The organism is Lentibacillus songyuanensis (genome assembly GCF_039548255.1).
In the GTDB taxonomy this organism is placed as follows: Bacteria; Bacillota; Bacilli; order Bacillales; family Amphibacillaceae; genus Lentibacillus_C; species Lentibacillus_C songyuanensis.
On sequence record NZ_JBCLVH010000016.1, the window covers coordinates 59503 to 103350 of the forward strand.

39 protein-coding genes (1 of these 39 only partly in view) are annotated in these 43848 nt (G+C 40.6%); 14 read left to right on the forward strand and 25 right to left on the reverse strand.

The annotated features are described in order from the left end of the window. From narI to WMZ97_RS15110, 3 genes are all read left to right on the forward strand, one after another. Window positions 1-565 carry the 3' portion of a respiratory nitrate reductase subunit gamma gene (narI, locus tag WMZ97_RS15100; protein ID WP_343272921.1) on the forward strand. The gene continues 137 nt to the left of window position 1, outside the view, so only the last 565 of its 702 coding nucleotides appear in the window; its start codon lies off the left edge, out of view; the stop codon is at window positions 563-565. A gap of 355 nt (window positions 566-920) precedes the next feature. Then, window positions 921-1097, forward strand: a complete 177-nt coding sequence (locus tag WMZ97_RS15105; protein WP_343272922.1) for a hypothetical protein — start codon at window positions 921-923, stop codon at window positions 1095-1097. Window positions 1098-1250: 153 nt separating this feature from the next. Next, a complete protein-coding gene (locus WMZ97_RS15110) occupies window positions 1251-2783 on the forward strand; it encodes an FAD-dependent oxidoreductase (protein ID WP_343272923.1) in 1533 nt (510 codons plus the stop codon). Between the two features lie 608 nt (window positions 2784-3391). Here the strand turns inward: WMZ97_RS15110 and WMZ97_RS15115 are convergent. Continuing rightward, a complete protein-coding gene (locus WMZ97_RS15115; protein ID WP_343272924.1) occupies window positions 3392-4369 on the reverse strand; it encodes a zinc-binding dehydrogenase in 978 nt (325 codons plus the stop codon). Window positions 4370-4621: 252 nt separating this feature from the next. Beyond that, complete coding sequence (locus tag WMZ97_RS15120; RefSeq protein ID WP_343272925.1) at window positions 4622-5896, reverse strand: MFS transporter; 1275 nt, start codon at window positions 5894-5896, stop codon at window positions 4622-4624. A gap of 408 nt (window positions 5897-6304) precedes the next feature. Between WMZ97_RS15120 and WMZ97_RS15125 the strand changes: the two genes are divergently transcribed. Both WMZ97_RS15125 and WMZ97_RS15130 read left to right on the forward strand, forming a co-directional pair. Beyond that, window positions 6305-6721, forward strand: coding sequence for a hypothetical protein (locus WMZ97_RS15125; protein ID WP_343272926.1), 417 nt, complete (start codon window positions 6305-6307; stop codon window positions 6719-6721). A 38-nt stretch (window positions 6722-6759) separates the two neighbouring features. After that, window positions 6760-7977 (forward strand): MFS transporter, encoded by a 1218-nt coding sequence (locus WMZ97_RS15130; protein ID WP_343272927.1) that lies wholly within the window; start codon window positions 6760-6762, stop codon window positions 7975-7977. Between the two features lie 122 nt (window positions 7978-8099). Here the strand turns inward: WMZ97_RS15130 and WMZ97_RS15135 are convergent, their stop codons facing one another. The 10 genes from WMZ97_RS15135 to WMZ97_RS15180 form a co-directional block, all read right to left on the reverse strand. Next, complete coding sequence (locus WMZ97_RS15135; protein WP_343272928.1) at window positions 8100-8657, reverse strand: cysteine hydrolase family protein; 558 nt, start codon at window positions 8655-8657, stop codon at window positions 8100-8102. A 360-nt stretch (window positions 8658-9017) separates the two neighbouring features. Further along, window positions 9018-10742, reverse strand: a complete 1725-nt coding sequence (gene acsA, locus WMZ97_RS15140) for an acetate--CoA ligase (RefSeq protein WP_343272929.1) — start codon at window positions 10740-10742, stop codon at window positions 9018-9020. Between the two features lie 191 nt (window positions 10743-10933). Continuing rightward, window positions 10934-12469 carry a solute symporter family protein gene (locus WMZ97_RS15145; RefSeq protein ID WP_343272930.1) on the reverse strand — a complete coding sequence of 512 codons (1536 nt, stop codon included), beginning with the start codon at window positions 12467-12469 and terminating at the stop codon, window positions 10934-10936. Continuing rightward, window positions 12466-12813 carry a DUF485 domain-containing protein gene (locus WMZ97_RS15150; RefSeq protein ID WP_343272931.1) on the reverse strand — a complete coding sequence of 116 codons (348 nt, stop codon included), beginning with the start codon at window positions 12811-12813 and terminating at the stop codon, window positions 12466-12468. Before WMZ97_RS15150 ends, WMZ97_RS15145 begins: the two co-directional genes overlap by 4 nt. A 216-nt stretch (window positions 12814-13029) precedes the next feature. Beyond that, window positions 13030-13785, reverse strand: coding sequence for a LytR/AlgR family response regulator transcription factor (locus tag WMZ97_RS15155; protein WP_343272957.1), 756 nt, complete (start codon window positions 13783-13785; stop codon window positions 13030-13032). Between the two features lie 2 nt (window positions 13786-13787). Beyond that, window positions 13788-15545, reverse strand: a complete 1758-nt coding sequence (locus tag WMZ97_RS15160; RefSeq protein ID WP_343272932.1) for a LytS/YhcK type 5TM receptor domain-containing protein — start codon at window positions 15543-15545, stop codon at window positions 13788-13790. After that, window positions 15517-17085 (reverse strand): solute symporter family protein, encoded by a 1569-nt coding sequence (locus WMZ97_RS15165; RefSeq protein WP_343272933.1) that lies wholly within the window; start codon window positions 17083-17085, stop codon window positions 15517-15519. Before WMZ97_RS15165 ends, WMZ97_RS15160 begins: the two co-directional genes overlap by 29 nt. Further along, entirely contained in the window at window positions 17082-17357 is a 276-nt protein-coding gene (locus tag WMZ97_RS15170; protein WP_343272934.1) for a DUF485 domain-containing protein, read from the reverse strand. Before WMZ97_RS15170 ends, WMZ97_RS15165 begins: the two co-directional genes overlap by 4 nt. A gap of 204 nt (window positions 17358-17561) precedes the next feature. Further along, window positions 17562-18425, reverse strand: a complete 864-nt coding sequence (locus tag WMZ97_RS15175; protein ID WP_343272935.1) for a hypothetical protein — start codon at window positions 18423-18425, stop codon at window positions 17562-17564. Next, window positions 18409-19344 (reverse strand): WD40/YVTN/BNR-like repeat-containing protein, encoded by a 936-nt coding sequence (locus tag WMZ97_RS15180; protein ID WP_343272936.1) that lies wholly within the window; start codon window positions 19342-19344, stop codon window positions 18409-18411. Before WMZ97_RS15180 ends, WMZ97_RS15175 begins: the two co-directional genes overlap by 17 nt. Window positions 19345-19501: 157 nt before the next feature. On the opposite strand from WMZ97_RS15180, the gene WMZ97_RS15185 reads away from it, so the two are divergent. Then, the gene (locus tag WMZ97_RS15185) at window positions 19502-20092 is read left to right on the forward strand and encodes a Uma2 family endonuclease (protein ID WP_343272937.1); all 591 of its coding nucleotides are present in this window, start codon (window positions 19502-19504) and stop codon (window positions 20090-20092) included. Between the two features lie 86 nt (window positions 20093-20178). Here WMZ97_RS15185 and WMZ97_RS15190 read toward each other — a convergent pair whose 3' ends face one another. The 4 genes from WMZ97_RS15190 to WMZ97_RS15205 form a co-directional block, all read right to left on the reverse strand. Further along, complete coding sequence (locus WMZ97_RS15190; protein ID WP_343272938.1) at window positions 20179-20724, reverse strand: MOSC domain-containing protein; 546 nt, start codon at window positions 20722-20724, stop codon at window positions 20179-20181. Window positions 20725-21012: 288 nt separating this feature from the next. Continuing rightward, the gene (locus WMZ97_RS15195) at window positions 21013-21852 is read right to left on the reverse strand and encodes a deoxyribonuclease IV (RefSeq protein ID WP_343272939.1); all 840 of its coding nucleotides are present in this window, start codon (window positions 21850-21852) and stop codon (window positions 21013-21015) included. A 29-nt stretch (window positions 21853-21881) separates the two neighbouring features. Next, a complete protein-coding gene (gene mutM / locus WMZ97_RS15200; RefSeq protein WP_343272940.1) occupies window positions 21882-22691 on the reverse strand; it encodes a DNA-formamidopyrimidine glycosylase in 810 nt (269 codons plus the stop codon). 137 nt (window positions 22692-22828) lie between these two features. Then, on the reverse strand, window positions 22829-23515 hold the full coding sequence (locus tag WMZ97_RS15205) for a peptidylprolyl isomerase (protein ID WP_343272958.1): 687 nt from the start codon (window positions 23513-23515) through the stop codon (window positions 22829-22831). 152 nt (window positions 23516-23667) lie between these two features. On the opposite strand from WMZ97_RS15205, the gene WMZ97_RS15210 reads away from it, so the two are divergent. The 3 genes from WMZ97_RS15210 (at window position 23668) to WMZ97_RS15220 (ending at window position 28111) form a co-directional block, all read left to right on the forward strand. Next, complete coding sequence (locus WMZ97_RS15210; protein WP_343272941.1) at window positions 23668-24126, forward strand: YndM family protein; 459 nt, start codon at window positions 23668-23670, stop codon at window positions 24124-24126. 275 nt (window positions 24127-24401) lie between these two features. After that, window positions 24402-26456, forward strand: a complete 2055-nt coding sequence (locus WMZ97_RS15215) for a catalase (protein ID WP_343272942.1) — start codon at window positions 24402-24404, stop codon at window positions 26454-26456. 263 nt (window positions 26457-26719) lie between these two features. Then, window positions 26720-28111, forward strand: a complete 1392-nt coding sequence (locus WMZ97_RS15220) for an amidase (RefSeq protein ID WP_343272943.1) — start codon at window positions 26720-26722, stop codon at window positions 28109-28111. Between the two features lie 337 nt (window positions 28112-28448). On the opposite strand, the gene WMZ97_RS15225 is transcribed toward WMZ97_RS15220, so the two are convergent. Genes WMZ97_RS15225 through WMZ97_RS15235 form a run of 3 tightly spaced genes read right to left on the reverse strand, consistent with a single transcriptional unit; the run spans window position 28449 to window position 30976 of the window. After that, complete coding sequence (locus WMZ97_RS15225) at window positions 28449-29195, reverse strand: ATP-binding cassette domain-containing protein (RefSeq protein ID WP_405027697.1); 747 nt, start codon at window positions 29193-29195, stop codon at window positions 28449-28451. A gap of 32 nt (window positions 29196-29227) precedes the next feature. Further along, the gene (gene ssuC, locus WMZ97_RS15230; RefSeq protein WP_343272945.1) at window positions 29228-29992 is read right to left on the reverse strand and encodes an aliphatic sulfonate ABC transporter permease SsuC; all 765 of its coding nucleotides are present in this window, start codon (window positions 29990-29992) and stop codon (window positions 29228-29230) included. A gap of 18 nt (window positions 29993-30010) precedes the next feature. Next, window positions 30011-30976, reverse strand: a complete 966-nt coding sequence (locus tag WMZ97_RS15235; protein ID WP_343272946.1) for a sulfonate ABC transporter substrate-binding protein — start codon at window positions 30974-30976, stop codon at window positions 30011-30013. A gap of 294 nt (window positions 30977-31270) precedes the next feature. Here WMZ97_RS15235 and WMZ97_RS15240 point away from each other — a divergent pair, with 294 nt between their 5' ends. Further along, complete coding sequence (locus WMZ97_RS15240; RefSeq protein WP_343272947.1) at window positions 31271-31771, forward strand: DUF3231 family protein; 501 nt, start codon at window positions 31271-31273, stop codon at window positions 31769-31771. A gap of 63 nt (window positions 31772-31834) precedes the next feature. Beyond that, window positions 31835-33052 carry an MFS transporter gene (locus WMZ97_RS15245; protein WP_343272959.1) on the forward strand — a complete coding sequence of 406 codons (1218 nt, stop codon included), beginning with the start codon at window positions 31835-31837 and terminating at the stop codon, window positions 33050-33052. A gap of 2 nt (window positions 33053-33054) precedes the next feature. On the opposite strand, the gene WMZ97_RS15250 is transcribed toward WMZ97_RS15245, so the two are convergent. Next, complete coding sequence (locus WMZ97_RS15250) at window positions 33055-33666, reverse strand: YitT family protein (protein ID WP_343272948.1); 612 nt, start codon at window positions 33664-33666, stop codon at window positions 33055-33057. A gap of 513 nt (window positions 33667-34179) precedes the next feature. Here WMZ97_RS15250 and WMZ97_RS15255 point away from each other — a divergent pair. After that, the gene (locus WMZ97_RS15255) at window positions 34180-34929 is read left to right on the forward strand and encodes a hypothetical protein (protein WP_343272949.1); all 750 of its coding nucleotides are present in this window, start codon (window positions 34180-34182) and stop codon (window positions 34927-34929) included. Window positions 34930-34947: 18 nt separating this feature from the next. On the opposite strand, the gene WMZ97_RS15260 is transcribed toward WMZ97_RS15255, so the two are convergent. Next, on the reverse strand, window positions 34948-36087 hold the full coding sequence (locus tag WMZ97_RS15260) for an MFS transporter (protein WP_343272950.1): 1140 nt from the start codon (window positions 36085-36087) through the stop codon (window positions 34948-34950). A gap of 162 nt (window positions 36088-36249) precedes the next feature. On the opposite strand from WMZ97_RS15260, the gene WMZ97_RS15265 reads away from it, so the two are divergent. Then, window positions 36250-36402 carry a hypothetical protein gene (locus WMZ97_RS15265; RefSeq protein ID WP_343272951.1) on the forward strand — a complete coding sequence of 51 codons (153 nt, stop codon included), beginning with the start codon at window positions 36250-36252 and terminating at the stop codon, window positions 36400-36402. Window positions 36403-36467: 65 nt separating this feature from the next. Here WMZ97_RS15265 and WMZ97_RS15270 read toward each other — a convergent pair whose 3' ends face one another. Then, entirely contained in the window at window positions 36468-37805 is a 1338-nt protein-coding gene (locus WMZ97_RS15270; RefSeq protein WP_343272952.1) for a D-serine ammonia-lyase, read from the reverse strand. Between the two features lie 205 nt (window positions 37806-38010). Between WMZ97_RS15270 and WMZ97_RS15275 the strand changes: the two genes are divergently transcribed. Next, window positions 38011-38178, forward strand: coding sequence for a hypothetical protein (locus tag WMZ97_RS15275; RefSeq protein WP_343272953.1), 168 nt, complete (start codon window positions 38011-38013; stop codon window positions 38176-38178). Window positions 38179-38317: 139 nt separating this feature from the next. Here the strand turns inward: WMZ97_RS15275 and WMZ97_RS15280 are convergent, their stop codons facing one another. The 3 genes from WMZ97_RS15280 to WMZ97_RS15290 all read right to left on the reverse strand — a co-directional run bounded on the left by WMZ97_RS15280 (window position 38318) and on the right by WMZ97_RS15290 (window position 43583). Beyond that, on the reverse strand, window positions 38318-38950 hold the full coding sequence (locus tag WMZ97_RS15280) for a DUF421 domain-containing protein (protein ID WP_343272954.1): 633 nt from the start codon (window positions 38948-38950) through the stop codon (window positions 38318-38320). Between the two features lie 107 nt (window positions 38951-39057). Further along, complete coding sequence (locus WMZ97_RS15285; RefSeq protein ID WP_343272955.1) at window positions 39058-39927, reverse strand: 5'-3' exonuclease; 870 nt, start codon at window positions 39925-39927, stop codon at window positions 39058-39060. Window positions 39928-39959: 32 nt separating this feature from the next. Next, a complete protein-coding gene (locus WMZ97_RS15290; RefSeq protein WP_343272956.1) occupies window positions 39960-43583 on the reverse strand; it encodes a dynamin family protein in 3624 nt (1207 codons plus the stop codon). Between the last annotated feature and the right edge of the window lie 265 nt (window positions 43584-43848).

Sequence of the window (43848 nt, forward strand, 5' to 3'; positions counted from 1 at the left end):
AAAGTGGGGATCTCCGCTTTTTCACTACGGTATTCTCTTTGCGTTTATCGGTCATATAATGGGGATTGTTGTCCCACTTAGATTTTATAATTGGATTGGTGTCTCCAGTCATTTATACCACATGGGTGCTGTTTATGGTGGTTCGATTGCAGGGATTATGGTCGTCATCGGGCTGATAATTTTACTTATTAGAAAGATCGTTATCGATCCTGTTCGAATGCACGCGACATTTGCTGATTTCTATTCTGTTATTGCTTTAACCATCATTTCAGGTATAGGAGTATACATGACGCTGTTCATGAATATAACACCAGAAGAATTTGATTACCGGTCAGCAATTGGGCCATGGTTCCGTAGTTTATTTACCCTAAACCCTAACTACCAACTTATGACTGGCATCCCAGTTTTATTTAAAGTTCACACCTTGTTGGCTTTTGGGCTTTTCGGTTCAATACCATTTACAAGATTAATTCATTTTTACAGCTTACCGATTAAATATGCGAACCGTGCACCACAGCAATACCGGTCTCGTGCTCGCTACCGGAATAGCCGTACAATTGATTAATTAAAAAAAGAACCAGATATCCGAGGTCACTGAAAAAGTTCCGAGAAGAAATGATTCCCTAATTTTTTATGGGAATCATTTCTTTTTTTAGTTACTTAGAAGGATTACTAGCTGTTGGGACTGGATCATTTCTCGTTGCGATAATTAATCTTAGAGTGAAAAGAGGACCTATAAGTCTCGCATCACAAGGATTAATGGCTTTGTTTTTGCTTCTTCTCAGTCAAACTGTTTCTTTATGGCAAAGCCTTATCGCTGGTTTATTATTAGGAGTGTTCATGATGATATCAAACATCTCTGCCGTGTCCGCTTGTCCGCTATACAACATTTTGCAAAAAAGGATAAAATAGGAAGGGTTATGAGCTTACAAACGATGGCATCGATTGGATTGACACCTATTTCTTATGGTCTGACATCTCTTGCTCTTTCCGTTGGAGTAAGTATCGACTGGATTATGCTAACGGGAGCAATTTTCCTTATATTATGTACAGCTAGTCTTTATTGGAAACTGCCTGCGATCCGCTCAATAGATTAGTCTTTCAGGAAAGAAGTTATCCACCTATCTTTTATGGTTTGCTGCATTTTACTGTTATAAATTTAACATCCTCGGATATTTTGAGGGGAAAAGTGAAAAATAAACAGCAACAATTACTTTTAAGGCAATAACAGTATAAGGAGCGAAAATTAAATGTCCAGTAATCGTGAAATACCACAGTTTCCGGAAGCCTATTGGGTGGACTCGGTCGCGTTTCCTGAATTTCCGGAATTAGACCAATCCATTCAAGCAGATATTGGAATTGTTGGGGGAGGGATCGTTGGAATTACCGCGGCCTATTTATTATCGCAGCAAAAGATGAATGTTGTCTTGCTTGATGCCAACAGGCTGGCAAACGGAACCACCGGTCATACAACAGCAAAGATTACAGCACAGCATGGGTTAATCTATGATGAACTCATTCAGCATTTTGGGATTGATAAAACCAAATTGTATTACCAGGCGGCAATGGAAGCCAAACAATTGATAGAAGATCTAATAAAGGAACATGACATCTCCTGCGAATATCAAGAAGAGGATGCCTATTTGTTTACAAACGCTTCATCTTATGTTGAAAAACTGGAAACGGAAAAAAAGGCTTATGATCAACTAGGAATTCCTGGCGAACTGACGGACCATATGCCATTGAATTTGCCAATCAAATCAGTATTGGTCATGAAGGATCAGGCTCAATTCCATCCATTGAAATATTTAAAGGCACTCGTGGAGGAAGCCGTTAATAATGGCGTCCGCATTTTTGAACAAACAACTGCAACTGATGTGGAATATACGAAACATCCAGCAATTGTAACGCGTAACGGTCATCGGGTAAAATGTCGTTATGTTATCGAGGCGTCTCACTACCCATTTTATGATGGACAAGGGTTATATCCTGCAAGGATGTATCCGGAACGTGCCTATGCAATAGCAATGAAAACAACAAAGGAATTTCCAGGGGGCATGTATATCAACGCTGAAACCCCAACACGGTCGATACGAACTACCACCATTAACGGAGAAGAAATGTGGTTGATCGTAGGTGAAAAACACAAAACTGGTCAGGGAAAGTCAACCAGCAAACATTATGAGGCCTTACAGGATTTTGCTGAAACAAATTTTGGTATTTCCGAATACCTTTATCGCTGGTCCACACAGGATCTGACTACTTTGGATAAAGTCCCATACATCGGAAAAGTTACCGAGAACCAGCAAAATGTGTTTGTTGCAACCGGATTTCGGAAATGGGGGATGACCGGTGGAACAATCGCCGCAAAAGTAATCAGTGATCTTATCAGCAAGGAGGAAAGTCCTTACGAAGAACTGTTTTCGCCATCACGATTCCAAGCTGATCCAGCCGTTAAAGAATTTGCAAAAGCAAACGCCGACGTTGCCAAACATTTAATAAAAGGGAAACTCGAATATACAAATGACAATATAAAAGATCTAGAACCTGATCAGGCTACGACCACACGCATTCATGGTAAACGGACTGGCGTATATAAAGATGCTGATAACCGTTTATATGCGGTTGACACAACGTGCACACATTTAGGCTGCGAAGTAAATTGGAATGCTGGAGATCGAACTTGGGATTGTCCTTGTCATGGATCCAGGTATTCGTTTACTGGTGAGGTAATCGAGGGACCGGCCAAAGAACCTTTAAATAAAATTGAATTAGACGCATAAAAGCAGCTGCCACACGGTTGCTTTTTTTCGTTTAAATATGCAATGGGCAAAAAATAGAAATAAAAAATGAAGGTATGTTATGTTTAAACAAGTAACTTAGCTAAATTTTTTATTCGTCTCACTATCATAAGTATACTTTGGAATTGAGACAAAAGCTCATTTTCAATTTTAAGTTCCTATAATAAGTATTATGTAAACTAGAAAAATTAAACGGAACAATTCTTAATCACCCATCTTCTGTACATAGACAAGAAACTCTAAGATGATCACCGAGGATCCTTTCTATTTGTATCAAAAATGTGGAAATGACCATTAATCTTCTTTTTGTAAAAATACGCAGCTCCATGTGAGAGCACAACTCCAATGTCTCCATCTTCGTCCCACAGCGTTCCTTCTATCGAAGTGCTTTCAGAAGTCTGCTTTATATGTTCAGAACTGTTGTTTGTATCATTTTGATCATCTGTCTCTTAACAAGCAGAAAGAAAAAGAATAATACTAAATAAGATTTTATGGTTGGAGCCCAACTTAATCTTACCATGAGCACATTATTTCAGACCTTTTTTTCATAATACCGGACGAAAATCTGAAATAATGTGCTTTAACCAGAATTATTCCACTGAAATGTTGAGAACAGCACGAAAGCGAGTCGATGCTGCCATCATTTTGTCGTATGCTTCTTCAGCACGTTCTAGAGGAAAAGTTTCAATCATTGGTCGTACATCAGTGAGAACACTAAAGTTAACAGCTTCTTGAATGTCTTTTGCTTTTGCTTTTCCAGTAAACGAACCTCTAACCGTATTTGGTCCTTTTAAAAAATCCATTGCCGACAATTCTAATGGCTCATCAGAACTAGCTACTATAATTAATTCACTGTCTGAACCAAGTCCATTGACCATAGAAGAAATAGCTTTGGCGTTTGGCGCAGTAGCAAGAATTACTTTGGCCCCGCCTAAAGCTTGTAAGAATTTTGCCGGATCGTCCTTTTCTGAATCAATATAGTGATGTGCTCCAAGTTTACGTACCAGTTCTTCTTTGGCACGACCGCGCGAAATGGCAACAGTACGAAATCCCGCTTTCTTTGCGTACTGGATAGCTAGGTGCCCAAGTCCGCCAATACCTTGGACGGCTACAAGATCACCGGCTCGTGCTCTGCTGTTTTTTAATGCACTAAACGTTGTTTCACCAGCACACATAAGTGGTGCTGCTTCTAATGCAGATAATTCATTTGGAACGCTGGACAAACTATCCTCATGAGCCACCATGTATTCAGCGTAACCGCCGTCCATCGTCAAACCTGTTACATGGTTGTTCCCTCCATTATATCCTGTACCGACACGTTCACCAATTTTCCATTTCCATTTCGTCAAACTAGTTCCAAGTTCCTCAACTATACCGATTACTTCATGACCAGGAATACGGGGATACTCCGGTGCACCCCCTGTAATGGTCGTCGAGTCTCCGTGACATACCCCGCATGCTTCTACACGAAGCAGTACTTGTCCTTCTCCGGGCTGAGGGACAGGAACCTCTACTAGCTTCATCTTTTTTCCTTTAGATGGAATTTGTATCGCTTTCATCCTTTTCATTTCAAATACCTCCTAGAAATTTTTTCGATTTCTGCTGGCACTTAGAGGGTTATTTTTATTATAAAAATAACCCTCTTTGTATAAAACCGGAATTATATATGTAATTATGGTAAGCTAATGTTTTTAACTATAGAGCTTCTTTCCCCATTAGTAAATACCTTCTGTCATACAGCAAACTCAGCGTGGCAGAATTAAAAACTATAATTTCCTATAAAGTGAAGCTTCATTTAAGAGTGGGATAAAAAGAATTAGTTATCCTTTTGCTTGCATCTCCTTATGCTTCATCGGAAGGGTTGGCATAGACAATTTTGAAGGCAATTGAAAGGAAACAAGACCCGCAACGATTAGCAAAATAGTAGTTGCACCGAATGCAACAACATGAGTTCCGAACGCCTCATAACCCCAGCCGCCCAAAAAGCTGCCAACAGCACCTCCGATTTGATGACCGAAGTATGCCCATCCGTACAGGATTCCGACCAGTTGCACGCCATACAAATCACCAAGGATCGCGGAAGCCGTTGCAGTTGAACCTGCCCATACCAGCCCTCCAATGATCGCCACGATATAAAGTTGCCATGGTGTGACGGCAAAAACCAATCCAAGAAAACCGAACCCACGTACTACATAGATTATGCCCAAGATTATTTTTCGCGGGTAGCGGTCCGCAATCGTCCCCAACGCCAGCGTACTGAAAATCGCCGTAAAGCCGATCAGCCCGACTCCAAATGAAGCAGCTGCAGGTGAAAAATGATGATCTGTCAACATTGGGACGGCATGTGAGCCAAGAAGGTTCATGCTGAATCCGCAGGCAAACAGTCCGACTACAATCTGCCAGTAGGGTTTCGTTTTCAGAGCGTCTGTCCAAGCGATTTTTGGTTGCATCTGGGATTCTTTTTTCAATTGATTAGTGGCCTGGTTATGCTCTCCTGAATCTGTCTCTACTGGTGCTTCACGCATGACAAATACTGCAGACGGAATGACGAGAATGAGAAAAAGAATGCCAAAAAACAACAGGGTATATTGCCAGCCAATAGAATGAATGAGAGCTGTTTCAAGCGGCGTGACAACCGCGATTCCTGCCATTGCTCCAGTTGTCATATAGAAAAGCGCTTGCCCTCTTTTACGGATAAACCATTTACTGATGATCGGCGTCATAACTACAGGGCTCATGAAGGACAGTCCCAGCGACAGTAAAATACCGAATGAAAATAAAAATGATATTGTATTGCTAGAAGCTACGGTCCATAAAACAGCAATACATGTAAGAACCAAACCGACTAACAGAATAGTTCGTGTGGTGAAACGTTTTAACAACCATCCCGCGATTGGCATCCCTGCCCCGTAAACAAGCATCCCAAGGGCCACAATCATTGAGAATTCCGTACGGGTCATCGATAGATCTGAAAGAATAGGTTTTTCAAAAGGACCGATTCCCAGTCGTAATCCGTTGGTAAGCAAGGTGATGATTGCTGCTATTACGACCAAATACCAACCAAAATAAACTTTTTCCCGGTGCCTCAATTTCATATCTCCTTTCCATATCTTACACAAGTTTCGGAGCTACCTCTATATCCCTGAAAAATTTTAATCTGTATCGTTTTTGCCAAATATCTGCTGTGTTTAACAGGCTGGCCGATTACCAGCCAAAAATTGTTTTTATACATAAAGTGAAACTTCATTCAGTGGGGGTTTCCCTTTCTCCCCCACTTATCTTTTCTAGTTCCACTTCAAAATCTTGAAGTGAGGTCTTACTGCCCGTTAAGGCGGGATAAAAATAGCCTCTCTAGGTAACTACTAACTATTCACATCTGGTTCTATAGATTTCCTAGAGAAGGCGATTAAAAAAGAAGAGAGGAAAGAACAACTCTCTCCTCTTTTTATACTACGCATTAGTGGGAAGGGAAGGGAACTCAAGTTGCATGCGAAAAAGAAATAATGAAGTTTAAAACGCAGAATCCGTACCATTCCTTTGTAGAACAAGTTATCAAGGATACTGATAAATCCGGTTACAATATTGAAAACGTGTTATTGTCCGGATATGCCTACATGCAATTATTTGGCAGGCCCCTGCAACGAAAACGGAGCTATCTTTTTGTTGAATGCAAAACAAGTTCGTGTGTTTTTTATTTGGATGAAATTAAACGATTGACGTCCGCGGAAATTCACAAGATCGATGTGAATACGACGAAAAACACCTTTATGAAAGCTACAAACAATGCGGACGTGATTATAACAAGAATGGATCTGGTAGAGACGGTGAAGAAGTTTGCTGACCCGAATCAAAAAAAGATTGTATCTGTTGGATCCGCGAACGATGTATCATTGTTACTTAACATATTGAGGCCGGAATAACATTTTGTCTGGACAGCACAGAGAATGGAGGTAAATACATGAAAGTGAACAGATGGACTGCATTAACCTTGATTGGCATTTCCGTATTTTTTTCTCTAAGCCTTTGGTTTAGTACGTCCGTTATAGAAGCCGAGCTTAAAACGAGGTGGCATTTAACTTCATTAATGGAATCCTGGTTGTCCATTGCAATTCCTATAGGTTTTGTTATTGGTGCCTTTGTGAGTTCTTTTTTCGGATTAGCCGATCGTTATAACACTAGAAAGTTTTTTGCAATGTCGGCATTTACCGGGGCTTTGTTAAATGGGATGCTAATTTTTATTGATCAGGGAGTTTTAGGTATTTTATTCCGTATATTCATCGGAATAACCTTGGCTGGTGTATATCCTCCAGCCGTAAAACTAATTTCTCAGTGGTTCCCAAAACGGCGTGGTGTTGCTACAGGTATACTTATTGCTGCACTCTCCCTTGGTTCCTCCCTTCCACATTTTATTTCATTATTTATATCCTTTCTTGATGAGCGCCTTGTTCTCCTGCTATGTTCATTACTTGCCATCATAGCTGCCATTTTAATGAATTATGCTTTAAGTGATGCTCCTGGAAGTGCAAACAATAAATCATTTTCTTTGGGAATGGTGAAAAAAATCTTACATAATAAACCAGTCATGCTAGCCAACTATGGTTATTTTGGTCATATGTGGGAACTGTATGGTATGTGGACCTGGTTACCAGCATTTTTGATTTCAAGTTTTTCAAGTTATTCTCCGTCGTTTGATCCGTGGGTAAGCGCACTAGTTACTTTTGGTTCTATTGGTGTTGCTGGTGGGGTTGGATGTGTTATAGGAGGTTTGATTTCAGATAAGATTGGACGTTCTAATTTAACGATTATTGCTATGACGGTGAGTGGATTATGTGCAATCAGTATTGGATTTGCATTTGGGCATTATCCTTGGTTAACGATTTTTCTTGCTCTAGTATGGGGCATGTTTGTAGTTGCTGACTCAGCCCAGTTTTCAGCAGCTGTATCTGAGTTTTCCGAAGTGGAGTACGCTGGAACCGCTTTGACTTTTCAAATGTGTATTGGATATTTAATAACAATTGGATCAATAAACCTTATTCCATTAGTTAGAGATTTTATTGGTTGGGAGTGGGTTTTCACATTACTTAGTGTTGGGCCCATAATAGGAATTATAACGATGTCTAAGTTTAAGGGCTATGAAAAAGGCAAATTACATATGTCAAATACACTTTCCGGTTAAATGAATTTACACACTAACTTTCTGGATTTGGCCATTTTACTTAATTGCTTCATTGGATAATAGATTCAATAGTTCTCAAAACGTTAAGGTGCTATTCTATTGAAGAATAGCACCTTATTGAGTTACCTGTATGAATCATGCGTTGGTTGAAACACATCTTCCTCTGAATTCCTGACAATTGAAAAGTGATCCACATTATAATGACCATGAAGTGTAGTATTATGATGTTTGATAATTTGTTCTTTACATAAAACATCATTACCCAATGTCGAATGCCCATCTCCAACTAATGTTACATCAAAACCGCTAATAGTTGCTGTTCTAACCGCACTATCTATACAATGTTGGGTTTCACAACCCATAATCACGATATGTTCCATGTGCTGTGATTTTAAGTATTCTAGAAGACCTGTACCGTAAAAAGCATTCGTTGCAGATTTATCGAAAATCTTTACTTCAGAAGTTACGTTGATTTCGTTATGAATTTGAAATCCATGACTTTTTCCCTCAGCAACATCCAAATCCCTTACAAACACAACTGGAACACTTTCTGCTCTTGCTTTGTCTATTACTTTATTAATATTCCTAATAAGTTGCTCCTTATGGAAAACCGGGCCTGTTTCTTGATTGCCATCCACTAATTCTTGTTGTGCGTCAATAATTAACAATGTTTGATTCAAATTATTTTCCCCTTTCAAATATGGGAAACGCTATTAAGTTGATTGATTAGTTAGACGTTATCCCCTTATCATTTTTTACATGCATATTTCGTTTGTTTTTATTTGTCATACTGATTAACTCCTGATCCTACATTCTCTATAAAGTGAAACTACAATCAGCGGGAGTTTTCGACGGCAGGCTTCGCCATGGACGTGGCGTTCCTAGCCTGCCTTTCCTCCCCCACTGATTGTAGTTGAACAGAGTAGGTATTTCAATTTTAACACAATTAGCTTATGAGCTCGCTTTTAAAGTGAAAAAATGGTAATTAAAATAAACTTTTAAAATGGTCGAATGTATTTCTTCATTTTCCTGCCCATAAACTATTTCTCCATCGTTGATAAGTCCCCTGTTGGCAGGTTAAGATCCCATGCCTTCAGTACCCGGCGCATGATTTTACCGCTTCTGGTTTTTGGTAAAAAGTCTCGAATCTCCAATTCTCTTGGAGCAACATGAGCCGCGAGCTCTTTTTTGATAAACTGTCTTAGTTCATTTTCTAAATCGTTACTTGCTTTATAACCATCGCGTAACGATACAAAAGCTTTAATAATTTCACCGCGCACTTCATCTGGTTTACCAATGACTGCTGCTTCAGCAACAGCGGGATGTTCAACAAGTTTGCTTTCGATTTCAAATGGTCCTACCCGCTCACCAGAGGTCATAATCACATCGTCATCACGTCCTTGGAACCAGAAATACCCATCTTCATCCATGGAGGCGAGATCTCCAGAAAAATACCAGCCAGGTACATCAAAATAACTGTTGAATTTCTCTTCATTTCGCCAAACTGCTCGCATCATCGACGGCCAGCCGGATCTGATGCTTAATCGTCCCATTTGCCCTGGTGGAAGTTCGTTGCCTTCCCCGTCCATGATGGCTGCTTTTATGCCTGGAAAAGGTTTGCCCATCGAACCTGGTTTTACCTCCATACAACGATAATTTGAAATAAGCGCACCGCCAGTTTCCGTCATCCACCAATGATCATGAATATCCAATCCATAGACTTTTCTGCCCCAATGGATAACCTCCGCGTTTAATGGTTCACCAACAGACAAAATATGTCTCAACGTGCTCAAATCATGTCTTTTAATTTCCTCATCCCCAGCTGCCATCAGTTTACGGAATGCTGTTGGTGCACTGTGCCAGACGGTCACACCATACTTTTCAATCGTATGATACCAATCGCTTGGTGTAAAACGGCCACCGCGAATCACATTAGAGGCTCCCATCAACCACGGTCCGAATATGCCATAAGATGTCCCTGTCACCCATCCGGGATCCGCCGTACACCAAAAAACATCATCTTCTTTTAAATCCAAAATCCATTTCGAAGTTTGATAATGTTGAATCATGGCGTTATGAACATGATAAACACCTTTTGGCTTGCCTGTTGAACCAGATGTGTAATGAAGGATCATGCCATCTTCTCGATCCAACCATTCCAAATCCAGGTGCTTATTTGCTTTATTCATTTCCGCTTCATAGCGATAAAATTTCGTGTTACCAATATTCTCTGGTGTTTCGCCTTCTCCTACTAAAATAATGTGTTGCAAATGTTGCAATTCGGTATATGGAACCCTCGGAAGCAGCGCAGGTGTCGTTACAAGTGCACACGCTTGACTGTTATCCAACCTATCCCGCACTGCTTGTTCCATAAATGCTTCAAACAATGGCCCTGCAATCGCACCGATTTTTAGTATTCCCATCAAACTAATATATGTTTCTGGCGCCCGGGGTAAAAATAGGAAGACACGATCCCCCTTGGCAATCCCGATTTTTTTCAAGACATTTCCAAACTGGTTAGAAGCCCATTTCATATCCTGAAATGTATATTTTTCATCCCGATTTCCATCACTGTAATACAAAGCCACTTTATTTTTACGCCAGGAATCCGCATGCCGGTCAATGGCCTCATGTGCCATATTTACTTTATTTGATTGATACCAGGAGAATTCCTTTTCCACATCCTCCCAAGAAAAACTTGCGTACACCTCTTCATAGTTTTTCAAATTAGGCTCACTTTTTAGCTCTGAAGCCAGATTGTTCATCCATCTCTTCCCCTTTCTCTTAGGATCTCTGAACACCCAGGTTACCGGTTAAAAGCATACTTTCCAATTTGTAAGCTACTCTTTCTTATGTCTACGATACGCAATTACAAAAAATACATAGTAAAGCTACACGATGGCCCTGTAAATTAGAAAAATCATTACAGGGTCGAAACAATTCATCTTTTGAAGAATCAAGCCTGTTCCCGATAACCAGTATTAGCTTTAACTTTTACTTCTGCGTAACGGACAGGGTTAGATTCCTTGGATAACAACGTGCCAACATACCCACCCAAAAAGCCTAATGGTACAGATACCAAGGCCGGATTATCCAGTGGGAATATTGGATTTCCGACAAACAATGCCGCTCCTTCGACTGGAGAAAACACACTTGGACTCATCGAAACGAGTACTAAAGCAGAAATTAAGCCAGATAAAATGGCTGTCACTGCCCCTGTTGTGTTAAAGCGCTTCCAATAGACTGTATACAGGATCACTGGCAGATTCGCACTAGCTGCCATGCAAAATGCCAATGAAACAAGGAAAGCGACATTCAGATATTGTGTAAATAAAGCTAGAATGATTGATAAAATCGACACACCCAATGCTGCATAACGGGCCGCAAGCATTTGCTGTTTTTCCGTTGCTTTCCCTTTTTTGAAAATTTCTCCATACAAATCATGGGCAAACGCAGAAGCTCCAGAAAGAACCAAACCAGCTACAACTGCAAGGATCGTCGCGAATGCTACTGCTGAGATAAAGGCGAACAAAAACTCACCACCAATGGCTTTTGCTAATAACGGCGCAGCCATATTTCCTCCAGCATTAGCAGCAATAATTTTCGAATCGCCGACAAACGCTGCTGCTCCAAAGCCGAGGAACAATGTTAGTATATAGAAGATGCCGATAATCCATGTCGCTGATACAACAGAACTTCTAGCTGACTTGGCATCTTTTACGGTAAAAAAGCGCATCAAGATATGTGGCAAGCCCGCCGTACCAAGCACTAATGCAAGCATCAAGGAAATCGTACTAAGTGGCTGTGTGTATTTTAAACCAGGTTCTAAATAAGCAGCCCCGTGAGCCGTTGCTGTTTTAACTTCGGAAAACATCGTCCCAATGTTGAAGTTGTATTCCCATAAGACAAGGAAAGAAATAACAATCATACCCGCCATCAGAAGAACCGCTTTGGTAATTTGCACCCAACTTGTAGCAATCATGCCACCGAATAGCACATAGATCGTCATCATGACACCTACAATTAAAACAGCAATCCAATAATCAATACCAAATAAAAGCTGAATCAAAGCACCTGCTCCGACAAGCTGAGCAATCATGTAAAAAATCGAAATTGTAATGGTACTCATTGCGGCTGCTCCACGCACTTTCTTCGCATCAAAACGGGAATTGATCATATCGGCCAACGTATACTTGCCTAAATTGCGTAAAGGTTCAGCCACCAAGAACATAACGACCAGGTATGCAATTAAGAATCCAATACTATAAAAGAATCCATCAAAACCATTTAATGCAATAGCTCCGGCAATACCAAGAAAGGATGCAGCTGACAAATAGTCGCCAGAAATCGCAATACCGTTTTGCCAACCTTTCAATCCACCGCCAGCCGTATAAAAGTCACCTGTAGTTTTGGTATGCTTGGCAGCAAAAAAAGTAATGACCAGTGTCAATAATACAATTAGTAAAAACAGAATGATAACCGTTGCACTCATCGCCCATTTCCCCCTTGTTCCAATTGATTCTCAATAATTTCATCCGCTTGTTTATCCAATTCACCAGCTTTTTTTACATAAACAATACATAGGATGAATGTCATGGCAAATTGGGCGAACGCAAAGAGCCACACCCACGAAATATCACCGATTGCCGGCTTATTAAGAAATGTTGTGTAAGAAGTACAAATCGGTAATAAAAAATAAAATACCAAAAAGAAAATGGTGTAAGGCAAAATAAATTTTTTTCGTTTTGCCATGTAGCCCTGGAACTCCTCACTCTGTTCTACCTTCACATAATCCGGCTTTTTAGAAAAATCCTGTTTCAACTGCTCACCATTCAAGTTTCCCAACCCCCTTATTAAATTAAATGGATATACATTTCCTCTCCTTTGAAAGCGCTTACTGATAGTATAATTGTTTTAACCTACCTGTGGACTATTTCCGCCTCAATCGTCGAAAGTTGTGATTGAACGGTACTTATTTAGGGATGAATGGTCGCATGTTTGATCATCAGGTATATCCCTTTGAATACCGACAACATCTTTTAATTTAAAAACTTACCCATCCGTCTCCAGCAGTTGGAATAGTTCCTTTCGAGCAGACCTGCTGACGGGAATTTGCGTTTGTGCTTTATCTGACAGAGTGATATTGCTCGTTCCGTTAAACCATGGGGTGATTGCTTGGATATAATTGATGTTGACTAAGTAACTGCGATGTGTGCGAAAAAAAGGGAACCCCTGCAATTTCTTTTCCAGCTCTTGAAGGGACATCTTACTAATAATAACTCTATTGTTTGTATGAATTTCTAATGCACGTTGGCTGGGGGCGGCATAATAGATGAAATCTGGTTCCAGTACCACGGTCTTTTCGCCATCATCAACAAGCAATTTAGTTGTTCTGGATGTTGTTACAGGACTGACTTTAGGCACTTCTTGCATCATACGTTGTGAAAGCTTTTGACGAAGACGATTTAATGCTTTGTCAAAACGGGCTTCATCAAATGGCTTTAATAAATAGTCAACTGCTTCTATTTCAAATGCTTGCAATGCATATTCGTCATACGCTGTGGTCAGGACAAATAATGGAGCATCGTGCTTAGATTTCCCGATAATTCTTTTAGCTGCTTCCATCCCGGAAAAATGCGGCATATGCACATCAAGAAAAATTACATCTGGTACGTATTTTTCATAAAGTGCCATTAACTGCTGACCGTTTTCTGCACACGGACATAGTACGACATCTGACTGTTTTTCCAATAAATATAGTAGTTCTTCCTGGGCCATTGGTTCATCCTCTGCTATCAGTACATGCATTTTCAAGAAATTTCCTCCTTTGCAACCTGATTCATTGGGATCATAAATACCACTTCACTACCCTTCTCCGGTAGATTTCGTACGGACAATTGTGCATCCTCACCTAATAAACGGATCAAACGCTGATTGACATTATAGAGGCCTGTTCCGTGATTAGCATTCTGCGTTAGTGGCTTTTTTGTGACTTTCTGTAAAATTTCTTTCTTAAAACCACAGCCATTATCCCTTACACTAATTTGTATCTGCCTATCCTTCGCTATAATGCTGACATCGATCCTTGCCCGATGGACCATATTACTTAGCCCATGTTGAATACAATTCTCCACGAGAGGTTGGATCGTTGCAGGGGGAATTGGTACATCAAGCAAATCGGGTTCATGTGTAAAACTCACTTGCAAACGATTCATGAACCTGGCTTGGATGATCGCTAAATATGCTTTGACATGTTCACATTCCTTTTCCAGCGTAACAAGCGGTGTGGCGACCAATTTCAAATTAAAGCGCATGAATTGTGCTAGTTGTACCGTAATATGACGAGCATGCTCAGGCTCTTTGCGAAAAGATGCGGCGATTAAATGCAACGTATTAAAAAGAAAATGCGGATTGATTTGAGCCTGCAGGTTTCTTAATTCCGCATCCTTCATATGTTCCTTTAATTGATCTGCCGCGAGCATTTTCAATTGATTGCAAAGATATTCACCAAGTCCCGCCGCGAGCATTCGCTCTACTGGACGGATATGCTGAGCTTTGCGAAAGTAGAAGTAAATCAGCTGTGTCACTTCATTCGCATTTATAATTGGAATAATGATTGCCGATTCCAACTGGCATTTGGGATGATGGCATGGAATTTGTCTGTGTGACTCAGCAATTTTCATTTGTTTTTGCAAAATGGCTTGTCTTGCTAATTCACCAGTGATCAAATCCCCGTGATGATGGTGATCGTGTCCGATGCCAACATGGGCTAGTACTTGTCGTTGATCCGTAATGGCTACTGCGGCAATATCCAGACGGTCATATAGAAGCTTTGCCAAGCCTTCAGCCATCTGAGTTGTATCCTCCTTTTTAATAAATGGAAGGGCTTCTTCTGCAATGGAAAAAGCCTGTTTAGTCGCTTTAGCTGCTTCATTCTCCTGTTCACGCAGCACAACGGCAATCATCGCTGTGAATATCGCAATGGCAACACTATTGGACAGTACCAACGGAAGACCGACCATGTCTACAATACCAACAATTTCTTCGGATTGTGTATGAAGAATTAACAGCATTTGCATCTGTAATACTGGTGGGAAAACACCGATAAATAATGCTTTCCATGGTGATATAACCCGCTCATCGGAAAAAAAGCGTGCTGTCCATCCTGCCAGCAAACCTGTTAACGGATTAACAATGCCATTAGACAAGCCCCCGATTCCGCCTAATAACATGAGATGACCTCCGGCAATCAACCCTGCGCCAAAACCAACAACAGGACCGCCGAGTAAACCGGCAATTACCACAGCAACAAGACTCGAACTAACGATTAGTTGATCACCCGATACGTGAAAGACAAAATCATGGATCACGGTTGTGCCATCAAGCACAAAACCGGTAATTGTACTGGCAATACCAAAAGCTCCGAACACACTTGCGTGAACGATAGCCATTTTCCAGCTGAACTCTCGATACAATAATGTCTTAAAACCAGGTGTTCGAGTCATGACAAATGCAATGACCAACAGCAAGCCAAGGCGTTCAAATAAAATGATGGTCATTTCTTTCATCAATCATCTCTCCTTCGCCCGTCACTCCAGTTTGCGAGTAAACATAAAACTGTTCCCATTGCTGAGGGGGCTCTTCCCCGCCAGAAAATATACTCCCCAAAATGGCACCTGCGAAACCGATCGGGATGGCGATAATACCAGGGTTATACATCGGAAATACCGCGTCTTTTGATATCCAGCCGTCCACAGGGTCCATCACATTGGGCCCCAAAATCACCATTGCCAATGAAACGATAAAGCCGGATATCATCCCGACCATTGCACCTGTCTGATTAAAGCGTTTCCAATAAATAGTAAGCAGCAAAACCGGGAGATTGCTTGATGCTGCGACAATGAACGTTAATGACACTAAGAATGTGACATTGATATTTTCCAATTGCAAGGCAAACAGGGTAGAAATCAATCCAATACCAAGTGCTGTCCATCTGGCCGCCCGGAGTTGTTCTTTTTCAGATGATGTTCCCTTTTTCCAAATATGATGATAAATGTCGTGCGAAAATGAGGTGGTCGCGGAAATCACCAACCCAGCAACAACGGCGACAATGGTTGTAAATGCAATCGCCGAAATAAACGCCAGTAAAAAATCACCGCCCACTTCCCTTGCCAATAGTGGTGCTGCTAAATTTCCAGTTGCGTCAGCTGTTACTAATTTTTCATATCCCAGGAAAGCAATCGTTCCAAGCCCAAGGATAAGCGTCATGACGTAAAAAATACCGATGATCCAGGTGGCACTCATTAGCGAGCGCCGCACCTCCACTGTGTTGCGAACGGTAAAGAAACGAATCAATATATGTGGCAGTCCTGCCGTACCTAAAACCAATGCCAATTGCAAAGAGATGAGTTCCAAAGGATTGGAAAACAATTGTCCAGTCATAAAAAATTGTTCGTGGAGCGGTGTGTAGTCCTTCGCTTTTGCAATAATGGCATGTACATCCCAATCAAATCGAGAGAGAACAATGAGTGACAACAAAAAAGTCCCCGACAAAAGAACGACCGTTTTTACAATTTGCACCCAAGAAGTAGCAATCATACCACCAAACACGACGTACACGGTCATTAATCCACCAATAATGACAACGGAAACAGAATAATCAATATTCAATAATAATCGAACCAGTAAGCCGGCAGCCACTAATTGTGGAATCATATATAATATGGAAATCAAAAATGCACCAATGGCCATTGTCCAACGCATCCGATTGCTGGCAAAACGTGCGCAGATGACATCGCCCAGCGAATACCTTCCCAAATGATGAACAGGTTCAGCTATGAAAATCATCACAACCAAATAGGAAACCAAAAAGCCAATAGAATACAAGAAACCATCATAGCCATGCAGTGCAATAGCACCAACAATCCCCAGAAAAGAAGCGGCACTAATGAAATCTCCTGCAATCGCCAGACCATTTTGCCAGCCTGTCAAACTTCCTGCGGCGGTATAAAAATGGTTGGTCGTATGGCTTCGCTTAGCCGCCCAGTAGGTAATAATCATTGTACAAATGATAATACAAATAAAAAAAAGGAAATAGGTGAGATTCACGCCGCATCCTCCTTCACCAACTGTGCGATGCGTCTATCATACTGTTTCATTTTGATATAATAGAATCCAGCAAACAGCCATGTCATTGGGATTTGCAAAAAAGCGTACAGCCAGCCCCAGTTCATTTGAAAAAATGGCGATGGAGCATTCACCCAATCAAGAAAGAAGGTTAATGATAACGGTAAGCCAAAATAAAAGACAAATAGAAAAATCACTACAGGAATAAGCAATTTCCATTTCTTCTGGATTAAATGTTGCAACTCAATGTTCATCCTCATCCCCCATTTTTATATGTATTTATCTGATAGTTGTCTTTATTTTGAATAATAGCGGAATCGTTGGCCAAAGTAAAGTGTAATTCCCGCTAACTTTATACTTTCAGGAAAGCTGGCACTTTTAATATAAGATACACCTTGTTCTTAAGCCTTTGTACCAATGACAGGTTCCCTATTATCTTCTCTCTCCCTTGTCCATTTTCATTCCTGCCCACCACTATAGCGCAGATTTCTTGGCTCCTCCTTCTCTAAACTTGCCTTATACAAACTTATCTCAGCTGAAGCAGGTATAGACGCATCAGAATGAACTTCAAAATTTTTATTTAGCGAAAGCGTCCAAGCTGCCTTGTCACCTTTCGTCAGCACTACAGCAAGTGTCCCGAACTGAACGATATGATCCCAATCAAATGATTCGGTTTTCCCATTAGCGGTTACGGTGATCCCATCCGTATTGCTGACAACTCTTACGTTATCACCCTTCCATTCCCCATGCATTTGGGGACCCACATAATAGTACGAGCCATCGCCACCGCGATCGCCATATGTACCAACAAATTGATGAACCGTATCGTCTGCAGTATTGTATGTAAACGCAGCAACATCGTCTGCTAACCACTCCACATGAGTTTCATCCCCAATTTCATAGGGTAATTTCTCTTTCGGCAGGGCCAAAATTCCATAGTACGATCGGTAATAAACAGCCTCCCCATGCTTTATATCTTCTTTAATCGAAAAAACATGTTTAAAATCTGGTGAAATGCTGGTGATATTTCTAATTTGCTGATTACTATTCACTAGTAACATTATGTTAACAACGACAAAAATGACAACCACACCAGTACCAATCCATTTCCATTTTTTTATCATATGAACCAGCAATAAAATAGCTAGGGCTGCACTGATGACACACAACATATTCACGATATAAAAGATTCGATTATCAATATACTCTGCCTGAAACTTAGCATGGACGAAAAAATAGCCCATTTGTAAACAAAAAAAGCCAATGGCAAACAAAAACAGGAGCCAGCCGATAATCTGCGTGAATTTATTCGTCTGTTTCATTTGGCTCTACCTCCTTTTCAAAATCCCATGTTCGTCCATGATCGTCTGAAATAAACTTTCCCTTTACTTCTCCACCCAGATAGTCGCCATTTGGCCCTTGATTAACCAAAACTACTAAATGGTTCCCTTCTTTTACTGGAACCTCCGCGCTTACAAAAACAACATCGTATTTCTTTGGCATATGAAATGTTGCTTTCTCCCAGGAGTCTCCGGCATTTTGCGTAACATAAAGATCCGGTGCTTCCGGATTAATCGTTCCATAGGATAAAAATCCCGTTTTCTGATCAATAAATCCGCCATCTGCAAGTAATCTTGTCGTATCAGGGCCATTAGCTTTCTCCCAATCTTTTCCTCCATCATGGGTCAAAAAGACACTTGAACCCTCTTGTGACATGGTTCGATCACCGGAAATAATAGCATAGCCGAAGTCATCATCAAGAAAATCAACTTTTCGAAACCGAATAGACGGATAAGGATCTGTCACAACGGAATCTTGCCATGTTTTACCTTGATCAAGCGAATACGTTATGATGATTTTTTGGTGTTCCCAGTTCTCCCCTTCTGAATACAAAAAAGCAACCCGGTTTTTTGTTAACACATAACTATCCTCAATCAGTTCTTGTTCACTTCCATTATAATCCCCGGCAAACAGTTTATCTTTATCAATGGGGACGTTAATCCAATTCTTACCTTTATCAAACGTAATGTTCAGCTGGTCGTTTTGCAAGGAGTAATCAATGGTATGTTGGGCATACAAAGTTTGTTCTGGCTCCTGTGCTTGTTCATGCTGTGCAATTTGCTTCTCCAGTTCTACATACCGCGGCATAGACAGCGTATTATTATGGTTTTGGTAAAAGAATGAAGCGATGATTAAGCTGATCATCATAACGCTTGCTATAATTAGAATAAGTTTTTTCAACAAGAAAGCTCCTTGTATTTTGACTTTGTAGAAATAATATAACATAAAATCGAAAAGCTAATAGTGTAATAGACGCCTATAATAGGAACTTGATCATGTGATGCTTGCTTTTAAAATAGATAGTTTCCAAAATTCAGACAAATGAAGAGGGTCTAGAATGATGACGGATTTGGATAAAAACAAAACCTACACATTGGATGAATTTCTACTCTATGTTAAAGAGGAAGAACGTGTTGAATTGTATGAGGGTATTCCTATTTATATGGCCCCCGCTTCATTTCAACATGAAAATGTTGTTGCAAATATAATGGGCGAATTTAGGCTCGCACTTAAAGGAGGTAAATGCCATATATTTAGCAGCAATCTGCAAGTTGTCTTCCCTTTTAAAGATGAGAAAAAAGGGAAAGATGATGTGGTTGTACTACCTGACATTTCCATCGTTTGTGATCCAAGCAAACTGCATAATAAACGTTGTTACGGCGCAACAGATTTAGTTGTTGAAGTGCTATCTCCCAGCACTGGACGCAATGACCGCCTGCTCAAGCGAAATTATTATGAAAAAGCCGGTGTAAAAGAATATCTAATCGTTGACCATCAAAATCAATATATTGAAAAATATGTGCTCCGCGATAATACGCTCAATCTCGACGAAATCTATTTCAGTGAAAATCAACTTTTTAGTTCCACATGCTTTCCAGACATTGATTTTTCTATCAGCGATATATTTCCCCTAGAATTAAATGAGTGATTAGAGAATGCTTTCCTAGGAAAAGTGCGGAACACAAAGGTTGAACGAGCCTGATGTTCCGCTTCTAAAGAAGAGGAAAGCAGGTGTTAAACAACTATTTTTGCCTTATCACCCGAGACAATTTCTCCTGGACGTTCCACAACACCGACAATCCCCCTTAAACCCAGCGCTGATTTCACAAAATGTGCTGCCATTTTAGGTTTGTCCGGATATTGTTCTTGAATCACCTCTCCCGGTTGTGTGCAAGGAAGATTTTCACCCTCACACAGAATCCCTGCTCCACTTGGGAAAATAATACGACTGCCTTGTGCAAGTCTCGTTAAATTCGGAAATCCCTTCAGTACAATATTTGCACCTAACCATTCTGGCAAAATCTGCTCTATCCCTAATTTCTCTGCAATAATGAAGCATTCCTCTACTGAAACAATCGATAGCTGCCGTCGATTAAAAATTTCCGTTCCTCGTGGATACATTGTTTCCCGTGCCCCAGCTAATTTTGTTAAACCAAAATGTAAATCGCCAGGAATTCCGCCATAACCCAGATCCGCTGTTGCAACTTGATTCGTTACAAATGTGTTCGGCTGATTAGCGACTAGAATAGAATCAACCTCTACCTCATGATGTTTCCCCATTTTCGTACCTCGTTTCATGAAATTATCAAAGTCTTTTATAGATTGTAACATATCCCTTGGCATTATATACGATCAATAACCACCTAAATAATTGAATCTGTATTATTTCCTGTCTTCATCTGTGTCTATTAAAATATTTTCACTCAGTTTAGTAGATTTTGACCAAACCAACTTGTTCAACTGAATGTGGGGTGAAAAAATAGTGAAGGCAATTAGACTCTATCTACCGTTCATGGAAGGCTGTGAAGCATATTGAACTTGTATTCCGTTTTTAGTTACATATAAGATTCAATCTCCTCCCCATCGTTCTCGCAACTGTCGTATCTCCTCTTTATGGGAAATTTCGTCCTTTGGTGTTTCCAAAATAAAAGGTATGTCTTTTAATTCGGGGGTTTGTATAAGCTGGTCAAATTGGGGTTCCGTAATATAACCATGACCAAAAATGCTCGCGTGCCGATCCTTCCCCTCCCCTGCAGCATATTTCGAGTTGTTAAAATGAATTACTTTAAGATTATTAAAGTAGCCAAGCTTGTTTCCCCTTTCTAAAACATCTTCCCAATTGTCCCCCTTCCATAGCCCGCTGGCAAATGCGTGACATGTATCCAGACAAAAGCCAATCTGTTCAGGTCGCTCACATAAATGGCGCACTTGAACAAGTTCCTCCAACGTTGTACCCATCGTACCCGGCCTACCTCCAGTATTTTCAAGCAAAATTTTACTCTTGCCATTCCACTGGCTTAGTATCGCATCAAGCATGTTAATCATCAACCGGTAACTTGCAAGCGGATCATCACCGGTAATCATTTTCCCAAAATGTACTACCACTCCGATGGAACCACAGGCATCAGCGATTTCTAAGTCGTTAACTAATGATTGAATAACATCCTTGCGCTTCTGGGCACTCTTTGCGGTTAAATTGGTAGGATACGGGGTATGTGCAACGGATTCGAGCTTATTTTTGCTGCAATATTCTTTGCATAGCACGGCATCATCTTTATTGAATGCTTTTACCGACAAACTTCTGGGGTTCTTCGGAAAATATTGAAAGGCTAAAGCTTTCATGGCTGCCGCTTGCTTGGCAGCACCTAAATAACCCTCTCTAATAGAAACATGACTGCCAAATTTCATCCTAATCCCCTTCCATGATAGTTAGCTCATTAGGTCTGACATCCAGTACAATAAAATGTTTTTCGGGATGATATTTTGTCTCTAGTAATCGGTGTACCACATCGTTTACATGCTTCTCCTTTTCGACCATATACATAAGTATTGCCAATATATCCGCCGGTTGTCGTATCTCCATTAAAAAACGGTTGCTCCATGTAACCACCGTATTGAATTGCTTGCTGAAGAATGAAACGGATGGACTGATACAGTCGACTTTTTTCCTGATCAGTGAATTCATTCACATGACGCTCAGGCAGCAATTGGGCATGCCAGGCGATCTCATCTGAATAACGATTGCCAACCCCTGCAAGAAATTCTTGATCGACAAGTGTTGTTTTCAGTTTTCCACGTTTATGTTGGAGCTGATCTAAAAAAGTATCGAGAGAAAAATTTTTGTCCAATGGCTCCGGGCCCAAACCGGCTAATTCTTGTTCCACTTCTGCCTGTGTGTAAAGGTGAAGATAGCCCAACCGTAATCCAATAAAATAAAGATGCTTTTCCCCAAAGGTTAGCTGTATTTGCACCGTGCGATCCGGCCTTTCCTCCTCAGCTCCAAAAAACATCAAGCTCCCTAGCATCAGATGCAACAGCAAACAGGAACCATTTTCAAGCTGAAAGACCAAATATTTTGCCCGCCGCTCAATCGACTCGATTCTTTGATTATGTACATTTCGGATAAAGTCATCCGATGATACATTGATCGACTTCTCACGGTTAATAACCACATTTGTAATGGTTTGGCCGCCGACTTTTTGTGTGAGCAATGTTTTATATGTTTCCATTTCTGGTAATTCTGGCATGGTTGTTAGCCCTCCATGAAAATCTGCTGAGATCCTTTTTTTATATAAATAGTATCCGATTATTTCCGTCTTCCTATTCAAGTTGGATCCAGTAAAAGAGCCTGCAATCTTCGCGCAGGCTCTCATTCTGTGGTTGTTCATTCTGTTTTTTCAGTATCTGGTTTAGGAAAGTCATATCCATGCGTATCGACGGTAACCTTTTTCATTTTCTGTTCTTCTTTCGGTTTATCATTACCATCACGGTCAACGGAGACAATGTTATCAACCACATCCATCCCATCTGTTACCTTTCCAAAGGCAGCATAATCTCCATCCAATTGTGATGAGTCAGCGACCATAATGAAAAATTGTGAGCCAGCGGAATCCGGATCATTGCTTCGCGCCATCGAAAGCACGCCGCGTTCATGCTTGAGATTATTATCAAATCCGTTCGACGTAAATTCTCCTTTAATAGCATATCCCGGACCGCCTGTCCCATTACCCTCTGGATCGCCTCCCTGTATCATAAATTCAGGGATAACGCGGTGAAATGTTAATCCATCATAAAAACCTTGATTAATGAGCGAAATAAAATTACTAACCGTGTTTGGTGCCACATCAGGGTACAATTCCAGTTTAATTTGGTTATCGTTGGCCATTGTTATTGTGACCGTAGGGTTTTCATCAACCGTTGGGTATGTATCAGCCGTTGATTCATCTGTTTCCTTCAAATTTCCATCTTCTTTCTGATCTCCCTTTGACTGTGATCCGCAGCCCGTCAATGTCCATCCAATCAGGAAGATAAACATCAATAATAATAACTTTGCTTTGTTTGCTGTTACCATATTTCGCATCCACAAACCTCCTCTTATATAGAATCAGACCTATTATACACTTGTTTTAAGCTTTTTTCCCTATGGAGGGTTAATTTTAAAAATATGGACAAAATAGGTATGTTGAAACATTTAACCAAAAGCAATCAGAAGGAGGCCTAATCATGGGTCATTTAAAGGTATTAGGAATTAAGTTCGTGGCAATTTCTATCATCACTTTTTCGACATTCGGTATTTTTTTTAACGCTACATTAACACGGTTATTCTGGATTAGTCTGCTTGTAACAGGTGTTTCCTATCTAATTGGTGATTTGTTTGTCCTTCGAAAGTTCGGTAACATTGTCGCTTCCATCGCCGATTTTGCATTAGCATTTGTTTCATTTTGGGTATTAGGAGGCCTATTGCTTGAAACCGGGATGGGAATGACGTCCATTGCATTAATGGCCGCTTTTTTAATGTCCTTGGTTGAACCGCTTCTTCATGCCTATATCCAAGAACAATTTTTCGATGTGGAACATCATATACAATCACCAGCAACAAATCAATTACAAGCAGAATTTGCTGAAGAAACAGATCCACAAACGATGACGACAAAAGAAAACAACAAGGATTCTGATCGTTAATTAGATGAAAAAAGCGATTGGGACATAATGGGAACTTTGTACATTAAAGACTAATGAAAGGTGGAACAAAGCTGAAATTCCGGACAAAGTGGCTTCATCCAAGTGATGAGACCACGAACGATGGAAGTTTTTCCGCCTTCGTTACCCCTCTTTTTATTGGTAATCATTAAATCCCTATAAAAATTCGAAAATGCGTATCTATTAATGAATAATTGCGATTTCCATAACGTACATTATAAGTGGCATTGAATAACTGATTAAGGATAGGTGATTACATGGATGAGAAGTCATCAAGAAACCAAAAGCCTGTTAATAATAACGACAGCAAACAACAGCAACTGAATCGGTACCGTGTACAAGACAAAGGAAAACCAATGACGACACAGGAGGGAAAAAAAAGATCCCAGGACCAGGATCAATTAAAGGCTGGTATACGTGGTCCTTCATTACGTCAGGATTATGAGTTTTTTGAAAAAATGTCGCATTTTGTGCAGGAAGAAATACCAGAAAGGGTAGTCCATGCAAGAGGATACAGCGCTTATGGTGAGTTTGAATGTTATCAGTCCATGAGACATGTGACAAAAGCAGGGTTTTTACAAGAAGCAGGCAAAAAAACGCCAATAACTGTCCGTTTTTCTACTGTACAGGGGCCTAAAGGATCCTATGATACAGCAAGAGATTTACGTTGTAAAGGAGTTAAGCTTTATACAGAGGAAGGAAATGTTGACTTAACAACGATTGCAATGCCTGTATTAATTAATCAGGATGCGATGAAGTTTCCAGATGCAATGCATGCGTATCAGGCAAAGCAAGCAGATGATATCCCAACAGCTTCCGGTGCGCACGACCGTTTTTGGGACTACGTGGCCAATAACGCTGAAGCACTTCATATGGTGCTGTGGATTATGTCTGATCGTGGTATTTTAAGAAGCTATCGCATGATGGAATCATGGTCCATTAATACGTATCTATTTGTTAACGATCAAGATGTAGCAACTTTTGTGAGATATGTTTGGAAGCCAGTCCTTGGTGTCCATTCCCTGCTTCAGGATGAGGCACTGAAAATCGGAGGTCTCGACCCTGACTTTCACAGAAGGGATCTCAGGGAGGCCATTGATAAAGGCGCTTATCCTGAATATGAGCTTGGTGTTCAATTGATTTCAATGGAGGATGAATTTAACTTCGATTTCGATGTGCTCGATCCTTCAAAGTTTTGGCCAGAAGAAGTCGTTCCTGTTCAAACCATTGGTAAGTTGACATTAAATAGAAACATTGATAATTATCATACAGAGTCCGAACAAGTCGCATTTAACCCTGGAAATGTCGTTCCAGGAATTGATTTTTCCAATGATCCCGTTCTGCAAGGAAGATTAATGGCGTATCGAGCTACCCAACATCATCGACTTAGCAGCTCCAATTATGTTGAATTACCAATTAATCAGCCAATATGCCCGTTTCATAATAATCAACGACGAGGCGTTATGAGGCAACGAATCGATGTTGACCAAGTAAACTATCACGAAAATTCACTTGCAAATAACACACCATACACTGTGCCCCCGGAAGAAGGCGGCTACAAAGATTACCCGGGGAAAGTAGAAGGATACAAAATTAGAGCTAGAAGCGATTCATTCAAGGATTACTTTTCGCAACCAAGAATTTTTTGGAATAGCTTAACCCCTGTAGAAAAGCAACACACCATTGACGGACTAAGCTATCAGGTTGGAAGTGTAAAGAGCGATTCTGTTCGTCAGCAAGTTGTTGATATACTGGTTAATGTGGATAAGCAAATGGCTGCCATCGTTGCGGATAATGTCGGTGTTGATAGACCCAGTGGAGAGAATGTTCCCGTTTCAACAAGTTACGCCTCGCTCAGTCAGGCAAGTACACCTCGTTATGCCTACACCCAAAAAGTAGGTGTACTGATTGGCAATGGGTTTAATGGGCAAGAGGTAACGAATGTCCTTCATTATTTACAGCAATGTGGTATTTTTATACAAATTATCAGCGAAACGCTTGGTACGGTCACCGGTGCGGATGGTACAACGATCAAAGTTGATAAAACATTTATGACTTCCAGCCCATATCTGGTTGACTCTCTCTACGTGGTTGGTGGAAATGCTAGAAATGAAGCTAAATTCCATCAGGATGTTATGTCCTTTGTGAAAACAGCATTCAAACATTATAAACCAATAGGTGTTGCGTCAAATGCACAATCCCAGTTTAAAATAAAATCCGCATCTGGTATTGTTTTTGCAGGAAATAACGCTAACTTTGGAAAGGAATTAGTCTCCGCAATCGCTCAGCAACGCTTTTGGGATAGAAAATAGTGTTGTATTTGTATAATTGTCGGGGGAGGTAACACATGTTATTTCCCTGCAATTTTTGTGTCTAAAAAGGAGGTAAGCTGAGTGAATGATGCAAATTTTATAAAGCAAGGCTTATACCTGCAATCCTTACCTATCTATGAGTCAGACATCCAATATATTGATAACATCCTTTTTACGATCAGCGAGGCTCATAGCTCCCTTAAATTATTCCCTCATCTAAACAAAAACGCACCAATGACGATCGTTGACAAGAGGTTAATACAATGTCAGAATTAGCCTTCTTAACTGCTACTGAACTAGCTCCCTTAATCAAGGCAAAGGAACTATCTCCAGTAGAATTGACACATTATCTATTAAGCCGTCTAGATGCAATCGATCCAATCATCCATTCATATATTACTCCTCTTTACGAATTTGCCCTTCAACAAGCAAGAGAAGCTGAAATGAACATTATGCATGGCCATTATAAAGGCCCTCTCCATGGAATCCCGGTCGGCATTAAGGATAATTTCTATACGAAAGACCTCCGAACAACAGACGGATCTAAACTTTTTGCTGATTTCATTCCTGACAAAACTGCACCAGCAGCAGCAAAACTTCTGGCTGCTGGTGGAATTATGTTAGGAAAGCTAAACATGCATGCACTTGCCCTTGGGTCTACCGGTACAAATCTGTACTTTGGTAATACACGTAATCCTTGGAATACGCAGTATATGCCAGGGGGTTCCAGCGGTGGCAGCAGTGCTGCTCTAGCAGCTGGGCTAGCAACAATTGCTGTTGGTTCAGATACTTTCGGCTCCATTCGCATCCCCTCTTCTATGTGTGGAGTTTATGGGTTAAAGCCAACCTATGGACTTGTGAGTACTGATGGGATCTTTCCCTCATCCTGGTCATTAGATACCGCTGGTCCGATGGCGCGGTCCATTTCGGATTTGGCTTTCATGCTCCAATACATGGCAGGTTTTGACGCGAATGATCCAGCAAGTCTTCATGTACCTATACCTAATTACACTGAAGATCTAAATAAAGAAATCAGTGGTATAGAGATCGGCATTCCCTCATACTATCTTGAGGAGTTAGACAAAGATGTGGAAATACTATTTAAAAATGCCCTAACAACATTGGATAAATTGGGGGCCAACGTAAGGGAAATCGAGATACCTGAATTATCGATGTCAACGTTTCTAGGGTACGTAACGGTAACGGGAGAAGCATCTGCTTACCATTACAATTGGTTACAGACACATACAGAAGACTATGAAGCGGATAATCGCATTTTCCTTCTGTCCGGTGCATTAACAAACACAGATCAATACGTTAAAGCTCAACAAGCCCGTAGAGAGTTAGTGAAAGCATTCCATACAGCTTTTAAGAATGTCGATATCTTGCTAGGGCCAACGATACCGATCACCACCCCAGCATTTTCCAATAATTGGGTTGATCAAAATTTAGAGGTTATTAGGCGCTGTTTGCCTTTTGCCTCCCCTGTTAATTTAACGGGGATACCGAGCTTATCCGTACCAATGGGATTTGATAAAAGGGGACTTCCTGTGGGGATGCAATTCATGGGGAATCACCTTTGTGAAAAACAATTACTTCAGGTCGGTTATGCGTGGGAAAGCACAAATCCGTTCCGTTTTCGAATAATGGATTAATGAAGATTACCATCTAATCCTGTCATGATAATGATGTCATGTATTGATTAATGTAGAAGTAAGCCCGTATAGCCTGTTTTAAAAACTTGTTGCAAAATGAATAGGTTTTTAAAAGACATAAACTACCATGTTGTTTAAATGCAAACGTAATATGTCTTCGTCAAAGTGCAACCTAATGTGAAATGCATATAAAGTGAAACTTCATTCAGTGGGGGTTTTCGACGCACAGGACGTGACATTTTAGCCTACCCTTTCTCCCCCACTTATCTTTTTTAGTTCCACCTCAAAACGTGAAGTGGGGTCTTACTGCCCATTAGCAGGATAAAACGTATTGCACTTATATCACATAATCTTTCGTCTGTTTTCGATCCATGATTCTTTCCAGGATTTCTTCAACATACATGGAAAAGGCTGGATGGCTGCGTTGTCTCGGTCTTGGCAAATGGATGATCTGATCCATGCTGATCGTACCATTCTCGATTAGTACAACGCGGTCAGCCATTGATACTGCTTCCTCTACATCATGGGTTACTAAAATGGAGGTAAAGTTATTCTCTTCCCACAATTTTTCAATCAGATCTTGCATTTCAATCCGTGTAAGGGCATCCAAGGCACCCAGTGGTTCATCCAGCAGCAATAGTGACGGATCATGGACCAATGCTCTTGCTAAGGCTACCCGCTGTTGCTGTCCACCAGATAGTTTCCCCGGGTAATCCCCCATCCGTTCATGTAATCCAACTTGCTGTAAGGCCATAGTTGCCTTGTCTCTTGCATCCTTTGACAAACCAACACACACATTATCAATAACCTTTTTCCAAGGAAGCAAACGCCCATCCTGAAACATCATACGTGCCTGTTCATTTACATGTACGAGTTCATTATTATTAATAAGAATGGAACCGTCATTTATCTTTTCCAGTCCCGCGATCAAGCGAAGCAGTGTACTTTTCCCGCATCCGCTCTTGCCAACAATGGCAATGAATTCTCCTTGTTCAATACGAAGATTCAATCCGTTTAAAACGGACCGGTCGGCATAGCCTTTGCTAACGTTTTGCAGTAAAACATGTCTTGTTTGCTCTGTAATGACATTCACTTTACTTTCCTCCCTGTTCACATTTACAGATCCCATTTAAGTAATTTTCGTTCTAAGAACCTGGCAATCACATCCGATAACTTGCCAAACAATGCGTAAAGCACAATACTAAGCACGATGACATCCATTTGCATAAACTCCCGCGCGTTCATCGCCATGTACCCAATCCCCGAATGTGCGGAAATCGTTTCGGCAACAATTAATGTCAACCACATAACTCCTAATGAAAACCGGATGCCGACAAGAATCGAGGACATTGCCCCCGGTAAAATAACATGAAAAAATAGACCGGCCCCTTTCAGTCCGTATGCTTTCCCCATTTCAACCAGACGTTTGTCAACAGATTTAATCCCATGATAGGTATTAATATAAACTGGAAATAGCACTCCTAAGGCTACCAGAAAGATTTTTGAAGTCTCGTCAATGCCAAACCACAGGATAACAAGTGGGATTAATGCTAAATGGGGAATATTTCTTAACATCTGAATCGATGTATCAAAAAAAAGATCGGCCATCCGGAAGATACCATTGAATAATCCAAATAAAAAACCAATAACCCCACCAATCAGAAATCCGATTAATGCTCTGCTTAAACTGATTGACACATGATCAACTAACTCACCAGTTGAAAAAAGCTCAACACCTGCTTTAAACACCTGTGTAGGTGCCGGTAATACCTTTTGAGGAATCGCCCCCATCGATGATAAGAGCTGCCATCCCAGCAATAAAAACAATGGGATTAGCCAGGGTATGAATGTCGCGGCCGATTTTTTTAATTTTGCTTGCATAGGCCTGATCCTCCTTCCCTATTTTGATTCTTCGGCCATCGTATCCTTTACATCTATTTCTTTCGGAATGATATTCAATCGGCAGAATGTATCAGCAATTGCCTGTTGTTCCTGAACAATATCACTACTAATTGGGTCTACTCCATAGGTCCGCCGTTCTACCGCCTTTTGAATCGTATCTTCTTCCAACTTTAAAACGGAAGAAAGCATGGAAACCAATTCATCATGGTTGCTGTTTGCCCAATCAGATGACGCTTCTATTTCTTCCATGACGACATCTATTAACTCCTGATGATCGAGGGCAAACTGATCATTCGTAATAAAGAAGTCCCGATCGGTTGTAAACCCTTCCCCATTTACAAGCAAGGTTGCGTCAGAAAACAGTTCTGTTGAAGCAGTATATGGATCCCAAACAACCATAGCATCGACCTCTCCTTGTTCAAAGGCAATTCGCGCATCTCCTGGTGACAAAAAAGCCGGTGTAATATCCGTATATTGTAAGCCAGCGTTTTCTAACGCTTTAATCAGCAAATAATGTGAGCTGGATCCTTTCGCGAAGCTTACCGTTTTATTTTTCAGATCCGCTATCTTTTTAATATCAGAATCCTTTGGCACTAGAATCCCACTTCCTTCAAACTTCGATTTTCCTGCGGCTATAATTTTGAAAGGGGTACCTGCAGCCTGCGCAAAAATGACTGGTGAATTTCCTGTTCTTCCAAAATCAATACTTCCAGCATGTAACGCCTCTACTAGGGCGGGACCGGCTTGAAATTCTTTCCATTCTACCGTGTAATTAAGTGAATTCAAACGTTTTTCAAGCGTACCCAGCGATTTTAAAATAAGAAGGGGACCATTCTTTTGATAGCCAATCCGAATGACATTATCCTGTTTGGCATCTGCTGAAGTACCACCTTGATTAGAACAACCGGTAACAATAGCAACAACAAAGAACACAATGATAAGTAATGATAGTTTTTTTCTCATATCCCCTAAACACCATCCCCTTTTGGTTAATATCGATCTATTTTTAGCCTATGTATAAATAAGGTGTAGGTTCCTGTCCCGGTTAAAATCGTGGAAATTAAATGAGTAACAAGCCGTAAGTCATCATTCTGGTTCTAATCCCACGAGAAAAGCATGTTATTTTATACTCCATCAAAGGATTATCCATCTCCACACAAATAATTTTTATCTTTTTAGGAAAACTACATTTATGCATGTTTGCAGATGCAGCTGCAAAGCAGAAACGGACATACCATATTTTCAGGGGGTAAAACAATGGGCAGTTTAACGAATAAGCCTCAAGATGAAGCTCTTCATTCCGGTGAGGTTTTTCATTTGTGGTCGTATTTACACCATACAAAAGCAGTGTTAGTAACAACTCAAGTATTGATCAACCATACAGGGGATAACGATTTAAAGGTTTTGTTGGAGGATTTGTTGGAAAACGTTTTGACCCAGGAAGAACAGCAGGTTGAAACAATCTTAAAAGAGACCGGTATACGATTACCGCCAGCGCCTCCAGATCGTCCCAATGTTGAGGTGCAGGATATTCCAGCTGGCGCCCGATTTAATGACCCAGAAATCGCTGCTCTTGTTCAAACAGAATTAATGAACGGTAAAATGTCCTGCAGTTATATTATGGGAATCGCCATTCGGGAAGATCTCCGAACGATGTATGGCGAATTCCATAACCAAAAAGAGGAATATGAAGTAAAACTCCTGCAGCTTTCCAAAGAAAAAGGGTGGCTCGTTTCTCCACCGATCAACCTAAAGTAGTAAACATATCTATCCGGAGGAGTTGGAGACAAAGTGACATCCACAACATCACAAAATAAGGGTATGACCATCCTTGCTATCGGATCAATTCCACTGATCATGACATTAGGGAACTCCATGTTAATCCCGATGATGCCAGAGATGAAATCCACCCTAAAGCTTTCACAAATGCAGGTTAGTCTGACCATTACAGTTTTTTCAATTGCTGCAGCCATTTTAATTCCAGTCGTTGGATATCTTTCTGACCGATTTTCACGAAAGATCGTTATCGTCCCCTCTCTCATTTTATTTGGATTGGGTGGATTACTGGCAGGCGCTGGTGCAGCCTTTTTTTCACATGAATATATGTGGATTTTAATTGGCCGAATTATTCAGGGGATTGGTGCTGCAGGAACCGCTCCTATCGCAATGGCCCTGACAGGCGATTTATTCAAGGGCGGCGAACAAAGCCGTGTCTTAGGAATTTTTGAAGCATCTAACGGGCTTGGTAAAGTGTTATCTCCCGTTTTGGGATCATTGTTTGCTTTAATTACCTGGTTTTTTGTTTTTTTTGTTTTTCCGGTTATTAGTTTGCTTTCCGCTTTATTATCCATGATTTTTATTAAAGAAAAAAGTAACCGCCAGGCACCACCACCGTTTGCGAAATATATGCATGGCCTGTTAAGTGTATTTAAACAGGAGGGCAGATGGATCCTCACAACGTATCTCGCCGGGGGCACCTGTTTATTCACTTTGTTTGGGATTCTATTCTTTTTGTCGGATGTTCTGGAACAGACATATAAAATTGATGGATTAATCAAAGGGTTCATACTAGCCATTCCATTGCTGGTAATGGTAACAACCTCTTATATTACCGGAAGTAAGATCGGCAAGAATTTAGAGCGAATGAAAAAGTTATCCGTACTCGGTTTCCTGTTGATGACCATTTCGTACGGCTCACTCGTCTTTTTGGAAAAACTAATCCCTTTTCTTGTGGTCCTGGCTATCAGCAGTGTCGGTGCTGGTCTTATACTGCCGTGTGTAAACAGTATCATCACCGGTGCTGTCGGGAAAGAGCGGAGAGGTTTTGTCACATCATTGTACGGGTCTGTCCGCTTTCTTGGTGTTGCATTGGGACCGCCGATATTTTCCCGGTTAATGGATTGGTCCCGAACTGGTATGTTTATCTCGATCGCTGTCTTGACACTGGTTGTTGGATTACTTGTGTTAACCTTGATCCATGTCAAAGGAAAAAATGGAAAAGAAAATAAAAAAACGGTTTTCCGTTACAATTATATGTAGGACTACTTTTTCCGCCAGCCAAGTGTATATGTCTGATGGAATGTGAGGCTGCAGACGTAGTCCACTACTTTTGTTGAAATCCACTGACTGCAAAAGGCAAGGAAAATTATTTTCCAATCAATAACCATTGCTGTAATCAAAAATACAAAACAATTAATATAAAATAGCGGCTTACCCGGAAGGATCTCTCGTCCCGAAGCAATGATCATGGCTACAACACCAACACCACCATTGGAGACATTCTGCCGCATTAGCATCCCCACCCCGATACCTAGGAATGTGGAGCCAAGGACAAGGTCAAACACCAAATTCCTTTCGGGGACGTGTACATATTGTTCAAAAAATTGGACAGAGACAGAGGTCACCGTAATCCCAATGATCGTCCACAATACAAATGCCTTGCCAAAGTATTTAATACCAAGCAAAAGCAATGAAAAATTAGCGATCCAAAGCGCCAGGCCTGTACTAATGCCAAACCAGTAGTTTAACAGGATCGCAATCCCGCCAGAACCACCGGACGGAATAGAATTAGGAAATAAAAACAGCCCCATTCCTAGCCCCTGAATGGCGCCTCCCCCTAAGACTAGTCCATTTTTTATAATAAATTGATTCATAACGGTCCTCCTAATCATACCGCCTTTTGGTTGGACAACACTTCATTTTAGTGTATTCGAAAATCGTTTAAAAATGATTGGGATTAGGTAGACAAACTTAACAGCATCTAAGACCAAACATATGCTGTAGAAAGATTTACTTAGAAAGTGTGAGGAGAGGAAACATATGCCCTTAGCAAGAAGAAATAGCAGAAATCGTCCACATTTTTATTTGTTTCCAGGTTTATAATTGATGGTCCGGGCTGTAGCGGTCCTGGAGCGCCGGTTAATGCTGTAGATGCTGCGTGTAAAGCACATGATTTGTGCTACAAAAAACATTGGCCAGCGTGTCAATGCGATCAGGAATTTATGCGACACCTTCGTCCATTAATCAATCCGAATACCCCTAAAAGGACGACATGCTCGAACGCTCTACCGTTATATGCGAATTCAATCCATGTTTACGTGTTAATCCCTGATTTTCGACCATAATTATGATATAGTGATCAAAACTAGAAGATTTGAGGATGGAATATGGGGATAACCGATTATAGCAGGATAAATCAATTCAAAAATGCTATTTATACTTTATCCATGCCTGTAAAAAAAGAAGAAATCGTAACCAATTCATTTCTGCTAGAGCAATCGCCGGATCAGAAATTGGCCATTTATTATGCACCGGTCGAATATATTAACGAGAAGGCCAGCCTCTTAATTGTTGGCATCACACCCGGGTTTTATCAAATGCAGCAAGCTTATTCTAGAATTGTTCAATTAAAGGGAAAACCATTGGATAACGAACAGTTACTCCATCAAGCAAAGCTTGCTTCCAGCTATCAAGGGCCCATGCGAAAAAACCTAATTCATATGCTTGATGAATTAGGTTTGCATCATTATTTTGGCATAGCTTCTTCGGCAGATTTATTCGGCCCGGCGAATCATGTGGTCCATACGACAGGATTAATCCCGTACCCTGTTTTTTACAAGGGCAAAAATTATACTGGATCCACACCATCCATATTATCATCAGAAATATTAAAAAAGTATGTGATCCAATGCTTTATAAATGATCTGTCCCGGTTAAATAACCCACTAATCATTCCACTGGGTGTAACCGTCTCAACCGTACTACAATATCTCGCTGACCATCAACTGATTGACAACAAGTATATACTTACTGGATTTCCCCATCCCTCGGGCGCTAATGGGCATCGTGTAAAACAATTTACCCAAAACAAGAAACAGATGAATGAGGAGTTGGCGATATACTTTGGGAAAAAATAATAAAGTGCCGTTCCTTTTTTACGATATTTTCATACAACGATAACACCATATCGCTGCCACAAAAGCAAATCCTCCAGAAATAATGGGAAGTAATGTATATGGCCAATGATTAATGATCCAGCCACCAAAGATGGATCCCAGCGTTATTCCTGCGTACATGGCGGTTTGATTCCATGCCATTGCACTTCCAAGATTGTCCGGAAATTCCTTCGCAAGCCGGGCTTGATAAGAGGAAAATGCCACATATCCAGAAAATGCCCAAAATGCAAGCAGTATCCACAATAACCACGTCGAAAATAACCATCCCAGTAGTAACAAAACAATACCAAGAGCCACCAGACTAGTAGTAGAAACCGATCCTCCCGTCCAGACATCAGCAAAACGTCCTCCCAACAAACTGCCACTAATGGCACCAATACCATAAACAATCAGAGCCACAGCAATAAGTATGGATGACAGATGTTGTACCGATTGTAAGCCTGTTCCAAGGTATGTATATAAACCATAAACACTCCAAGCCCAAAACATGGTTACCGCAACATTCAGTAATATTCGTTTTAACTCTCTGTTCGTTTCACTTTTCTGCTGAGCTGTTTCTTTTGTTGACCACATGCGATAATTAAAGACCAATAGAATAACTGCTGCAATACCTAATACGATAAAGACATAATTCCATCCCAAAAATTTCCCTGCTACAGTACCGATTGGAGCACCTAACCACAATGCAGTTAGAAATCCAGTAGTGACGATCGCTAGCCAGCGGCCACTTTTTCCTTCTGGTGCTGAATCACCCGTTACAGCAAACACAGACGAAGTGATTGCGGATGCGGAAATCCCGGCAAGTACCCGACTTCCAATTAAAATGTTAAACGTGGAGGCAGTCCCTGTCAATATATTTGCAATCATAAAACCCACAAGTCCGCCAACAATCAATTTACGTCTTCCCAAGCGATCCGATAGAATTCCAAATCCCGGTGCGCCCAAGGCATACATTAATGAAAATGTTGTCACCATCCAGCCGGCTTTTGACGGTGTAACACCAAACTGTTCCGCAATCAAGGGTAATAGCGGGGATACAACAAATAAATCCGTACCAATAATAAATAACGTAATCCAGCTGGTAAATAGCTGGAGACGCTGTACTAGCAACCTACTCATCTTCTTTTCACCTTCAAATTAATTTCATCTTATTATGTGGGGGAATTATAAAACCTTAACCCACACAGAAATGTTTACCCTGCTGAACAACGTCGCCCATCTTTGTTCTTAGACTAGCTCTGCCTGTGTATATATGAATTATAAGAGAAAGGAGTTCAACGGATGAAATACTTTGACTGGAATGCAATTATCTTCGTGAGTGTATCGCTCATTCATGATTATTGGATTTATTGGCGTTTACCACAAATTCAATACTGGGAAACATATAAGGATATAACTGTAGACGATCATGATGATAAAAACAAGGCAGCCTAATCCAGAAACGTGAGTCCCCAAGCCGATTTGGTGCACAAGGCTATGGGACAACCAACCATACTTCATTAATTTTTTGCTTCATCCATTAGCTTTTTACCTTTTTCATAAAACTGCTCCATATCTTTCTTCGGAACAAGCGCGCCTCCTGTTGCCCACACAATATGTGTTGCTTCATTCATGTTTAGCTGATGATCGGACGCATAGCTAGTTTGTGCGACTTTACCTGGCCCTGACAATCCTGCAGCAGCCGATGGTTCAATGTAAATACCCTCACTGTCAGCAAGCATATAAAGCAATCTGTACAATTCATCATCGGCTATTGTGTATATCCCGCTTATATACCGATCACTTATAGAAGTTGCAAAATGTGACGGCCGCCCTACTGCTAGTCCATCAGCCTCGGTATGATTATCAAGTCCAAAATCCTGTACGCAAATATTATCCTGTTCACCTGTCAGCAATCCGATCAGCATCGAAGGAGAATGGGTGGGCTCCACAAAGAAACAATGGACATATTCGCCAAACACTTGCTTCAATCCAAATGTAATACCGCCGGGAGAACCGCCAACACCACACGGCAGATAGACGAACAACGGGTGCTCTTCATCAACCTTAATCTGTTGTTCAGCAAGCTGCTTTTCCAGTCTTAATGCTGCTACACTATACCCGATAAATAAATGCTCGGAATCCTCATCATCGACAAAATAACCCATTGGATCTGCTTCGGTCTGCTCGCGCCCTTCATGGATTGCTTCACTAAAGTCACCGGAAAATTCCTCTACCGTGGCACCTTTCTCACGCAACAAATCCTTTTTCCATTGTTTGGCATCACTGGACATGTAAACGGTGACATGAAACCCTAACTTCGCACTAATTATTCCAATGCTTAATCCTAAGTTTCCTGTAGAGCCAACACCGATAGAATACTGGCTGAAAAATGTCTGCAATGATTCACTTGCAAACACGTCATAATTAGTTTCCTGAGTAATTAGACCAGCACCGCACGCCAGCTTTTCAGCATACTGGAGAACCTCGTAAATACCTCCTCGTGCTTTAATGGATCCTGCAATCGGCAACTCATTATCACTTTTTAGGTATAGATTACCAGTGAAAGGTAATGCATATTGACGTTCCAGCCGTTTTTTTATGGAGGGTATTGGACGCAATGGTGATTCAACAACCCCACCATTGGTTGCGGGAAATGCTTTTGCTAAAAATGGGGCAAACCGCTGCCATAATTGTTCTGCCTCAATCATATCCGCTTTCCTTACAGGCAGTTTTGGGAGTTCATCATCCTGGTTTCTTGGGGGATGAAGCCAAATGACAGGATGTAGTTGGACAATATCTGTTAACAAGGGATAGCATCTTTTATAGTTTTGTAATTCCAGTTCGGAAAATACCAAAGTATTCAACCCTTTCTATATATCGTTAATCCTAATCATATATGGTCGCTTTTTCTTATTGTAAACATGTTATCACAGACAAACCCATTACTGGAAGAATTCGACAAGCCTTTGCTGAAAAAAACAGGTTATTTTATAAGGAAAGGGAAAAAATATGTTTGTGAACAAATTGCTTCACACATAAATTAATTCAGGAGGGGTTCCCATGAATCACCGTGACAATAACAATCGTGATTTAAACAAAAACCGTAACCATAATGATGATAATTTTGATCGTGAAATTGATAATGTAGAATTTGCGAATGAAAATGAATTCCTTGACAATAACGATATTGACGATCATAACAAACAACGCAATAACAACCATAAATAGGTTTGCTTTCCACCTAAAACCTGTATAACGACTTATTCGTTGTACAGGTTTTCTTAATTTATTCCTGTGTTCATGAACTGCAGTCTGTCACCCCGGTGAACTTAAACACCACTGATAAAAAAACAAAAGACGTGGATATTCATTGCAAATGTTCTGGAGGGGTATACTTATGATCATTATCTTTCACTTCTTTAAAAATATTTGCTTGATCAAACTGCATGTTGGTATCGCTTAATTGCTTCGTTAATTGTTGTAATTGCAGTTGGGTGGTCATCATCTGATTAATCGATTCCTGTAATTGCTGGATGTCCTTTTTAGTTGCAGGTTGCGCTTCTGCTTTTAAAGTGATTCCCAGTTTTCCACTAGGTTCGAGAGTTGCCCATTCGACATTGCTCATGTTTGTAACGTTTTTTTGCCTGAGATTCATTTCCAATTGGTCGACCGTCATACGTAACTTTGCTAACGTTTTTTCATTCAAGGTTCCGTTTTCAATCAGTACTTTTGATTTGCCTGTAATCATTGTTTCCAAACCGTCCGATTTCAATTGGCCATACTCCATCACAAGCAATGTTAAAACAAGTACGGCGCCTACCGCGAATGAAAGCCAGACACTTTTGCTTGTTACTGGTTGAATAAGTAATGTACCGATCGAAATCATTAATACAGATTCTGCTAATGTCATTTGCGAAATCGTTTTTCTTCCAGCAACGCGCAACAAAAGTGTGCCAACAATTACAATTAGTGCCGCTTGCCAAATCCAGTTAAAATCCATGTGGATACTCCTTTCCTATTACTTTTCATTTTTTAGATTTCCTATCACAAGGTAATTTATACGTAGAAGACGGGCCATTGGAGTAATTCCAATGACCCGTCTTAAAGTTAACCGATTAGTTTCGCCATATGCTTAAATTCAAGCTCCCTGAACGTAGCATTTAGTTTGGTTTTATCATATTGCCATACAGCTGTCTCCAACGGACAAGTAACAGGAACATCACACTTTATTTTTGCTAGTTCCCTTGATAGATGCAGCATATCAAGATTTGTTTCAATTTTGTTGCGAATCCCTGTCGGTAATTGGTCGATATTGACCAGCATATTATCGATTGATTCATATTCTTGAATCAGTTTGAGTGCTGTCTTCTCGCCAATTCCCTTTACCCCTGGATAATTATCAGAGGAATCACCCATTAATCCTTTTAAATCAATTACTTGCTTTGGTGTAATTCCCCGTTTGTCATAAAAATTATCGATGGTAAACACATCATAATTGCCTTGTCCCTTTTTCATAATCGCAACACTGATTCCATTATCAACTAACTGTAGTATATCCTGATCCCCGGTCAAAATAAGGACATCATTTTCAGTTTTATGGAGCTGAGCTAACGTGCCAATACAATCATCGGCTTCAAAATTGACAACCCCCACATTTGGCATATCAAATGCTGCAACGACTTCTTTGATTAAGTCAAACTGTGGAATTAATTCTTCCGGTGGCTCTCCCCGATTTGCTTTATAATCTGTGAATAAATCGGTACGAAAGGTTTTACTTCCCATGTCCCAGCAGCAAATTACATGTGTCGGGGTAAATTTATCAACCGCATCAAGGAAATACCGTAGGAACTGATAAATCCCATTAGTGGGCACGCCTTGACTAGTCTTCATAAAATTCCCGCGGAACGCAGTAGCATAAAACCCTCGAAATAACAATGCCATTCCATCAACAAGCATAATCTTATTCGATTTTGCCATTGTCAAACCTCCTTTCCAAAAACTTTTCACATCTAACTTACTTGCTCATTACTCATAATCGTTTCAAGTTCTTGCTGTTTTGCTTGTAAGTGGGAAATATCAATCGTTTCTTCAAGCACCGACAAGGCATCATTAATAGATTGTCTGATCGTTTGCATGGTTTCCTGCTGCATGTTTTCCATCAATTGCTTCCATTGTTCTTGATATGATTTCAGCATTATAGCCTTGTTTTCCTCCATATAGCTTTCTACGTATGGCACCAAGGTTTGGTATATTTCATCTTTCATGAGTTCTTTTTCATTTTTTGCGAAAAAGGCTTTTGTTCCCTTAAAAAGGGATAACGATTTTTGGAAGATCGTTTTATCTAATTTTTGAAACGCCTGCTCGTATTCAGGCGTCGAGAAGTCAAACGAAGACAGACCGGGTAATAATAGTTGCTGATCGATTTCTTCTGCTCTTTCCTTGCATGTCGTATACGCATCTTCAGCAAGTGAACGCATGTAAGCTTCGATTCGCAGTGAAACCGCACGTAGTTCCTGAACCAGCTCATATCCTGCATAGTCGAGTAAGTCATTTAAGCTCTGTTGCAGTTGAATAGTTGCTTGTTTTCCTGTTTCCGTGATGGTCGCAGGATTAAAGAATTCCTTGAACATATCATGAAATCGAATCCCTAACCGCTCCATGACATAATACAATTGTTTATCCAACTTTTGCGCAATCTGCTTTTGGTATAAGGATGTATCCATATCGTTAACCACTTGCTGCAATGTTTCTTGTTCGGTCAACAGTTTGGTCCGGTATTGGTCCTTTTCCTGTTCATTTAAGCTTGCTGAAGCAATATAATTCGTTAGCACTTGGTAAGCCCTTCGGATATCAAGTAAAGCTGCTTGAATGGAAAGGCTTGCCAAGTCATGCTGGATAAAGGCATAAAATTCCTGTTCAAACGCTCGCATTTTTTTGCTTACAGGCAACTGCTGTTGTCTCGCCTGTAATGCCTGTTTACTGGAAACAGGAAATAACTTCGGAAATCGAATACCAAACTGCAATAATTGTTCTTCAATATACTCCGTTACCAAACGCAACTCCATCTCATCCTTAGCCAGATCTGCTGCATTGACAATAAAAAACATCTTATCTAATTGAAACGAATCCTTTATCCGGCCAAGCTGCATCAGAAAGTCTTGATCCGCACGTGACAACGCATGGTTATAATATGTGACAAAACACATGGCATCCGCATATTTGATATAGTCAAAAGCAACATTCGTGTGCCTCGAATTGATCGAGTCCGCTCCCGGTGTATCGACTAAGGTGATTCCTTGTTTGGTAATCGCACAGTCATAATAAACATCAATCGATTCCACAAAACATGCCTTCGTTTCATCACTTACATATCCAGCAAAATCGTCAAGACTGATAGAGATAGAATCCCCTAACAATTCCTGGTGCTCTGGATACCCTGAAAGCATAGCCTGCAAATACGATTGGTGCAGTTGTTTTAACTGTTTGTTTTTATAAATATCATTATCTTTGACCCATTGCAGTAATCCGGCAAAATCCGTTGCCGCAGGAGCAAACGGTCGGCATATCGCTGCTAAGTCCTCAAAAAGGACATCCTGGTGCTTCATATGCACCACAACAGAACCATGCGGATATGTTTCTGTAACCGGGCAAATCCGATTAATTGCTGCAGTGGTCGGGTTTGGTGAGACAGGTAGCACCAAATCTCCAAGTAATGCATTGGCAAAGGATGACTTTCCGGCACTAAACGCACCAAATAATGCAATTGTATAGGATTGATGTATTAATCGCTCTCGTTTTTCGGTTAAATCCGTGACAACCGTTTGAAACCCTGGCAGTCCATTGATCGTTTCCAAGGTTTGATCGATCCGCGTACATACATCCTCACTGGATAAGGAATGACTACGTTTCGACTCAGGTTCAACAGATTTTTCCTGAAACGGTTCAACATCAGTTGTTACTTGCTCATGGACAAGACGTTGACCTGTAAACTGCTGTTTTTCCAATAAAACTTGATCCAATAAACGATCGTCCCGTTGCCCAGGATGCTGCAACAGCTCCTCCAATTGGTATTGCTTATCTAGCAATGTTTGCTGCAACGTATTTTTTGTTTCCTGTTGTTTCAACAATTGGCTGATTTCGTCCAGCTCATCTTTAAATGCCAGTTGTTTCTTCTTATTCTCGTGTGTGAGCTGCCCATCAATCTGCTCCCATAGTTGCTTTGCTTGGCTGCGATATTTTTGTTTTATGTCCTGACTTACCTCATTTGTATAATGTAAGACGGATTGACCATTAACCTTCGCCCCCGGATTTATTAGAGCGGCCAGATCCTTTGTGGTATAATCAATGGCTAACTGCTGGATGCATTCGAACAGCGCTTGATCCGTTATTCCGTACTGTTTCAGCAAATTGGTAAATTTATCACGCAGTTTCCATTGGATGGCGGTTTCCATTGTTTCACTTAATGCTTGTAAGAATGTCGCTTGCCGTATCTCCCTTTCAGCCTGTGTTTTTTTCTTCGAGCCGAACATACCGATTTTAAAATCTTGCTGCTGTGCTTCTAAAAAGGCCGCAGCCTTCTCCCGTAAATCATGTGGCATCAGATACGCGTTTTTTAAGGTTGCATCCAATTCTTCACGGCATTGCTGTTCCAAATCATGACGTGCGGCTTCTACATCATGAATTTGCTGCTCGATGGCTTGTCTTTGCGCATACAAGTTTGCTGTATCAAGCTGTTGATCAGGAAAAGAAGCCATTTTCTCAGCAAGTTCATCAATTAATTCGCGCTTATGCTCCTCCACCACATCCCGAATGGAATTTGCAATAGAATCAATTAACCCACGTTTTTCTTTTAGCCATCCAACTATATTTTTCTTTAGCTGTGGAAATTGATTATACGCTGCCCGCTCATCAATTAAAGAAGAATAATAGATTGCCTCTGGATGAATATTCCAATTAGTAAAGGTTTGTTTTATACTTGCTTCAAACGCTGTAAATGACAGCTCTTTATCATCATGTTTATCAATTTGATTAATCACCACGAAAAAAGGGATCCGCTTCTCATTTAACGTATGCATGAATTGCAGATTCACCTCGGACTGTACATGGTTATAATCCATCACATAAACAAGCAAATCGACAAGATGCATGGATGCTTCGGTCATCAACCGATCGGCATCATCTGCTGCATCGATCCCAGGCGTGTCAAAAAGGGCTGTATTCTCAGGGATGACAGGTAAAGATGTACTTATTTCTACCTTCTTTATGTTATTTTTATCTTTACAGTAGTTTTTTATTGTTTCCATGTCATATGGTTCCTGATACTCTACCGGTGCCTGATCATGGAAAAAAATCCGTGCTGCTCCGCGTCCGGATGTAATTTTAACTACATTCGCACTTGTAGGGATCGGGCTTTCCGGCAAAATATCCTTTTCTAAAAGCGTATTGACCATGGTTGATTTGCCCGCTGAAAAATGGCCAGCAAAACTGACAACATATTCTTGATTTTTCCACTTTTCATAGATATCCAGTATTTTATCTGCGCTTCGTGTATCTCCATTGGCAAGCATCACTTCATAAAGTGCCGTAAAATGGTTGATACCCACTTGCTGGGATGGCAACGTTGTTAATTCCAAAATGCACAATTCCTTTCTTCTCTACGGTTCATATACTTCTATTATACGTTGTATCATATATAAATGCCACCGGTAGAATAAAGCGAAAAAGAATGGTTGAAACATAACGGAAACTTTACACACTTATAGGGGGGTAAGTTTAGAATATTAATCTTTTAAATGAGGTGCAATACGCAGTTGATGGAAACTGCGACGTAGTGTTCATTCTTTTACATGACACTTTCTCTCGTTCTATTGGAAGAGAAGTGCTGGTGCCGCCGTCCGG

Excerpts from the sequence above, each read along its gene's own strand:
- WMZ97_RS15105 (WP_343272922.1), top strand. The coding sequence starts at position 921 with ATGAGCTTACAAACGATGGCATCGATTGGATTGACACCTATTTCTTAT.
- WMZ97_RS15110 (WP_343272923.1), top strand. The coding sequence starts at position 1,251 with ATGTCCAGTAATCGTGAAATACCACAGTTTCCGGAAGCCTATTGGGTG.
- WMZ97_RS15115 (WP_343272924.1), bottom strand. The coding sequence starts at position 4,369 with ATGAAAAGGATGAAAGCGATACAAATTCCATCTAAAGGAAAAAAGATG.
- WMZ97_RS15120 (WP_343272925.1), bottom strand. The coding sequence starts at position 5,896 with ATGAAATTGAGGCACCGGGAAAAAGTTTATTTTGGTTGGTATTTGGTC.
- WMZ97_RS15125 (WP_343272926.1), top strand. The coding sequence starts at position 6,305 with ATGAAGTTTAAAACGCAGAATCCGTACCATTCCTTTGTAGAACAAGTT.
- WMZ97_RS15130 (WP_343272927.1), top strand. The coding sequence starts at position 6,760 with ATGAAAGTGAACAGATGGACTGCATTAACCTTGATTGGCATTTCCGTA.
- acsA (WP_343272929.1), bottom strand. The coding sequence starts at position 10,742 with ATGAACAATCTGGCTTCAGAGCTAAAAAGTGAGCCTAATTTGAAAAAC.
- WMZ97_RS15145 (WP_343272930.1), bottom strand. The coding sequence starts at position 12,469 with ATGAGTGCAACGGTTATCATTCTGTTTTTACTAATTGTATTATTGACA.
- WMZ97_RS15155 (WP_343272957.1), bottom strand. The coding sequence starts at position 13,785 with ATGCATGTACTGATAGCAGAGGATGAACCAATGGCCCAGGAAGAACTA.
- WMZ97_RS15160 (WP_343272932.1), bottom strand. The coding sequence starts at position 15,545 with ATGAAAGAAATGACCATCATTTTATTTGAACGCCTTGGCTTGCTGTTG.
- WMZ97_RS15170 (WP_343272934.1), bottom strand. The coding sequence starts at position 17,357 with ATGAACATTGAGTTGCAACATTTAATCCAGAAGAAATGGAAATTGCTT.
- WMZ97_RS15175 (WP_343272935.1), bottom strand. The coding sequence starts at position 18,425 with ATGAAACAGACGAATAAATTCACGCAGATTATCGGCTGGCTCCTGTTT.
- WMZ97_RS15185 (WP_343272937.1), top strand. The coding sequence starts at position 19,502 with ATGATGACGGATTTGGATAAAAACAAAACCTACACATTGGATGAATTT.
- WMZ97_RS15190 (WP_343272938.1), bottom strand. The coding sequence starts at position 20,724 with ATGGGGAAACATCATGAGGTAGAGGTTGATTCTATTCTAGTCGCTAAT.
- WMZ97_RS15195 (WP_343272939.1), bottom strand. The coding sequence starts at position 21,852 with ATGAAATTTGGCAGTCATGTTTCTATTAGAGAGGGTTATTTAGGTGCT.
- mutM (WP_343272940.1), bottom strand. The coding sequence starts at position 22,691 with ATGCCAGAATTACCAGAAATGGAAACATATAAAACATTGCTCACACAA.
- WMZ97_RS15205 (WP_343272958.1), bottom strand. The coding sequence starts at position 23,515 with ATGGTAACAGCAAACAAAGCAAAGTTATTATTATTGATGTTTATCTTC.
- WMZ97_RS15210 (WP_343272941.1), top strand. The coding sequence starts at position 23,668 with ATGGGTCATTTAAAGGTATTAGGAATTAAGTTCGTGGCAATTTCTATC.
- WMZ97_RS15215 (WP_343272942.1), top strand. The coding sequence starts at position 24,402 with ATGGATGAGAAGTCATCAAGAAACCAAAAGCCTGTTAATAATAACGAC.
- WMZ97_RS15220 (WP_343272943.1), top strand. The coding sequence starts at position 26,720 with ATGTCAGAATTAGCCTTCTTAACTGCTACTGAACTAGCTCCCTTAATC.
- ssuC (WP_343272945.1), bottom strand. The coding sequence starts at position 29,992 with ATGCAAGCAAAATTAAAAAAATCGGCCGCGACATTCATACCCTGGCTA.
- WMZ97_RS15235 (WP_343272946.1), bottom strand. The coding sequence starts at position 30,976 with ATGAGAAAAAAACTATCATTACTTATCATTGTGTTCTTTGTTGTTGCT.
- WMZ97_RS15240 (WP_343272947.1), top strand. The coding sequence starts at position 31,271 with ATGGGCAGTTTAACGAATAAGCCTCAAGATGAAGCTCTTCATTCCGGT.
- WMZ97_RS15245 (WP_343272959.1), top strand. The coding sequence starts at position 31,835 with ATGACCATCCTTGCTATCGGATCAATTCCACTGATCATGACATTAGGG.
- WMZ97_RS15250 (WP_343272948.1), bottom strand. The coding sequence starts at position 33,666 with ATGAATCAATTTATTATAAAAAATGGACTAGTCTTAGGGGGAGGCGCC.
- WMZ97_RS15255 (WP_343272949.1), top strand. The coding sequence starts at position 34,180 with ATGGGGATAACCGATTATAGCAGGATAAATCAATTCAAAAATGCTATT.
- WMZ97_RS15260 (WP_343272950.1), bottom strand. The coding sequence starts at position 36,087 with ATGAGTAGGTTGCTAGTACAGCGTCTCCAGCTATTTACCAGCTGGATT.
- WMZ97_RS15265 (WP_343272951.1), top strand. The coding sequence starts at position 36,250 with ATGAAATACTTTGACTGGAATGCAATTATCTTCGTGAGTGTATCGCTC.
- WMZ97_RS15275 (WP_343272953.1), top strand. The coding sequence starts at position 38,011 with ATGAATCACCGTGACAATAACAATCGTGATTTAAACAAAAACCGTAAC.
- WMZ97_RS15280 (WP_343272954.1), bottom strand. The coding sequence starts at position 38,950 with ATGGATTTTAACTGGATTTGGCAAGCGGCACTAATTGTAATTGTTGGC.
- WMZ97_RS15285 (WP_343272955.1), bottom strand. The coding sequence starts at position 39,927 with ATGGCAAAATCGAATAAGATTATGCTTGTTGATGGAATGGCATTGTTA.